This is a genomic window from Streptomyces sp. NPDC126499, assembly GCF_040302485.1.
GTDB lineage: Bacteria > Actinomycetota > Actinomycetes > Streptomycetales > Streptomycetaceae > Streptomyces.
This window is the reverse complement of the sequence record NZ_JBEOUO010000007.1, coordinates 227240-283042: the sequence shown is the minus strand read 5'-3', so window position 1 is coordinate 283042 and position 55803 is coordinate 227240. Positions and strand designations below refer to the sequence as shown.

Genomic DNA, 55803 nt, shown 5'->3' with positions numbered 1-55803 from the left:
ACAGCCGGTAGCTGTAGAACGTGAAGGGCTTGGCGCCGAGGGCCGGGCGGGGGCGGACCTCGCGGACCTGGACCCAGGCGGACTCGGGCGGGTGGAGGGGGTGGTGCTCGGGGGTGAAGGTGCCACGGCTCTGCCAGCGATTCGATACGTAGAGTCGCGAGGCCAGCCCTCTCTTCGACGGCGTGAAACGCGCTCCGATGATCCGAGCCACCTCGACGAGGAACGGCACGTTGGCGCTCGTGATGATGCGCCCGTATCCATGACTCGTTCCACAGCCGTCACCGTCGATGTAGCCGTCGAGAAATCCCTGGAAGGTGTCGATGTCGCGCAGCACCACCCTCGGAAAGCCCTGCCGCATGTGGTGGGCGTCCCCGCCGACGTAGTGCCGCACGGCATCCGAGAGCAATGAGGAGACCACTCGGACGCGAAAGCCAGGTAGGTCTCGCTTCAGGTAACCGGACGGCCGAGTAACCGCCTCCAGACGCGTCGACAGCCCCGTGCAGGCGGTCAAGGCGGCCGCGTAGCGGGCTGCGAAGTCCTCCTCGTTCACGATCAGTGACACGTAGTTCTTGCCCACCGTGCCGTCGGCACAAGTGGCACCCACGAAGTAGCCGAACTCGTACCCGGGCCGGATCGTGAACCGCTCCCGGCACAGCTTCCGCGCCGGCGTCCAGGCAACCGTCGCACCCTCCGCATCCTTCGCTCGCGTCCAGCCTTCGGGCGTGGCGAGCAGCAAATCCGGACTGGCGGTGAACGTCATGTGATCCGTGACCACGTCGACGGCCTCGCGGCCCTTCAACGCCGTCACACCGACGACCGTGGTCTGCACGGTCCGGTCGCCGTCCAGCGTCCACATTGCACTGCCCGGCATGACGTTCTTCGCCTGGACACAGCCGTCCACCAGATTCACCAGCATCTTGCTGGAAAGCCCGTACCCCATACCGCCCCCTTGATCAGCGATCAGCTCCACTGATCAAGGACGGTATGGAGCAAGGCGGACAGCCCGCTACTAACGGGCCAATATCAGGGACATAGCCTCGGCACGTGTAGTAGCGTCACGAAGTTGGCCACGCACCGCCGAGGTCGTCGTCTTCGCGCCCGGCTTCCGGATGCCGCGCAGCGACATGCACATGTGCTCCGCCTCGATCACGACGATCGCGCCACGCGCCTCGAGGACCTCCATCAGCGAATCGGCGATCTGCGTGGTCAGCCGCTCCTGCACCTGCGGACGGCGCGCGAAGACATCGACCAGGCGGGCCAGCTTCGACAGGCCGGTGATTTTGCCCGTTTCGGCCGGGATGTAACCAATGTGAGCTACGCCATGGAATACCAGCAAATGATGCTCACACATACTAGTCAGTTCGATGTCCTTCACGAGCACCATTTCGTCGTGCCCCAGGTCGAACGTCGTCGTCAGGACGTCCTCCGGCTTCTGCCAGAGCCCCGCGAACAGCTCCCTGTACGCCCGCGCCACCCGCGCCGGCGTCTCCTTCAGCCCCTCGCGGTCCGGGTCCTCCCCGACCGCGATGAGGAGCTCCCGTACGGCGTTCTCGGCGCGCTTCTCGTCGAACTCGCCGATCTTGCCCTCGCCGTCCAGCGTCACCGGGTCGGTCATCTGTGCCTCGTTCCGTCTGTCTGACATGGCGCGAAAAAGCCGCGCCCCCACAGGCTAGAACCTGTGCGGGCGCGGCTTCCATTCCGGGACCCGTGACGGGTCCTGTGGAGCCTTACGGCTCCGGGGTGTCCTCGGGGGCGACCTCGATGGCCTTGGTGGTGTCCACCGTGGGGGTCGTCGAGGAGGAGCCGTTGGCGCTGTTGGTCAGGGCCAGCTCCTTGGGGGAGAGGACGGGCGGGCGGGTGGAGGGGGTGCGGCGGGAGGAGCCGGTCCAGGCCGGGCGGGCCGGGCGCTTGACGATGGGGGCGAAGATCTCGGCGATCTCCTCCTTGCCCAGCGTCTCCTTCTCGAGCAGCGCGAGGACGAGGTTGTCGAGGACGTCGCGGTTCTCGACGAGGATCTCCCACGCTTCGTTGTGGGCGGCCTCGATGAGCTTCTTGACCTCTTCGTCGACCAGCGCGGCGACCTCTTCGGAGTAGTCGCGCTGGTGTGCCATCTCGCGGCCGAGGAAGGGCTCGGTGTTGTCGCCGCCGAACTTGATGGCGCCGAGTCGCTCGGTCATGCCGTACTGGGTGACCATCGCGCGGGCCGTGGCGGTGGCCTTCTCGATGTCGTTGGCGGCGCCGGTGGTCGGGTCGTGGAAGACCAGTTCCTCGGCGGCGCGTCCGCCCAGCATGTAGGCGAGCTGGTCGAGCATCTCGTTGCGGGTGGTGGAGTACTTGTCCTCTTCGGGGAGGACCATGGTGTAACCCAGGGCCCGGCCGCGGGACAGGATGGTGATCTTGTGGACCGGGTCGGAGTTGGGGGAGGCCGCCGCGACGAGGGCGTGGCCGCCCTCGTGGTACGCGGTGATCTTCTTTTCCTTGTCCGACATGATCCGGGTGCGCTTCTGGGGGCCGGCGACCACGCGGTCGATGGCCTCGTCGAGCGCCTTGTTGTCGATCAGCTTCTTGTCCGAGCGGGCGGTGAGCAGGGCCGCCTCGTTGAGGACGTTGGAGAGGTCGGCGCCGGTGAAGCCGGGGGTGCGGCGGGCGACCGCTCCGAGGTCGACGTCGGGGGCGACGGGCTTGCCCTTCTGGTGGACCTTGAGGATCTCCAGTCGGCCCTGCATGTCGGGGCGGTCGACGGCGATCTGCCGGTCGAAGCGGCCGGGGCGCAGGAGCGCGGGGTCGAGGATGTCGGGCCGGTTGGTGGCGGCGATGAGGATGACGCCGCCCTTGACGTCGAAGCCGTCCATCTCGACGAGGAGCTGGTTGAGGGTCTGCTCGCGTTCGTCGTGTCCGCCGCCGAGGCCGGCGCCGCGGTGGCGTCCGACGGCGTCGATCTCGTCGACGAAGACGATGGCGGGTGCGTTGGCCTTGGCCTGCTCGAAGAGGTCGCGGACGCGGCTGGCGCCGACGCCGACGAACATCTCGACGAAGTCGGAGCCGGAGATCGAGTAGAACGGGACTCCGGCCTCGCCTGCGACGGCGCGGGCGAGGAGGGTCTTGCCGGTTCCGGGCGGGCCGTAGAGCAGGACGCCCTTGGGGATCTTGGCTCCGACGGCCTGGAACTTGGCGGGTTCCTGGAGGAATTCCTTGATCTCCTGGAGTTCCTCGACGGCTTCGTCGGAGCCCGCGACGTCGGCGAAGGTCGTCTTGGGGGTGTCCTTGGTGATGAGCTTGGCCTTGGACTTCCCGAAGTTCATGACGCGGGAGCCGCCGCCCTGCATCTGGTTCATCAGGAAGAGGAAGACGACCACGATGAGGACGAAGGGCAGCAGGGAGAGCAGGACCGAGAGGAACGGTGACTGCTTCTCCGGGGAGACGGTGTAGCCGTCCTTGATCTGGCCGGCTTCGAACTTCTCCTGGAGCTTGTCGGCCAGGTCGGCGCCCTGGGTGCCGATGTAGCTGGCCTGGACCTTGCTGCTCTTGTCGATCTTCTGGCCGTCGACGAGCTCGATCTTGACGACCTGCTCGTCACCGGTGGTGAGCTTTGCGCTTTTGACCTGGTTCTTGTCGATCGCCTGGACGACCTTGCCGGTGTCCACCGTCTTGTAGCCCTCGGACGAGCCGACGACCTGCATCAGCACGACCACGGCGAGGACGGCCAGCACGATCCACATGACCGGCCCGCGGAAGTATCGCTTCACGTCCATCCATACGGGGCGTGCTCGACGCCCCGTCCCTCCTGCCCGTAGGTGAATGCTGCTGAGTAGCTGCTGTTGTTTGGAGCTGCGGTATGAAAAAGCTGTTCTTCGGACGGTACCCCAGCATTGTCACCCGCGGCCGTCTTCCCTTGCTTCAACGGAGGGAGGGCGGTGCGGGTTCCCGTGGGTCGTGGGTCCTCAGCCGCCGTAGACGTGGGGGGCGAGGGTGCCGACGAACGGGAGGTTGCGGTACTTCTCGGCGTAGTCGAGGCCGTATCCGACGACGAACTCGTTGGGGATGTCGAAGCCGATCCATTTGACGTCGATGGCGACCTTGGCGGCGTCCGGCTTGCGCAGGAGGGTGCAGACCTCCAGGGAGGCCGGTTCGCGGGAGCCGAGGTTGCTCAGGAGCCAGGACAGGGTCAGGCCGGAGTCGATGATGTCCTCGACGATCAGGACGTGCTTGCCCTTGATGTCGGTGTCGAGGTCTTTGAGGATGCGGACGACGCCGGAGGACTGGGTGCCGGCGCCGTAGGAGGAGACGGCCATCCAGTCCATGGTGACGGGGGTGGACAGCGCGCGCGCCAGGTCCGCCATCACCATCACGGCTCCCTTGAGGACGCCGACGATGAGCAGGTCCTTGCCCGCGTACTCCGCGTCGATCTTCGCGGCCAGTTCGGCCAGCTTCGCGTCGATCTCTTCCTTGGTGATGAGCACCGACTTGAGGTCGGTGCCCATGTCCTTCTCGTTCACCCGGGTCACTTTCGTTGCAGCCTTGCGTCAGCCTTGCCGAATGACCAGTCTGCCACCCTGGCGGCGTGCCTCGACGCGGCCGGGCAGGTTGATGGCTCCTTGGCCGCGCCAGCCGGTGATGAGCCGGTCGAGTTCTTCGATGTGGCGGGCGAAGAGGGATCCGGCGGGGGCGCCTTCGGCGATGACGGCGCGGCGCAGGACGCGGCGGCGTACGGCGGGGGGGAGGCCGTGGAGTTTGGCGCATTCGAGGCGGCCGGCTTCGTCGCGTACGGCGGCTTCGGCGTCGGCGGCCCAGGAGTCGAGGGCGTCGGCGTCGTCGCGGGAGAGCTGGGCCGTTCGGGCGAGGGCTTCGACGACGCCTTTGCCGAGTGCTTTTTCGAGGGCGGGGAGGCCTTCGTGGCGGAGGCGGGAGCGGGTGTAGGCGGGGTCGCTGTTGTGGGGGTCGTCCCATACGGCGAGTTCCTGGGCGATGCAGGCCTTGCGGACGGTCTGGCGGTCGAGCTCCAGGAAGGGGCGGCGGTAGCGGCGTGCGGTGCCGGAGACGGCGGCCATGCCGGAGAGGGAGCGGATGCCGGAGCCGCGGGCGAGGCCGAGCAGGACGGTTTCCGCTTGGTCGTCGCGGGTGTGGCCGAGGAGGACGGCGGTGGCGCCGTGGCGTTCGGCGGCGGCGTCGAGGGCGGCGTAGCGGGCGTCGCGTGCGGCTGCTTCGGGTCCTCCGTCGCGTCCGACGGTGACGGCGATGGCTTCGACGGGGTCGAGGCCGAGTGCGGTCATGCGGTCGGTGACTTCGGTGGCGCGCTGGTCGGAGCCGTGTTGGAGGCCGTGGTCGACGGTGATGCCGCCGGCGCGGAGGTCGAGTTTGCGGGCTTCGAAGGCGAGCGCGGAGGCGAGTGCCATGGAGTCGGCGCCGCCGGAGCAGGCGACGAGCACGAGGGGGTGTTCGTCGGGTGTCCGGTGGGGGGTGGTGGGGGTGCTGTTGCGGTGTTCGGTGAGGACGTCGTGGAGTACGCGGCGGACCGCCAGGCGTATCGCCGCGACCGCAGGATGGGGACCCATGTCCGGTGCCCTTCGTGGTGAGTGTGGGTGCCTCGGTCGGTGTGTTAACGGTCGGAAGTGGGGGTTCGGTCACTGAGAGTGCGTCGATGGTGACAGAACCTGGCCGTTACCCGAGCATTGCACGCCTTACCCGCCGTTCACGGTCCCTCGGATGGGTGATGGTGGGGGTGTTCTTCGGTCATGCGGCGCGTCTGTCTTCAGGAGTCTGCCTTACGGTGCACCCTCGCCACCCAGTCGGCGGGGTGGGCGATCTCGGTCTTGGTGGGGAGCGTGTTGGGGGAGGTCCACACGCGGTTGAAGCCGTCCATGCCGACCTGGTCGACGACGGCGCGGACGAAGCGTTCGCCGTCGCGGTACTGGCGGAGTTTGGCGTCGAGGCCGAGGAGTTTGCGCAGGGCGAGGTCGAGGCGGGAGGCGCCGCGGGCGCGGCGTTGCTGGAATTTCTCGCGGATCTCGGCGACGGAGGGGACGACGTCGGGGCCGACGCCGTCCATGACGTAGTCGGCGTGTCCTTCGAGGAGGGACATGACGGCGGTGAGGCGGCCGAGGATCTCGCGTTGTTCGGGGGTCTGGACGAGTTCGACGAGAGAGGGGGCGGGTTCGCCTTGTTCGCCTTCGGGGCGGCTGCCGGTGAGGGTCTGGACGGCTTCGCGGAGGCGTTCGATGACGGTGGTGGGGTCGACGTCGGTGGCGGCGAGGAATGACTGGATCTCGCCTTGGAGGTGGTCGCGGAGCCAGGGGACGGCGGTGAACTGGGTGCGGTGGGTTTCTTCGTGGAGGCAGACCCAGAGGCGGAAGTCGTGGGGGGAGACGTCGAGCTCGCGTTCGACGTGGACGATGTTGGGGGCGACGAGGAGGAGGCGTCCGCCGCCGTCGGTGCCGGCAGGGAGTTCGCGGGTGGCGGGGGCGAAGGTCTCGTACTGGCCGAGGATGCGGCTGGCGAGGAAGGACAGGAGCATGCCGAGTTCGACGCCGGTGACTTTGCCGCCGACGGCGCTGAGGACGGTGCCGCCGGGGGTGCCGGCGCGGCGTTCCTGCATCTTCTCGATGAGCGGGGAGAGCAGTTCGCGGAAGCCGGCGACGTTGGCGCGGATCCAGCCGGCGCGGTCGACGACGAGGACGGGTGTGTCGGTGATGTCGGCGGGGTCGTGGCCGTCGGGGATCATCCGGGTGTAGGCCCGGACGTGTTCCTCGGCGGCTTTGGCGTGTCTGCGGAGTTCGGCGACGACCGCGCGGGCCTCGTCCCTGCTCACTTCGGGGCCCGGGCGTACCAGGCGGGTCGCCGTCGCGACGGCGAGATTCCAGTCGACCATCCCCGATGTGCCTGCACCACCGATGCTCGTCATGCGTCAACCGTACGTTCTCGGCGTCCGTTGGGTGAGGGTTCGGGTGACTCTTTCGCCCGGGTCAGGCCCCGGTCAGGCGGGGGTCAGGCCCGCTCAGGGCGGGGTCGGGCCGGGTCGGTGGGGTGGGGCGAGGGCGGCGGAGAGGCGGTCGAGGGCGGGGCGGGCGGTGAAGGGGGAGGCGGTGTCGCCGGCGAGGAAGGCGAAGGCGAGGAGGCGGCCATCGGCGGTGACGACGGTGCCGGCGAGGGTGTCGACGCCTTTGAGGGTGCCGGTCTTGGCGCGGACGGTGCCGGCTCCGGGGGTGGTGGCGGGGTCGTCGTAGCGGTCGGCGAGGGTGCCGCTGAAGCCGCCGACGGGCAGTCCGGTGAGGACGGGGCGCAGGGTGGGGCGGGTGGGGTCGGCCGCGCGGGTGAGGATGCCGGTGAGGAGGCCGGCGGAGATCCGGTCGCGGCGGTCGAGGCCGCTGCCGTCGGCGAAGCGGGCGCCGGCGAGGGGGAGGCCGAGGCGGGCGAGCTCGTCGTGGACGGCTTTGGCGGCGCCGGTGAAGCTGGCGGGTTGCCGGTGGGCGAGGGCGGTCTGGCGGGCGAGGGCTTCGGCGAGGTCGTTGTCGCTGTGGGTGAGGGTGTGTTCGACGAGGTCGGCGAGGGGTGCGGAGTGGGTGCGGGCGAGAGGTGCGGCCTTGTCGCCCTGGGGGGATTTGCCGGGGGTGGGGGTGCCCTGGACGGTGATGCCGGCCCGGTGGAGGAGGTCGGCGAAGGCGGTGGCGGTGTCGCGGGCGGGGTCGGTGCTGCGGGGGGCGGTTCCGGTGTGGCTGTCTCCCCCAGAGCCTTCGGCCTGGGAGGTACCCCCGATTCGCCGGCCGGCGTTCGTCATGAGGGCGGTGACGGGGGCGAGGTTCTCGTTGGGGCCGATGGGGTGGAGGACGGGGCCCTGGTAGAGGCTGGTGTCGTAGGTGAGGCGTACGGACGGGGTGCCGCGGGTCTTGAGGGCGCGGGCGGTGGCGTCGGCGAGGTGGCGCAGGCGGGTGTGGTCGAGGGTGGGGTCGCCGCCGCCGACGAGGGTGACGGTGCGGCCGTCGGGCGTGGCGGTCGTGGTGGTGGCGATGCGGTGGTCGGGGCCGAGGGCGGAGAGCGCGGCGGCGGTGGTGGCGATCTTGATGGTGGAGGCGGGGGTCATGGGGGTGGCGGCGCCTTCGCCGTAGAGCTGTCGGCCGGTGGTGGTGTCGACGACGGAGGCGGTGCGCAGGGGGCCGAGGGCGGGGTCGGCGAGGAGGGGGACGAGGGTGGCGGCGAGGTCGTCGCCCGGTCGGGTGAGGGTGCCGGTGGCCGCGGCGGGGTCGAGGGCGCGGAGGACTCCGGCGGCGCTGGGGGCGGGGGCGGGGCGGCGGGGGGCGGGGTCGCCGGGGGCGCCGGCGTGATGTGCGCCACCTGTCGTCGCGAGGGTGACCGCGCGGGCCCGCTCGGCCTTACGCTGACCCGTGTCCCACGGGCCGGCCGCGGCCACCGCTGTGGTGGCCAGGGCCAGACCGAGCACGGCGGAGCCCGCCACGAGCTGCCAGGTTCTCGGCTCCGGCATGTGATGACCAGCCCCTTTCGCGATCAGGACCCTGCGTGAGGGACACTTAACCACCGCGCGTCGTCGCGAGCATTGACATGTGTTGATTCAGGAGGAGATCCACCCGTGGAGTTCGACGTTCTCATCGAGATCCCCAAGGGATCGCGGAACAAGTACGAGGTCGACCACGAGACCGGTCGGATCCGCCTGGACCGCCGGCTCTTCACCTCGACGGCCTACCCGACGGACTACGGCTACGTCGAGAACACCCTCGGCGAGGACGGCGACCCGCTGGACGCGCTCGTCATCCTGGACGAGCCCACGTTCCCGGGCTGCCTGATCAAGTGCCGCGCCATCGGCATGTTCCGCATGACGGACGAGGCCGGCGGCGACGACAAGCTGCTGTGCGTCCCGGCGACGGACCCGCGCATGGAGCACCTGCGCGACATCCACCACGTGGCCGAGTTCGACCGCCTGGAGATCCAGCACTTCTTCGAGGTCTACAAGGACCTGGAGCCCGGCAAGTCCGTCGAGGGCGCCGACTGGGTGGGCCGCGCCGAGGCCGAGGCCGAGATCGAGAAGTCGTACGCGCGCTTCAAGGAGCAGGGCGGCCACTGAGGCGTCTGTGTTCCCGGGTCGGTCGGGCCTTGAGGCCTGATCCGGTCGTGCGGAGGGGCGGTGCACCTGCTGAGGTGCGCCGCCCTTCGCGCGTTCATACTGGCCGGAGCCGGGTTCGTATGGGGCCCGGACGTGCGGGTACGAGGCCGGAATGAGGGCGAGCAGAGTGGTGGCGAGGCCGGAGGGGCCCAGGGAGGCTCCGGAGGACCGGAAGCCGCCGTCGGACGAGGCACGCAGCGCGTTCGTCCCGCCGGCCGGTGTGGAGCCGCCCGAGCCGGTGGAGGAAGAGCACCCGACGTCCGAGTTCGCGCTGCCGGAGGGGCTGGCGCCGGAGCCGCCGGTGGAGCAGGAAGGTTCCGCCTTCGCGCCGCCGTCGACGTACTCGGTGAAGGACTCGCCGCCGGCGTTCACTCCCGCGTACGGCGTTCCGCTGGTGAGGATGGCGCCGGACGCGCCGTGGCAGGACCGGATGCGGACGATGCTGCGGCTGCCGGTGGGCGAGCGGCCGGTGCCGGAGGCGCCGCGGAAGGCGGACGAGAGCGGGCCGCCGGTGCCTCGGGTGCTCGACCTGACCTTGCGTATCGGTGAGCTGCTGCTCGCGGGCGGTCAGGGCGCGGAGGACGTCGAGGCGGCGATGTTCGCGATCTGCCGTTCGTACGGGCTGGACCGCTGTGAGCCGACGGTGACGTTCACGCTGCTGTCGATCACGTACCAGCCGTCGCTGGTGGACGATCCGGTGACGGCGAACCGTACGGTACGGCGCCGGGGCACCGACTACACCCGGCTCGAGGCGGTCTACCAGCTGCTCGCGGACATCAACGACCCTGATCACGAGGTGTCGCCGGAGGAGGCGTACCGGCGCCTGGCGGAGATCCGGCGCAACCGGCACCCGTATCCGGGCTGGGTCCTGACGAGTGCGGCGGGGGCGCTCGCGGGGGCGGCGTCGGTGCTGGTGGGTGGCGGCGCGACGGTGTTCTTCGTGGCGGCGCTGGGGGCGATGCTGGGCGACCGGCTGGCGTGGCTGTGCGCGGGGCGGGGGCTGCCGGAGTTCTACCAGTTCCTGGTGGCGGCGATGCCGCCGGCGGCGATGGGGGTGGCGCTGACGGTGCTCCACGCGGATCTGCGGCCTTCGGCGGTGATCACGGGTGGGCTGTTCGCGCTGATTCCGGGGCGGGCGCTGGTGGCGGCCGTGCAGGACGGTCTGACCGGCTTCTACATCACGGCGTCGGCCCGGCTCCTGGAGGTCGGGTACTTCTTCGTGGCGATCGTGGTGGGTGTGCTGTCGGTGCTGTACATCGCGGTGCAGTTCGGCGCGGAGCTGAACCCGGAGGGGGTGCTCAAGCCGGTCGAGCGGCCGGTGGTGCAGATCGTGGCGTCGATGGTGCTGTGCGCGACCTTCGCGATCCTGTTGCAGCAGTCTCGGGCGACGGTGCTGTTCGCGACGCTGAACGGCGGGGTGGCGTGGGTGATCTACGCGTCGATCGCGGTGACGGCGGACGGTTCGACGGTGATGGCGACGGCGGTGGCGGCCGGTCTGGTGGGCCTGTTCGGGCAGCTGATCGCCCGCTACCACCACACGTCGTCGCTGCCGTACGTGACGGCGGCGATCGGGCCGCTGCTGCCCGGTTCGGCGACCTATTTCGGGGTGCTGGAGATCGCCCAGAACAACCTGGACCAGGGCTTCGCCTCCCTGGCGAAGGCGTCGGCCCTGGCCCTGGCGATCGCCATCGGCGTGAACCTGGGAGGCGAGCTGGCCCGCCTCTTCATGCAGGCCCCGGGCGCGGCGGCGGCCCGCCGCGCGGCCAAGCGGACCCGCGGCTTCTGAGCCTTTCTTGAGGCTCGGTTCTCCCCCTGGCTTCGCCGGGAGGGGCCCCCACGGGCGCCTTCAGCGTGCGTCGACGGTCGACCGTGCTCGGCCCTCGTTCCTCGGGCCTGTGCGCGCTCTCCCTTTCGACACCCGCGGCGCCCTTCGGCTCACTCGCCCAGGGGCGAACCGAGCCTCAAAAAGGAGGGTCTGCTCTAGCGCTTGGCGTGGCGGCCGCGCTCCGGGTTGGGGGTGCCGGGGGCGTCGTGGTCGTCGTTCTGCCGCTGCTTCTTCGACTGGGAGCGGGCGCGCAGGTATTCGATCACGATCGGGAGCACGGAGATCAGCACGATGAGGATGAGGATGGCCTCGATGTGCCGGTGGACGAACTCCACCTTGCCGAGGGACGCGCCGAGGAGCGTCACGCCCGCGCCCCACAGGACGCCGCCGATGATGTTGAAGGTGATGAACGAGCGGTAGTTCATCTGGCTGACGCCGGCGATGATCGGCGTGAAGGTGCGGACGATCGGCACGAAGCGGGCCAGGATGAGGGACTTCGGGCCGTGCTTCTCGAAGAAGTCGTGGGCCTTCTCCACGTTCTCCTGCTTGAAGAAGCGGGAGTCGGGGCGCTTGAAGAGGGCCGGGCCGACCTTGCGGCCGAAGAGGTAGCCGACCTGGTCGCCGATGATGGCCGCGGCGACGATCAGCGTGCACACCAGCCACAGCGGCTGGTCCAGCTTCTCGGTGGTGACGAGCAGGCCGGTGGTGAAGAGCAGGGAGTCACCGGGCAGGAAGAACCCGATGAGGAGTCCGGACTCGGCGAAGACGATGACGAGGACACCGATCAGCCCGAAGGTCTGGATCAGATAGTCCGGGTCCAGCCAGCTCGGTCCGAGGGCAAGCGTGTTCACGGGTTCCGGGCTCCTGCGGTCGGTGGGGGCGGGAAGGGCACGTGGGGGATTGTCGTACGGGACTGCCGCCCCAAGCTATCAACGCCGGGTGAACGCCCTTGGTTCCACCCGGCTCCCGGCCGGCCCAGTCCCGGGTGCGTGCGGGCCCCGGCGGGCCCAGGCTGAGGCGCAGGAGGTGGATGCGGATGGGCATCGACGAGTACGGCGGCGGCCAGGTGGCCCAGTCGGATGTGCTGGTGGTCACCACGAACGACGTGCCGGGACACGAGGTGCGGCAGGTGATCGGCGAGGTGTTCGGGCTGACCGTCCGCTCGCGGCATCTGGGCAGCCAGATCGGCGCGGGTCTGAAGTCGATGATCGGCGGGGAGCTGAAGGGGCTGACGAAGACGCTGGTGGAGACCCGCAACCAGGCGATGGAGCGTCTGGTGGAGCAGGCGCGGGCGCGGGGCGCGAACGCGGTGCTGATGTTCCGTTTCGATGTCACGGAGGCCGCTGACGTGGGCACGGAGGTGTGTGCCTACGGGACCGCCGTGGTGATCGCGCCGCGCGTCTAGGGCCTTCTTTCGGATCAGGCCGGAAGACAGGCCCCTGGCGCCGCGGAGACACCGCGCCCCGCCCTCCGCTTCCAGGAAGGAGCCCCACGTGGCGTTGCACAAGGGTCCCGGGGACCAGGAGAGCGTCCCTTTCCGGCGGCTGGCCTTCAACCCGTTCTACGGCGAGGCCAACCCGGTCGGCGGCATGACGGAGGCTCCGCCGCGCCACCGGCTGCCCGACGGGCCGCTGCCGCCGGCGACGGCGTACCAGCTCGTCCACGACGAGCTGATGCTCGACGGCAACTCCCGGCTCAATCTGGCCACCTTCGTCACGACCTGGATGGAGCCGCAGGCCGGCGTGCTCATGGGCGAATGCCGCGACAAGAACATGATCGACAAGGACGAGTACCCGCGCACGGCCGAGCTGGAGCGCCGCTGCGTCTCCATGCTGGCCCAGCTGTGGAACGCGCCCGACCCGTCGGCCGCCGTCGGCTGCTCGACCACCGGCTCCAGCGAGGCCTGCATGCTGGCCGGAATGGCCCTCAAGCGCCGCTGGTCGAAGCGGAACTCCGACCGCTACCCGGGTGCCCGGCCCAATCTGGTGATGGGTGTCAACGTGCAGGTCTGCTGGGAGAAGTTCTGCGCCTTCTGGGAGGTCGAGCCGCGTCTGGTGCCCATGGAGGGCGACCGCTTCCACCTCGACGCCGCCTCCGCCGCCGCGCTCTGCGACGAGAACACCATCGGTGTGGTCGCCGTCCTCGGCTCCACCTTCGACGGCTCCTACGAGCCCGTCGCCGACATCTGCGCCGCCCTCGACGATCTCCAGGCCCGCACCGGGCTCGACGTCCCCGTCCATGTGGACGGCGCCTCCGGCGGCATGATCGCCCCCTTCCTCGACGAGGACCTGGTGTGGGATTTCCGGCTGCCGCGGGTCTCCTCGATCAACACCTCCGGTCACAAGTACGGACTGGTCTATCCGGGTGTCGGCTGGGCGCTGTGGCGCTCGGCCGACGAACTGCCCGAGGAGCTCGTCTTCCGGGTGAACTACCTGGGCGGCGACATGCCGACCTTCGCCCTGAACTTCTCCCGCCCCGGCGCCCAGGTCGTCGCGCAGTACTACACGTTCCTCCGGCTGGGCCGGGAGGGCTACCGGGCGGTCCAGCAGACCACCCGGGACGTCGCCCGCGGCCTGGCCGAGCGGATCGAGGCCATGGGTGACTTCCGCCTGCTGACCCGGGGCGACCAACTGCCGGTCTTCGCCTTCACCACCGCCCCGGACGTCACCTCCTTCGATGTCTTCGACGTCTCGCGCCGGCTGCGCGAACGGGGCTGGCTCGTCCCCGCCTACACCTTCCCCGCCCACCGGGAGGACCTGTCGGTGCTGCGCGTCGTCTGCCGCAACGGCTTCTCCGCCGACCTGGCCGGGCTCCTCGTCGAGGACCTGCACCGGCTGCTGCCCGAGCTGCGGCGGCAGCCGCGCCCCTTCACCCAGGACCAGGGCGCCGCGACCGCCTTCCACCACTGAAGGACGCCAGGGCCTATGCCCCGCCGCCGACCGGGTCCTCGCAGGCCAGCCGGAACTCCGACCAGCGCACCCCGTCCCGTGTCGTGGCGTAGACGCAGCGGTCGCCGGCCTCCCGTAGCAGCCCGATGCCGGTGCGCCGCACCCAGGAGGAGCCCGACTCCGTGGCCCCGAAGGTGCGGCCGCCGTCCTCGCTCGCGTACGCCCGCGGCTCCGCGTCGACCCGCACCCGGCCGCCGGGGCCGGGCACCGGCAGGCCCAGGAGGCTGCGCGGCTCCGCGTCGGGGCCGGTGGTCCACATCCGGGTGAAGGTGCGGCCGCCGTCGACCGAGCGGTGCAGGGCCCGCAGCGGGTTCTTCACCGGCTCGCCGGCGTCCAGCTCGCCCAGCTCGGCCGCGTACACCGCGTCCGGGCCGACCGCGACGACCGCTCCGTGGCCGGGCCGGCCGGCCGTGCCCGTCAGCCGGGCCGGCGACCAGCTGCGGCCCGCGTCCCGGGAGACGGCCAGACCGGTCCGGCCGGTGAGCGGATCGGTGCCGGACACCCACCACGAGCCGTCCGGCTCCGGCACGGCCGCCGGGCGCGGGTGCGCCCCGAGCGCCGGCACCCGGGCCAGCGCCCGGCGCCGCCCGTCCTCGGGGGAGATCACGACCAGCCGCTCGCGGGCGCACTCCTCCGGCGTGGCGCGGGCGGGCGCCACGCACGCGGTGGTGAGGACCGCGCCCGCGGGTATCAGCGGGGTCGTGCCGACCGTGCGCCGGTCGACCGCGCGCCAGCTCCGGCCCCCGTCCCGGGTGAACCAGGTCCGCTCCGGCTCCTCCCCTCCGCCGTCCTCGATCAGCGCCCGCCCCGGCCCGAGCACCGTGAGCCCGGCCGAGACGCCCCGCGACGGTGGTATCTCCGGCAGGGGCGTCGACCGCAGCGCCCAGGACCGCGCGCCCCGGTCGAGGGCGGCGACCTGCTGACGGCAGAAGCCGTTCGTCGGCCGCGCCTCGTCCGTCACGCACTGGACGAGCAGCACGAAGCCGCTGCCGTCCGCCGCGAAGCCGAGGCTGTGCGCCCAGCCGGGCAGCCCCGGCGCGGACGGTATCCGCGCCGGAGCCCCGTACGGCCCGGTCCTCGTGCCCGGGGCCGTGCCCGAGGGCGGTGGGCCTCCCGCCGATGGCGGCGGCCCGCCGGAAGGCCCCCCGGTCGGTCCGGCCGGCCGGGGCGCCCCCGTGCACGCGGCGAGCAGAAGCAGAAGCAGGGCGGCCCACACCGCCGTCAAGGAACCGCGCGTCGCACGCATCGAACTCCCCCTGTCCCTCGGTCCTTCGTCTCGATGAAGACCCGCTGCCTCTGTTACACCGCTCACCGCCTCCGGGTTCCCACCTCCGTCCCGCTATTTCCCGAGCCGGCCGAACCTCCGCACCGCCAGCGGGAAGAACACCGCCGTCAGCACCACCGGCCACACCACCGCCGCGCCCACCCAGCCCGGTTCGCCGCCCGGGCCGCCGCACAGGTCCCGTACCGCCGTCGCCGTCGCCGACATCGGGTTCCACTCCACGGCCGCGCCCAGCCAGCCCGGCATGGCCTCGGGCGAGGCGAACGCGTTGGACAGGAAACCGACCGGCCAGACCAGGATCTGCACCGCCTGCACCAGCTCCGCCCGCCCCGCGACCAGGGCCAGGAAGATCCCGACCCACAGCATCGCGAACCGCAGCAGGAGCAGCAGCCCCATCGCCCCCAGGAACGCCCCGAAGCCGCCGTGCGCGCGCCAGCCGAGCGCGTACCCCACGCCCGTCATCAGGAGCAGGCCCACCGTCGACTGGAGCATGTCGGCGGCCGCCCGCCCCACGAGGACGGCGCCGTCGGTCATCGGCATCGACCGGAAGCGGTCGATCACGCCCTTGTTCAGGTCCCGCGTCACCGCCGTCATGGTGCCTTCGAGCCCGAACACCATGGTCAGGGTGAGCATGCCGGGCACGAGGAAGTCGACGTAGTCGCCCTCGATCGCGCGCCCGCCGCCGACCAGGTAGCCGAACATCAGCAGCATCATGACCGGGAACACCAGCCCGACCACGACCTGGACGGGCTGCCGTGCCCAGTGCGCCAGCTCCCGCCGGGTCATGGTCCAGCAGTCGCTCACCGCGTACGCCGCCCACGTGCGGCCACCCGCGTACGCCGTCCCCGTGCGGCCACCCGTGTCCACCGCGCTCATGCGGCCACCTCCTCGCGCTCACCGGTCAGATGCAGGAAGACCTCGTCGAGGGTCGGCCGCCGCAGGGCGATGTCCTCCGCCTCGATGCCGGCCGTCTCCAGGGCCCGTACGGTCTGCGCGAGGGAGGCCATCCGGTCCTCCACGGGCGCGCTGACGCGTCGCCGGTCGCGGTCGACCTCGGTCTCCGCGGGGCGGAACGGGAGCAGCTTCACCGCCTCGTCGAGCCGGGCCCCGTCCCGTACGACCACGTCGATGCGGTCGCGGCCGACGCGGGTCTTCAGTTCGCCGGGGGTGCCGTCGGCGACCACCCGGCCGCGGTCGACGACCGAGACGCGGTCGGCGAGCCGGTCGGCCTCCTCCAGGTACTGGGTGGTCAGCAGCACGGTCGTCCCTCCGCCGACCAGGGAGCGCACGGAGTCCCACACCTCGCCCCGGCCGCGCGGGTCGAGCCCGGTGGTCGGCTCGTCGAGGAAGAGCACCTCCGGGTCGGTGATCAGCGAGGCGGCCAGGTCGAGCCGCCGCCGCATGCCTCCGCTGTACTGCCGTACGGGCTTGCGGCCCGTGTCCGCGAGCCCGAAGCACTCCAGGAGCTCGTCCGCGCGCCGCCCCGCGCCCCGCGCGCCCAGGTGGTGCAGCCGCCCGAACATCTCCAGGTTCTGCCGGCCGGACAGGTCCTCGTCGAGGGCCGCGTGCTGGCCGAGCAGTCCGATCCGCCGCCGTACGTCGGCGGCCCGGCGGCGTACGTCGTACCCGGCCACCCTCACCTCGCCCTCGTCGTGCCGCAGGAGGGTGGACAGGACCCGTACGGTCGTGGTCTTCCCGGCGCCGTTGGGGCCGAGCAGGCCGTGCACGGTGCCGCGCCGGACGGCCAGGTCGAGGCCGTCGAGCGCCTTCTTCTCGCCGTAGCGCTTGTGCGCGCCCGCGACGAGGATCGCGTGTTCCGCTTCTCGTGAGCCGACTGGCATACCCGTTCCTCCCGAAAAATCCGTAGTCAAATTTGATCACTTGCCCGCGCCGGGAGAGTACGCCCGGAGGCACCCTTAGTCAAACTTGATTAGCTGTCGCGTTCGCGGTCCGTCGCGAACGGGTTCTCCTGGCCCTCCGCGAGGACGCCGACGAAGGGCTCGCCCTCCCCGGCGAAGGTGTACGCCCCCGCCTCGATCCGGTCGATCAGACCGAGCGTCCACTCCCGGCCCGCGTCGGCCGTGTGCACCCACAGGTGCATGATCTCCCCGATGTGGCCGAGCTGCCCCGGCCCGCCCTCCGGCGTGTAGTACTGGGTGACCGACGCCCGCCACGCGTCCAGGCCCCGCACCCGGGCCCGCAGCAGCTCCACGGCCTCCGCGCGCGGCAGGTCCACGATGAAGCCGATGGCGGACGACAGCACGTCCATCTCCTGGTCGTACGTGGCCAGCGCCTCGCGCAGCAGCCGGAAGTACTCCTCCCGGCCCGCCTCCGTGATCTCGTACTCGACCCGCGGCGGGCCACCGGCCGTGCTCGGCGCGATCTCGTCGGCGACAAGCAGTCCCTGCTTCGCCATCTGCTTGAGCGCGTGGTAGATCGAGCCGGGCTTGGCGTTGGACCACTCGTGCGCGCCCCAGAACTCCAGGTCGTTGCGCACCTGATAGCCGTGGGCGCGGCCGTGCTGCTTGACCGCGCCGAGGACGAGAAGACGGATCGCTGACATGCTCCGAGTCTAATGAGGCACTGATCAACCTTGACTAGGCCGGACAGCCGTGGCCCGAAAGGGCTACGAAGCGGCCTGCCGGCCTCCGGCCGCGGCCTTCTCCAGCTCGATCAGCTCGAACGACCCCTTGCCGTCCAGGGACTCCCGGATGATGTCCGCGTGCCCGGCGTGCCGGCCCATCTCCTGCACCAGGTGGAGCAGCATCCAGCGGACCGTCACCCGCCCGTCCTTCGGGAACCAGGGCGCCGGCGGCAGCGGGAAGGTCTCGTCCAGGCTCGGCACGGAACGCACGAACTCCTCGGTCTCCTTGGCCACGCCCTCCCAGAAGGCCAGGGTCTCGGGGACCGTCTCGCCGTCCAGGAGCCGGAAGGCCTCGTCCCACGTCTCCTGGGTGCGCTGCCGCTCGTTGGGCCGCTGCTGGGCGAGCCGCAGCCAGTTGAGCTCGACCTCCGCGACGTGCTTGATCAGCCCGGAGAGCGACAGCTCGCTGGCGCTGGGGCGGCTCGCCGCCTGCTCCTCGGTGAGCCCGAAGGAGGCCCGGACGATGGCGGCCCGCTGCGCCTCGATGAAGTTGAGGAGCGCGCCGCGCTCATCGCCGGGGGCCTCCGCGGGAACGAGAGCAACCATGGTGTCCGCCTTCCGTACGTGCCTGTGTGCGCCTACGTGAACCTTTTCGACACCGACCACGCTACGGACCCTTGCGGACAGCTGCGGTCCTCAAGCGCCGTCCGGGGAGCTAGAAGGGGAACCGGCTGCGGCCGTGCTGGATGGAGATCCACTTCTGCGTGGTGAACGCCTCGATCGTCGCCTCGCCGTTCAGCCGGCCGATGCCCGACCGCTTCTCGCCGCCGAACGGCACGATCGGCTCGTCGTGCACGCTGCCGTCGTTGATGTGGATCATGCCGGTGTGGATGCGCTTGGCGAGCCGCACGCCCCTCTCGATGTCACCGGTGTGCACGGCACCGCTCAGCCCGTACGGGGTGTCGTTGGCGATCCGTACGGCCTCGTCCTCGCCGTCGAACGGCACGATCAGGGCGACGGGACCGAAGATCTCCTGGCCGAGGACCGGCGCGTCGGGGGCGATGCCGGTGAGGACGGTCGGGGAGACCAGGCTGCCCTCGACCGAGCCGCGCAGCAGGGCGGTGGCGCCGGCGGCGACGGTCTGGTCGACGACCGAGGAGACGGCCTCGGCCTGCTGGGAGTTGATGAGCGGGCCGATGTGGGTGGCCGGGTCGGCCGGGTCGCCGACCCGCAGCGTCTTCACCTTGGCGACGAACTTCTCGGTGAACTCCGCCTCCAGGGTGCGGTCCACCAGGATCCGGTTGGCGGCCATGCAGACCTGCCCCTGGTGCACGAAACGGCTGAAGACCGCCGCGTCCACGGCGTAGTCGACGTCGGCGTCGTCGAGGACGATCAGGGCGCTGTTGCCGCCGAGTTCGAGCACGGCGTGCTTGAAGTGCCGGGCGCAGACGGTGGCGACGTGGCGGCCGGTGCGGTCGGAGCCGGTGAAGGAGATGACCTTCGGGACGGGATGGGTGAGGAGGGCGTCGCCGATCTCGGCGATGTCGGTGACGACGACGTTGAGCAGTCCGGCCGGCAGCCCGGCGTCCTCCAGGATCTTGGCGATGAGGGTGCCGCCGCAGATCGGGGTGTTCTGGTGGGGCTTGAGGACGACGGCGTTGCCGAGGGCGAGGGCCGGGGCGACCGACTTGATCGACAGGAAGAAGGGGAAGTTGAAGGGCGAGATCACTCCGACGACACCGACCGGGAGGCGGTAGACCCGGTTCTCCTTGCCGTCCACCGGGGAGGGCAGGATGCGGCCTTCGGGGCGCAGCGCCAGCTGGGCCGCCTCGCGCAGGAACTCCTTGGCGAGGTGCAGCTCGAAGGCGGCCTTCAGGCGCGTCCCGCCGAGCTCGGCGACGATCGTCTCGGCGATCTGCTCCTCGCGCTCCTCGACGATCCGCAGCGCCCGCTCGAAGACGAGCCGGCGGGTGTACGGGTTGGTCTCGGCCCACTCGGCCTGGGCGCGCTCGGCGGCCCGGTAGGCGCGGTCCACCTCGGCGGTGGTGGCGATGGTGATGGCCGCCAGCTTCTCGCCGGTGTACGGGTTGAAGTCGATGATGTCCCAGGAACCGCTGCCCGGCTTCCACTCGCCGTCGATGTACTGGTGGGCCAGTTCGGTGAAGTAGTCGCTGGACGAGGAGGACGGTGCCATGGAACGAGACCCCTTACCCGCGGTGGCGGACGTCGGCACGGAGCACGGACGACTGCCGCGTCACAGCCGCCTCACTGATGTCACGTCATCGTACTGACGTATCAGTGGAGTTGCAGTGCCTCACGGGGATCAGGGCCTCGGGATCTCGCGGGACTCTCGGGACCCGGCAGGGCTCGCGAGGGCCTCGGGATCTCGCGGGACTCTCGGGACCCGGCAGGGCTCGCGGGGCCAGGGGGACTCGGGAGCCCCACAGGACCTGGAGGGCTCGCGGGACCCGGCCGCTTCCGGATGGTCAGGAGAGCTGGAGCAGTCCCCGGAGCAGGTCGCGGCTCTCCGCGGGATCGGGGCTGTCCTTCTGCAGCCGCTCCATCGCGCGCGCGTACTGCGCGACTTCCTCGCGCTTGTCGAGGTAGAGGGCGCCGGTCAGCTGCTCCAGGTAGACGACGTCGGAGAGGTCGGACTCGGGGAAGCTCAGCATCGTGAAGGCGCCGCTCTCGCCCGCGTGGCCGCCGAAGCTGAAGGGCATGACCTGCAGGGTGACGTTGTGGTGCTCGGAGACCTCGATCAGGTGCCTCAACTGGCCCCGCATCACCGACCGGTCGCCGTACGGGCGGCGCAGCGCGGCCTCGTCGAGGACGGCGTGCAGGTGCGGCGCGTTCTCGGAGACGAGGACCTTCTGGCGTTCCAGGCGCAGGGCGACCCGGCGGTCGACCTCGGCACGCGGGGCGTCGGGCATGCCGCGGGTGACGACGGCATGGGCGTATGCCTCGGTCTGCAACAGGCCGTGCACGAACTGCACTTCGTAGATGCGGATGAGGGAGGCGGCGCCCTCCAGGCCGATGTACGTCTGGAACCAGCCCGGCAGCACGTCGCCGTAGCTGTGCCACCAGCCGGCGAGGTTGGCCTCGCGGGCCAGGCCGAGGAGCGCGCCGCGCTCGGCCTCGTCGCTCACCCCGTAGAGCGTGAGCAGGTCCTCGACGTCCCTGGCCTTGAAGCTCACCCTTCCCAACTCCATACGGCTGATCTTGGATTCGGACGCCCGGATCGAATAACCGGCCGCCTCCCGGGTGATGCCACGGGACTCGCGCAGTCGCCTCAACTGGGAGCCCAGCAGGATGCGGCGCACCACGCTCCCGCTCGCCCCGCTCGATTCGCCTGCCGTCACGGCTCCAGCCTCCCCTTCACGGTGCTGCTCTCGCTGTCGAGCCCCCGTCGAGCCCCGGATTCTGCCACTAAACGCTTCAGCGCGTACACATTCGATTACGGATAGGGGACGGGTTCCGGGCAGCTTCGGCGCACGGGATGGTCCAGAGGTGGACGACTTATGCACAGATTCGGCACGGGGACGGACAGGTCCGGCGCGTGCACGTGCATCTGCCCTTGCATCCCTTGGGCGCATTCGGAACCATGGTGCTCGCGCAGCCGCGTACTCGCGCGGTGCCGCACTGCTGTCGCACCGCCTTCGCACCGCCTTGTCGCACCACCGCCGCGATTCCCGGGAGTGCCTCGCATGGGACCGAATGGATCGACCATGCTCGAGCCGTTACGGCAGGGACTTCCGCCGATCGATCCCTCGACCGTCTCCAACTCGGCCTCCTGCGCCCTGCCACCCCGTTACGACGCGGTGCGCGGCGCCCGGAAGTTCACCAGTCAGACGCTCAGCAACTGGGATCTCGCGGACCGTTTCGACGATGTCGCCCTCGTGGTCTCCGAGCTCGTCACCAACGCGCTGCGCCATGCGCTGCCCGCGGAGGCGGCGGACGGCCGTGATCACGGTGCCGAGGAAGGCCTGAATCCGCCCGTCCGGCTGCACCTGATGCGCTGGGCCTCGCGCCTGGTGTGCGCCGTGCGCGACCCCAGCCGGGAGAGCCCTGAGACACGGCAGGGCGGGGAGGACTTCGCCGCCGAGTCGGGGCGCGGGCTGTTCCTGGTGGAGTCGTTCAGCGACAGCTGGGGCTGGCACCCGCTCGCCGGCACCCTCCAGGGCAAGGTGGTGTGGGCGCTGTTCCGGCTGGGACCGGAGTAGCCCGCCGCGCTCACGGGCGCTCGGCACCCATGACGTACGAAAGGGCCCCCACGGCAGTCATCGTCGGGGCCCTTGTCGTACGCGGATACGTTTCCTCACACCAGGTGGTCGAACTCCCCGTCCTTCACACCCAGGATCAGCGCCTCGATCTCGGCGGGGGTGTAGACGAGCGCGGGTCCGTCGGGGTGCCGGGAGTTGCGGACGGCGACGTCCCCTCCGGGCAGCTTGGCGAACTCCACGCAGGAGCCCTGGGAGTTGCTGTGCCTGCTCTTCTGCCACACGACACCACGAAGCTCCGTGGCCGCCATGCCGTTGTACGCGTGGTGCGCGTGATGCACTGGTAGCTCCCCGAGAAGTTTGGTGCAGGTGTCAACTTCCTCGGATCATAGCTGTGTTCATATGCCGATGCAGGGGCATCTGCATGCGCAGATGCACGTGCACGAGGCGTCGCGTAGTGACTACGCGACTCAGCGTGCTACCGACGAGTACGGCAGCAGTGCCATCTCCCTGGCGTTCTTGACGGCCCGCGCGATCTGCCGCTGCTGCTGCGCCGTCACCCGGGTCACCCGACGGCTCCTGATCTTGCCCCGGTCGGAGATGAACCTCCGCAGCAGGTCGGTGTCCTTGTAGTCGACGTACGTGATGCCGGCGGCGTCCAGCGGGTTGGGACGCGCGGCGGTGGACCGGCGCCCGGCCCGGCCGGACTTCGCGGGCTTCGGGGACGTGGGCGGCTTGGGGGACACGGGTCAGACCTCCAGGAGGGTGTCGAAGTCGGACGGCAGCCGCTTCCAGGCATCGCGCCCGGCGGCGTACTCGGCGTCGGTGAGCAGGCAGGAGTCGAGGAGCCCGGCCAGACCCTCGCGGTCCAGGCCGGGCGACGTGAAGACGAGGTGCTGGCAGCGGTCGCCGTGCTCGGGGTGCCAGTCGAGCGCGGCGGCGGCCCGGCGCATCGGCGGGACCATCTCCCAGGCGGCGTCCGGCAGCGAGGCCAGCCACGGCCCGGCGCTCTCCACGCACAGCGCGCCGCCCGCCGCGTCCCAGCCGAGCAGGGTGTCGGGCCGGTCGGCGAGATAGAAACGGCCGCGGCTGCGGGCGGCGGCACAGGTCAGGTCCTCGAGCGCGGCGTACAGCCGGCCGGGGTGGAAGGGCCGGTGGTGGCGCCAGACGAAGGTGGTGACCCCGTGCTCGTCCGCCTCCTGCGGCAGCCGCGCGCACGCCGGGTGCTGGGCCGCGGCGGCGGCCTCCACGTCGAACCCGGCGAGCACGGCGGCGGCGAGCGCGCCCGGCTCGTCCACCCGCACCCGGTGGGCGGTGGGGTGGAGCTGGGCGAGCAGGGCGCGGTCCTCGTCGTCGGCCTCGGGGCTGTCGACGACGGCGAGCACGGGCGCGTACTCCAGCTGGCGCGCCCAGGTGTCGGCGACGGTCCGCTCGTCGGTGGCGGCCGCGGCGAGGCCGGCGTCGGCGAGATCGTCGCCGTTGCCGAGGTACGGCAGGAGCAGCGCCGGGTCCACGGCGGTGACGACGCCGCCGATGCGCAGCCCGGCGGCGGCGACCACCTCGGCCATCGCCTTGGGCTCGACGGAGTCCCAGAGCTCGACGACCGCCAGCCGGGTCCGGCCGGCGGGGGCCTCGTCGGCGAGCCGCTCCAGCTCGGGGACGAGGTCCTCGCGCAGGGCGCAGCAGGCGCAGTCGTTGACGAGCGGCGCGTCACCGACGGAGAGCGGGCCGCCGGCGTCGCGGACGGTACGGGCCACGGTCCCGGTGAGCGGCGCCGTGGACAGGTCGTGGTGGAGCGCCACGCTGCCGGGTACGGCGGCGAGCAGCCGGTCCACGGTGGTGCGGCGGGCCTCGGAGTGGAGACCGCCGACGAGGACGACGGAGAAGGCGGGCGGCGAGGCCCCGGCGCTCGCGGACATCAGCGGGCCTCGCGCCGTCCGTAGCGCTTCTCGAAGCGCTCCACGCGGCCGGCGGTGTCGAGCACGCGCGCGGTGCCGGTGTAGAAGGGGTGGCTCGCCGAGGAGATCTCCACGTCGACCACGGGATAGGTGCGGCCGTCCTCCCACTCGACGGTCTTGTCGCTGGTCATGGTCGAGCGGGTGAGGAAGGCGCAGCCGCCGGCCCGGTCGCGGAAGACGACGGGGCGGTAGTCGGGGTGGATGCCGGGCTTCATGCTCAGCGCTCCTCTCGGAAGTCGACGTGCCGGCCGACGACCGGGTCGTACTTGCGCAGGGTGAGGCGGTCGGGGTCGTTCCTGCGGTTCTTGCGGGTGACGTAGGTGTAGCCGGTGCCGGCGGTGGACCGGAGCTTGATGATCGGGCGGAGTTCGTTGCGGGCCATGGCGTGGAGAATAAATGAAAACGATTGCCATTACCAATTCCCGTGGTGCGCCGGCCCGCGCAGACCGTTCCGGGGCCGGGGCCCGTGGTGGATGCGCGGGCGCTACGGGGTGCCGGGCAGGCCGGTGAGCCAGGCCAGGCGCTTGCCGTCGCGGTCGTAGAGGGACACGTCCGGGGTGCTGCCCGGGTCCTTCTTCGAGGGCGGGGTGTACGCGTACCAGACCCCCCACCCGGGGCGGCCCGGCAGCTCCAGGAGCGCCGCGGAGGTCGTGCGGCCGTCCGCGTCCCTCAGCTCCACCCGGCCCACCGCGCGCGTGCCGTAGTAGAGGCCCGAGTGGAAGGCCCCGGACGCGTCGCCCTCCGACTGGTGCGAGATGCCCGGCCGGGAGGTCTCGACGTTGCCGTCGGTGACGCTGCGGAAGTTCTCGATGCCGTCCGGCCCCGACCAGTGCTTGCCCTGGGCCGTCAGCCACAGCCGCCGGCCATGGCCCGCGTCCACCCGCTGCCCGGACCTCACCACACGGACCTGCGTCACCGGGTTCGTCACCGGAGCGGTCGCCGGGTCCGTCGCCGAAGCGGTCGCCGAAGCGGTCGCCGAAGCGGTCACTGGTGCGGTGGCGGCGCCGGTGGGCAGCGGCGGGACGGGCGGGACCATCCGGTCTGTGGGGCCGGCCGAGGCCGGCGGCACCGGCCGGTGGCCGGTCAGGGACAGTGCCGCCACCGTCGCCGCGCCGGACACCGAGAGCACCGTCAGGGCGGCGAGCGCCACCGCGCGGCGGCGCCGGTGGGCCCGGCCACGGCGGCGGACGGCGGCGAGGGGCACCGGGCCGGGGGTGATGTCGCGCGCGGTCCGGGCGAAGGCGGCGCGCAGGTGGTCCTCGGCGTCCGTGTCGGAGTCGGGCCGGGGCTGAGCCGAGGCCGGGGCCTGGGGCTGCGAGTCCGGGCCCGGGTCCGGGTCGGCGTCCGGGTCGGCGTCCGGGTCGGGGGTCATCGTCGGGCTCCGGTGGGGGTGGCGGGGGCAGGATCGGGATCGGGAGAGGGAGAGGGAGAGGCGGCCGGATCGGGAGCAGCGGCAGGAGCAGGTGCGGGAGCGGGCGGCCGGGGCGGGCCGGGGAGGGTCAGGCCGGGGTGGGCCCGCAGCGCCGCGAGGCCGCGCCGTGCATGCGTCTTGACCGTACCGATCGAGCAGTTGAGCACCGTCGCGATCTCCTGCTCGCCCAGGTCCTCCCAGTACCGCAGGACCATCACGGCACGCTGCCGCGCCGGCAGGTCGGCGAGCGCCGCGAGGAGCGCGGTGCGCTGCTCGACCGTCTCCGCGTGGCCCGCGTGGGCGTGCCGCACCGACTCCGGGAGCACCGGGGTCAGCAGGTGCACCACCCGCTTCCGGCGGAGGCGGCTGAGGTTGTTGTTGATCAGCGCCCGGCGCACATAGAGGTCGATCTCGTCGCGCGGGACCCGGCGCCAGCGGCCGTACACCTTGGCGAGGGTCGTCTGCACCAGGTCCTCGGCCTCGTGGAAGTCCCCCGTCAGCAGCTGGGCCGTGCGCACCAGCCGGGGCCAGGCGGCCACGGCGAACGCGGCGAAGCCGTCGTCCTCGTCGGTGGACGCCTGCGCCGCGGGCTCGTACGACACGGTGACGGACCTCGTGCTCGCTGAGGGAAGGAGGCAGGGCCCGCCCCGTGCCGGGCCCTGCCCTGGAACACGCACGACGCGCCGTCAGGCGTTCCAGCCCGGCAGTTCGGCGAGGAGTCGTCCGTTGCGGTCGTACAGCGCGACGGACGCGCCCCCGTCGTTCTCCGGCCCGGTGTGCGCGTACCAGACGCCCCAGCCGGGACGGCCGGGGAGTTCGAGCAGGGTCGCCGTGGTCCTCGTCCCGTCCGTGCCCGTCAGGACGACTTCTCCGGGCTTCTTGGTGCCGTAGGAGAGGCCGGAGTGGAAGACGCCGGCCGCGTCGCCCTCGGACTGGTGGCTGACGCCGGGCCGGGACAGGTCGACGTTGCCGTCGACGACGCTGCGGAAGTTCTCGATACCGTCCGGGCCCGTCCAGTGCTTGCCCTCCGCGGTCAGCCACACCGTCCAGCCGCGGCCGGCGTCGACGCGCTCGCCCGACTCGACGACGCGGACGGGGGACGGGGCCTTCGCCTCGGCGGTCTGTACGACGGCGGGGGCGGGGGCGGCGAGAACGGGTGCGGCAAGGGCGGGTGCGGCGGCGGTCGTGAGCGCGGCGGCGGCGACGGCCGCGGTCAGCGGGTACTTCTTCATGCGCGGGCTCCTGGGTTCCGATGAGCGGTCCTCATCTCCTCAAACTCCCGCGCGTGTCAGCTCGGATGACAGGACGTCGGAGGTTTTCGGTGTCGGAGCCTCTCAGCGCGCGAGGGCGGCCGACAGCTCGTCCAACGCCTCCAGGAGCAGTACCGCCGTCTTGCGCAGCAGGAAGTGGTCCGGCGGCCCCTCGCCTCCGTCCTCTCCCCCGCCCTCGCCTCCCCCTCCCCCTTCACCTCCGTCTCCGTTTCCGCCTCCGCCCTCTCCCCCGCCGCGTTCCCACGTCTCGACGACCGCCCGCAGTTCGTCCCAGCCCGGCACCTTGCGTTCCCGCAGCTCCTTCGCGCCCCGCTCCGTCGCCCGGCGCAGCGCCTCCGCCAGGGCCGCTGCCTGCGGTACGGGCGGGGCGCCGCGCTCGGGGAGATGGGCCTCCAGGAGCATCGCGACCCGCCCGAACTGGGCCAGCGCGTGCTCCGCGTCGCCGGCCGCCGTGTGCGACAGACCCCGGTGCCGCACCGGCTCGTGGGTGGCCCGGGTCACGGCCTCCTGCCAGCCGATCCTGGCCTCCCGGGTGCCGAGCAGGGCCTCGCGGACGTCCGGGCAGGCCTGGCCGGCCGGGTCGGCGTAGTGGGCGACGACGGCGGCCGCGTACCGCCCGTCCGCCGTCAGCCAGTCGGCGAGCCGGCCGCGCAGCCGCGGGGTCTCCCAGGCCGGGTACACGGCGTACGACAGCATCGCGAGGGCCCCGCCGAGCAGGGTGAGCAGGACGCGTTCGCGGACGGTCTGGGTGAGGCCCGCGCCGTCCATGCCGAGCAGGAAGACCACGTACGCGGCGACGAAGACCTGGCTCGCCGCGTACCCGGTCCGCATGAGGAGGTACATCCCGAAGGCGCACAGCACGGCGAGGGCGCCGGAGAGGTACGTGCCCGGGTGGGCGGCCTGGACCACACCCGTCGCGAGGGCGACGCCGAGCAGCGTGCCGCCGAACCGGGCCACGGAACGCGCGTACGTCTGCGAGAAGTCCGGACGCATCACCATCACCGAGGCCATCGGCGCCCAGTAGCCGTGACCGAGGGGCAGGGCGGTGCCGAGCGCGTAGCCGGCGGTCGTCACCACCGTGACCCGGATCGCGTGCCGCAGGACCGGCGACTCGTGCCGGAGCTCCGCCCGCATCCTGGCCAGCGCGACCGGGACCAGCCGGACGAGGGTGGGGCGGGTGCGGGCCCCGGCGGCCGTCTCCGTACGCGGCTCGGCCGTCTCCACGACGTCGCCGAGCAGCGCGGCGAGCCGGGTCGCGGCCCGGCGGGGCGCGCCGGACAGGATCGCGCCGGTGTCCGGGGTGCGCAGGGCGGCGAGGGCGGGCGGCGGGATGTCGACCGGTGCGCCGTGCCGGATCGCGTGCGCGCACGCGTCGAGGACCTCGCCCGCCGCGCCGAGCAGCTCCCGCACCCGGTCGCGCTCCGGCCCCTCGGCGGGCGCGCCGACCGCCGGGTCCGCGAGCGAGGCCAGCACGGGCCTGATCCGCTCGGCGAGCCCACGGGCGCCGTGCAGTTCGGCGGGGCGGCGGCGGGCCTGGCGCGGGGTGACGGCGGCGGCGCTGCGGGCCGTCATCAGCGGTACGGGGTCGAAGGAGGCGGTCGGGTCGTGGCGCAGCCGGCGGGCGTAGTCCGCCTCGGCGGCGAGCGCGTCGGCGAGGGCGTCGCGCTGGGCGCCCCAGCGGCGGACCGGCAGCAGGACGATCAGCGCGGCCTGTACGAGGCCGCCGACGGCGATCATCGCGGCGTGGCCGGCGGCGGTGGCGACGGAGGTGGGGAGGGTGACGGTGACCAGCATGATCGCCACGTTGGAGGAGGCGATGATGCCGACGGTCGGGCCCGCGGCCCAGGCGAGCCCGGCGAGGAAGGTCCACAGGGCGAGCAGCGCCAGGAAGAGGCCGGGGTGGGCGCCGGCGCCGGTCACGTACCCGAGGAACGTCGATACGGCGAGGCTCACGCCGGACGCGAGCGCGAGCGTGGGGCGGGGGCGGTACGAGCGCTGGAAGGTCGCGATCGCCGCCTGGAACGCCCCGAACGCGGACGCCGCCGCCACCGCGGGCCCGAACAGCGCGAGCGACGCCCCGACCACGACCGCCAGCCCCAGCGCCCCGCGCCCCGCGACCACCGGCTCCAGCCGCCGCGGCTCGACCTTGAGCCCGGAACGCGCGGTCTCTTTCAGGGCGCGGAGCCAGCTCATGGGGGGAGCGTAGCGGGGGTGGGGGGCGAAACGGGGCGTTTGGGGCGGTTGCCACGACGGGGTGAACGAAGGGGGCCGCGCCGGTGGCGGTTACGGGGTATCGGGACGGTGGCGGTTACGGGGTGGCGGTTACGGAGTGTCGGGCCGGTGGCGGTTACGGGGTGTCGGGCCGGTGGCGGTTACGGGGTGTCGGGCCGGCCCGGGAGGTGAGGGCGCGGGTGGAGGCCCGCGTGGTCGGCGGCGGTGGTGCCGTGGGTCCAGCCCGCCTCGTCCCACGCCGCCCGCACCCGGCTCGTGCGGGTCTCCGGGAAGAGCTCGTCCGTGCGGGCCGTGACCGCCACCTCGCGGGAGGCAAGGGCCGGCAGCAGCGTCGGCGTCTCGGCGGCCACCCGCCGACTGGTCGCCGCGAGCCGGGCGCCGAGCCGGTTCGCGTAGGCCAGCAGGAAGGACTGCCGGAAGGACTTGGTCCGCTTCCGGCCGCCCGCCCGCTGCTCCGCCTCCGCACGCGTCATCGCCGCCGTGCCCTGCACGAGCAACGAGGTGTAGAGGAGCTCCACCGGTTCCAGGTCGGCCTCGAAGCCGACGACCGTCGAGAAGCCGAAGCCCTCGTTCCACACGGCCCGGCAGTGGTTCGCCGTCGCCACCGCGTCCAGGAGGATCGCCTTGGCCTGCTCGTACGGCGGGTCCACCCCGATCCGGATCGCCCCCGGCGTCTCCGGCGAGGGCGCGCCCGCCGCCAGGGTCGCCTCGTCGAGACTGTGCCGGGCCATCAGCTCCTGGGCCTTGGCGGTCAGGGCCTCGGCCTCCTCCGCGTACGTCGTCGCCTCCGCCTTGGCGAGCAGCGCCCGGATCCTGGAGAGCGTCTTCGGCTCGCCCGCGACGGCCGGCGGCAGGGCCTCGCCCGGCACGGGTCCGACGGCGTCGAGGCGCGGCAGCCGGACGAGGAGCCGGTAGAGCTCCAGGACGGCGGTCGCGTACGAGAAACGGTCGGGCGCCGTCCAGGCGGTCAGCTCGTCGAGCGCGTCCAGCTGCGCCTGCCAGCGGTGCGGCAGCCGCTCGTACCGCGCGGTCTCCGACCGGACGATCCCGGCGAGCAACCGCACGTGTTCGTCGGCCAGTTCGCGGCGGGCCATGCGCACGAGGTCGGCCGGCTGCCAGCCACGGGTCCACAGCGTGCGGACGAACTCCTCGCCGCGCCGTTTCAGTTCCGCGTCCGCCGAGGGGTCGGCCGCGAGGAGGGATGCCGCGCCGTCGAGGGCGTGGTCATGATCGTCGCCCCGGCCTCCCTTACGGCCCGCGCGCCCCGCGCCACCGCTCCTGCCACCGCTCCCGCTCCGGCTCCCGTTTCCGCCCCTGCCCCCGCTCCCGTTCCCGTTCCCGTTGCCACCTCCTCCGTACAGCGCCTTCAGCGCCTCGTCGACGGTGTCCGCGCCGCTCATGCCGGGTGCCTCGCGTCCCACTCCTCGCGCGAGCGCGCGATCGCCGACCGGTGGTCGAGGGACCAGTCGATCAGCTGCTTGATCAGGTGCGTCATGCTGTGCCCGGTCTCGGTGAGGGAGTACTCGACCTGCGGCGGAGTCGTCGGGAACACCTGCCGGGACACCAGCCCGTCCCGCTCCAGGCGGCGCAGCGTGAAGGTCAGCATGCGCTGCGAGACACCGTCGACCAGACGCTGGAGCTCCTTGAACCGCCGTGGTCCTGCGGCGAGTTCGACGACCACGTGGACGGTCCACTTGTCGCCGAGCCGGTCCTGGACGTCCCGTACGCCGCACTCCTCGGCGCAGCTCACGACCGGCTCGCCGGGTGCGTTACCGGGTGCCTCGCCGGGTGCGGGGGTGGTGACATCCGTGTGCCCCTCCGACATCAATGTGCCTCCTTCCACGATCGCGCCCACCGCGCAACGATTGCCCCAGGCACCTCGCCTGCACCACCATTCTCGGCTCTCGGGGGAAACATGTTGCTCGTCACCGGCGTCTCCGGCGCCCTCGGCTCACTCGTCGCGGAGCGGCTCGCCGGCCGCGACGACGTCGTCCTCGGCACCCGCGCCGGGCTGCCCGGCACCCGGCTCGTCGACTTCGACGACCCGTCGACCCTCCCGGACGCCTTCGCCGGGATCGACACGCTGCTGCTCATATCGGCCGGTTACGGGGAGGACGACATCGTCGTCGCCCGCCACGAGGCCGCCCTCTCCGCCGCCGAGCGCGCCGGGGTCGGCCACGTCGTGTACACCAGCCTCTCCGGCGACGGCGACCACCTCACGTACGCGCTCGCCCACCGCTGGACCGAACGGCGGCTCCAGCGGTCCACGCTGAACTGGACCATCCTGCGCAACGGCCTCTACGCGGAGTTCCTGGCCTGGATCGCCGCCCCCGACGCCGACAACCGCGTCACCGGACCGCTCGGCGAGGGCGGGCTCGCCGCCGTGGCCCGCGCCGACCTGGCCGACATCGCGGTCTCCGTGGCCACCGACCCGGCCCCGCACGCGGGTCGGATCTACGAGCTCGTCGGCGACCGCCCCCTGGGCGGCGCCGAACTGGCGGAGGCGCTGGGTGCCACGTACGCGCCGGTGACGCTGGCCGAGGCCCGCACCGCCGTCGCCGCCTCCGGCGCGCGGGCCTTCCAGGTGCCGATGCTGGCGAGCACGTACTCGGCGATCGCCCACGGCTTCCTGGACGGCTCCGGCGTCAAGAGCGACCTGCGCGAACTGCTCGGCGGACGCGAACCGCTGGACGCCCTGGAGGTGTTCGTGGCGGCCGTACGGAACGGCGCAGGAGCACAGGGGTAGTCCTGGCCCTACCTCGGGGACGCCCGCTGGTGGTCGTGATCGGGGCGGGCGGAAACGGTTCGCTTGAGGCATGACCTCGACGAACACCCCAACGGGTACGGGCACCTCGGCCGGAACGGGCACCTCCGCCGGAACGGGCACCTTCGCCGGAACGGGCACCTCCGCCGGAACGGGCCCGGGCCACCCGATCGGCACCGGCACCGGCATCTGGACCGGCACCTCGGCCGACGGCACCGGCACCGTCGCCGGAACCGCTCCTGCCGTACGGCTCCGCGGGCTGCGCCGCCACCACCGGGACGTCCGGGCCCTCGACGGCGTCGACCTGGACTTCCCGGCCGGGACGTTCACCGCTGTCATGGGCCCGTCCGGCTCGGGCAAGTCCACGCTGCTCCAGTGCGCGGCCGGTCTCGACCGGCCGACGGCGGGCAGCGTGGAGATCGCCGGCGTCCCGCTGGCGGGGCTGAGCGAGCGGCGGCTGACGCTGCTGCGGAGGGACCGGATCGGTTTCGTCTTCCAGTCCTTCAATCTGCTGCCCTCCCTGACGGCCGCCCAGAACGTGGCCCTCCCGCTCCGCCTCGCCGGCCGCCGCCCGTCCCGTACCGAGGTGCGGTACGCACTCGCCCGGGTCGGCCTCGCGGGCCGCGAGCGCCACCGCCCCGGCGAGCTCTCCGGCGGCCAGCAGCAGCGCGTCGCCCTCGCCCGCGCGCTGATCACCCGCCCCGCGGTCCTCTTCGGCGACGAGCCGACCGGCGCCCTCGACTCCACGACGGGCCGCGAGGTCCTGGCCATGCTCCGCGAACTCGTCGACCGGGACGGCCAGACCGTCGTCATGGTCACCCACGACCCGGCGGCGGCCGCCCGCGCCGACCGGGTGGTGTTCCTCGTCGACGGGCGGATCGCGGGTGAGCTGTACGCGCCGACGACGGAGGCGGTGGCGGCACGGATGGCGGGACTGGAGGAGCCGAAGGGACGAGAAGGGCGGGAGGGACGGGAGGGACGGGAAGGGTCAGAGAGGCCACAGGGACCAGAGGGGGCAAAGAGGCCACAGGGGTCGGAGGGGTCAACAGGGCCGCAGCGGCCGCAGGGGCCGAACGCGACCGCGTCGGCCCTGCCCGCCATGACGGCGCAGGCGGGTGGCCCGTGCTGACCGTCGTACTTGCCGGGATGAAGGCACGCTGGGCGTCCTTCATCGGCGGATTCACCGCCCTCGCACTCGGCGTCGGGCTGGTCACCGTGATGGGGCTGGGCCTGTCCGCGACCCTGAACGCGCCCGAGCGCGCGCCGGTGCGATTCGCGTCCTCGCCCGTCGTCGTGCAGGGTCAGGACCGGCTCGCCGTCGAGGTACGGCGGGGGCCGGGCACGGCGGTCGCCACCGCACCGCTGGACCGTCCACAGCCTGTGGACGACGAACTCCTGCGCGAACTGCGCGCCCGCTGGACCGTGACCACCGCCGGCACCGACACCGGGTCCGGCTCGAGCTCCGGGCCCGAAACCGACACCGGCTCCGAAACCGGTCCCGGCACCCACTCGTACAACGCCGTCGGCGGACCCGACGCCGTCGGGATCGACGCCCCGGCGGCGGAGGTCCGCGCCCTCGTCGGCGACCGCGCCCGGGTCCTCACCGGCGCCGAGCGGCGGGCGGTCGACCCCGAGGCCGCCGAGGACGCCCGCGCCCTCGTCACGCTCAACGCCCTGCTCGGCACCGCCGGCGGCGTCACCGCCTTCGTCTCCGTCTTCGTCGTCGCCTCCACCTTCGCCTTCGCCGTGGCGCTGCGCCGCCGCGAGTACGGTCTGCTGCGCACCGCCGGCGCCACGCCCGGTCAGATCCGGCGGATGCTGCTCGCCGAGGCGGCGGGCCTCGGGGTCCTCGCCTCGGCCGCCGGCTGCCTGCTCGGCGCGTGGGGTGCGCCCCTGCTCGCCCGAGTGCTGGTGGACGGCGGGGTGGCCCCGTCCTGGTTCACGATCGGGACCGGTGGCGCCCCTGGTCAGCCCCTCCACCCCGCCTACTGGATCGCCTTCGGCACCGGAGTGGCCGTCGCCCTCGCGGGCGCCGTCGCCGCCTCCCGCCGGGCCGGACGCGTCGGGCCCACGGCGGCGCTGCGCGAGGCGGACGTCGACACCGACGTGCTGCCACGCGGCCGGGCGCTGTGCGGCGCGGCCCTGCTGCTGGCGGGGCTCGGTCTGCTGGCCTGGACGTGGGCGACGGATCCGTCCGCGCTCCTGAAGCGCAAGACGTACACGACCCAGCCGATGCTGCTGATCAGCGGTGTCGCCCTGCTCGCCCCGCTCCTCGTCCGGCCCGCCGCCCGCGCCCTGCGGCTGCCGGGGGCCGTCGGCACTCTCGTACGGGAGAACAGCGCGGCCGCCGTACGCCGTACCGCCGCCGTCGCCGCCCCGGTCCTGGTGACCGTCGCCCTCGCCGGCACCCTCCTCGGCTCGGCGGCGACCGTGACCGCCGCCAAGGCGGCGGAGGCACGCGGGCAGACGACGGCGGCGTACGTGACCACCGGCCGCGACCTGCCCCGTACGGGCACGGCCACGGGGGCCACCTCCGTCTTCGTACGGGACGGGGCGGAGGCCCTGGTCAAGTACGGGGCACGGGCCGTGGCCAACCCGGCGGCCTGGGTCTCCTCCGCGCGCCTGCCGGTCGTGGCGGGCGATCCCCGCAACCTGGACGACCGTTCGATCATCGTGAACGAGGAGTTCGAGCGCCGGACGGTCGGAGAGAGCGTCGAGGTGTGGCTCGCGGACGGCAGCGGCCCGGTGCGCCTGCGCGTCGCGGCGGTGCTCGCCCGGGGAACGGGCGACAACGGCCCGTACGTGACCTGGGCGAACGCCCCGGGCGCGACGGCGGACCGGATCGACGGCGCGGCCCGGGTCGAGGGGGCGGCCCGGATCGAGGGGGCCGCCCGGATCGAGGGGGCCGCCCGGATCGAGGGGGCGGCCCCCGCCGCGACGGCGACCGCACTCCCGACCCAGGCCGCGTTCCCGACCTCGACCACGGCCCCAACCCCGATGGCGCCCCCGGCCCAGGCCGCACCCCCGGCCCCGACCACAGCCCATGCCGCGCCCACGACCTCGACCACGCACACGCACACGCACGCGCCCGCGCCCGCGCCCGGCAGCGTCACCCGTACCGTCGACGCCTGGGCCGCCGCCACCCACCCGGCCACCACCCCGCAGACCCGCCTCGGACTGCTCCTTGTCCTCGGCATCGCCCTGGTCTACACGGTGATCGCCCTCGCCAACACCCTGCTCATGGCCACCTCGGTACGCGGCCCCGAACTGGCGGCGCTGCGCCTGACCGGCGCCACGCGGGCGCAGATCCTGCGCGTGGTCGCGGGCGAGTCGCTGCTGGCGGTGGGCATCGGCACGGTCCTGGGTCTCGGCGTCACGGCCGTCTGCCTCGGCGGCCTGGGAGCCGGTCTCGCGGCACTCACCGCGCCGGTCGCGCTCACCCTCCCGTGGGGGACGGTCGGCGCGGTGGCGGGGGTCTGCGCGGCGGTCGCGGCGGCGGCCTCGGTGCTCCCCGCGTGGCGGCTGACCCGCTGAGGGGTGACCCTGGTAAGTCGGGACGGGACAGGGACTGGGGTCGGAGCCGGGTCCTCGTCCCGTCCCGCCTGCCACGCCCGCTCTCCGGGCCCCGGCCGTATTGCGCCGACCACCCGCCCGCTTCCCCGGCCCTGGGCCCCGGACCGTATCCGACGACCGCCCCGCCCGCTTCCCAGCGCCGCCCTGCCCCGTTTCCCCGGCCCTCATCCGGCCGGACTGGCGACTCCGCCGCCACACAAGGGCGGGAGGGTGTGTCACCCACACGGGAGTCGTCACCCACACGAGTAGTCATATGCCATAGGCATCTCCCGAGCCCCGCTCGCCGCCCTACCGTGCGGCCATGCTCACGCTCCCCCGCTTCACCCCGACCCCCGTCTTCCACCTCCTGGGCCTTCCATGCCCGCCCGAGGCGGTGGTCCAGGTCCTGCCGTCCGTGCCCGGTGTCGACAGCGTGCTGCGGGTCCTGCCGCCCTCGCCGGGCCGGGCGTTCGTCCTGGCCCTGGACGTGCGGGGGCGCCGGGATCCGCAGCGGGCCAGGGCCTGGACCGCCTGCCTTCCCGGCCTTCGCGAGCGGTACGGCGCCCCCGCCGTCCTCCTCGCCGTCTGCTCCGACCGCTCCACGGCCACCTGGGCGGCGGGCCCCTTCACCACCGGTCTCGGCTGCTGGCCCACGCTCAGCCTGCGTCCCCTGGTCCTGGGCCCCACGGACACCCGGCCCGTCACCACCGCGCCGGCCGCGAGCGCCGACCTCGCCACCGCGACGTTCTCCGCGCTCGCGCACGCGCGCGGTTCCCGCGCCGGCGCCGCCCTGGCCGCGCTCTCCGAGGCCCTGCGCACGGCGGCCCCGGAGACCCGCGCCTACTGCTCCACGCTCGTGGAGGCGGGCCTGGGCGACAGCCTCGCGGGGGCGGCCTGGCGACGGCTCACCGGGCTACGGCGGGCGGTCGGCGGCGCTCGATGAAGACCTCCCGCACACCCGCCCGAGGGACCCGAGGGCCTGACGGGCCCGAGGGGCCTGACGGGCCCGATGCCCCGAACGACCCAACGGCCCGGAACGACCCGACGCCCCCGACCGCCGCCACGTCCCCCGACCGAACGCCCCGCCCTACGGCAGCAGCACCAGCTTGCCCCGCACGTGCCCCGACTCGCTCAGCTCCTGCGCGCGGGCGGCCTCCTTCAGGGGGAAGGTCTCCGCCACATCCACCCGGAGCCCGCCCCCGGCGGTCAGCCCGGCCAGCTCGGTGAGCCAGACGCGGGCGGTCTCCGCTTCGACGGTGACGCCGGAGAAGACGATGCCGTGGTCGGCGGCGTCCGGTGCGGCGATGGTGACGATCCGGGAGGTCTCGCCGCCGAGCAGCTCGATCGAGACGGGCAGCGTGTCATGGCCGGCCGCGTCGAAGACCGCGTCGACGCCCTGCGGGGCGGCCGCGCGGACCCGGTCGGCCAGGCCCTCGCCGTACACCACGGGGATCACGCCCAGCTCGCGCAGGAAGCCGTGGTTGCGCTCGGATGCCGTGCCGACCACCGTCACGCCCGCGGCGACGGCGAGTTGGGCGGCGATCGCACCGACCGCGCCCGCCGCACCGTGCAGGAGCAGCGTCTCGCCGCGCGTGACACCCAACAGTTCCAGGACGCGCCGGGCGGTCTCGCCGGCGACCGGGATGCTCGCGGCGAGCTCCCAGGAGAGGTCGGCGGGCTTGCGGGCGACGGTGCCGGCGATGGCGTACGCGGCATAGGCGCCGGTCTTTGTCCAGCCGAACACCTCATCGCCTTCGGCGAATTCGGTCACGCCCGCGCCGAGCGCGTCGACCGTTCCGGCGAACTCCAGACCGGGCACGGCCGGGAACGTCGTCGGGTAGAACTCCTCCACCCAGCCGTAACGCCGCTTCCAGTCCACGGGGTTGACGCCGACGGCCGCCACCTTCACCCGCACCTCGCCCGGTCCCGGCTCGGGGACGGTCACGCCCGACGCGTGGCGCAGCACCTCGGGACCGCCGAACTCCTCGTACACGATCGCTTCCATGGTTCCCCCTCGTGATCCGTGGGCATCGGCCCTTCGCTGTCGAGGGCCGCTCCGTTCCGCTGACGGCTCAAGCTTCCGCCGGGAGCCGCCCCGGCCCGGCCATCCGAACGGACAGTCCCACCTGGCCGAAAGGACAGCCGTAGCCTGTCCCCATGGAAGCCACCGCCGAACTCGCCGCCGGTCCCTCCTCCGACCTCTCGGCCGGGTCCTCCCTCGAACTCACCGGCGGGCCTTCCCGCGACCTCACCGCCGAACTCAGCGCCGGTCCCTCCCCCGAGCTCACCGCTGAAGGCGCCACCGTCCAGGCCCTGTTGACCGCCCACGACATCATCCGGCAGCCGCTGGGCGAGATCCTGCCCCGGCTCTCCCGGGCCCTGGCCCCGCTGATCCCGCACCTGGCCGCGGCGGAGCTCTCCACGCACTGCGCCCACTCGCCGTTCAAGCGGACCGGCGACCCGGGCCTGCCGTTCACCGCCGCCGAGCTGACCCCGCTGCTCTCCGCCGGCGTCTCCGGGCGGCCCTGGCAGGGGCGGGCCACCGTCGGCGGGGCCGAGCGCGCGGTGATCGCGGTACGGAGCGACGCCACGCCCCGCGGCTCGGTCCTGGTCCTCGTACGCGAGGACGGCGCCGCGCCGGCCGGAGCGGCCGAACTCGCCGTGGCGCAGGCCCTGTGGGACCTGGTGACCAGCCACTTCGACCGGTTCGCGAGCGAGGCGGTGCCCGGTGCGCTGGCCCGCTCGCGGACGGCGGCCGACACCCGGGCGAGGGTCACCGCCGAGCTGACCACCGCGCACGCCGCCGCCCTCTCCGGCCTGCTCGGGGTGCTCCGCAGCCGCACCCTGGACGACTCCGCGGCCCGTGCGACCGCCACCGACCTGGCCGTGTCGGCGCTGATCGAGCTGCGGGCCGAGTCCGCGCGGGACCGCTCGGTCGCCGAGGAACCCGCCTTCGAGGCCTTCGCCCGGCTCGCGGACGCGCTGCGCCCGATGCTGCGGCACAGCCCCGTACGGCTGGAACTCGGCCCGCCGGACGGCCCGGACGCCACCCGCACCCTCCCGGCCGACGTGGCCCACGGCGCCCGCGCGATCGTCCGCGCGCTGCTCCTGGTGATCCTGGAACAGGAGGGGGTGTCCCGGGTGCACGTGGGCTGGACGCTGACCGAGAACGAGCTGCGCGCGACGGTACGGGACGACGGCCCCGGTCTCCTCGACGCCTGCCCGCTGGGCGCGGGCAGCGTCACCGACCGTCTGGAGGTGCTCGGCGGGCATCTCGACCTGGACGCCGTCCCCGGCTGGGGCACCACCATCGCCGCGACCGTCCCCCTGTCCACGCCGGAACCGCCGGCCTCCGCGATGGACCCGCTGAGCGAGCTCGGCGAGCGCGAGCTGGAGGTCCTCACCCACCTGGCCCTCGGCCACCGCAACCGGCAGATCGCGCAGGAGCTCCACATCAGCGAGTCCACGGTGAAGTTCCACGTCGCGAACATCCTCGACAAGCTCGGCGTCGGCTCGCGCGGCGAGGCGGCGGCCCTGTTCCACCGGGCGGCGTAGGCCCACGGCCTTCCGCCGCCCCCCGTCTGCCGACCCCTTCTGCCGACCCCTTCTGCCACCCGCTTCTACCGCCCCCTTCCGCCGCCCCGCCCACGGCTTCCAGCCCACGGCTCCTCGCCGCCGCCCGCCGGGCCCCGAACCCCCCGGGCCGCGTCTCTCCGGCACTGTCAGTGGCGGGTGCCAGACTCGCACCCGTGAACGAAAGGTGGGCTCTCGCGCCCGAGCCGGAGGGTGACGGGGCGCTGCTCGTCGCCCTCGGCGGCGACGGGCGGCCCGTCGGGGAGGTGCGGCGGGAGCCCGACCTGGTGGCGGCCGTGCGGGCGCGGCCGGACGTCGCCCGGTGGGTGTGGCGCGCCAGCCCCGAGGTGTATCCGCGGCTGCTCGCCGCGGGGGTGCGGGTCGAGCGGTGTTACGACGTGGAGGTGGCCGAGCAGCTGCTCCTCGGCCACGAGGGGCGCCTCGGCGAGCCCCGTTCCGCCGCCGCGGCCTGGGCCCGGCTGCGGAACGAGCCGGTGCCGCCCGACCCACCGCCGAGGGCCGCCGGGCCGAAGGCGCAGGACTCCCTCTTCGAGCCGGCGTCCACCGCCGCGCCGCTGTCCTTCGACGCCCTGCTCCAGGTGTACGCGGAGCAGCAGCGGCGGCACGACCGGGCCGAGCACCCGGGCCGGATGCGGCTCCTGACCGCCGCCGAGTCGGCCGGCATGCTGGTCGCCGCCGAGATGCACCGGTCCGGGCTGCCCTGGCGGGCCGACGTGCACCGGGAGGTGCTGCACGGCCTGCTGGGCGAGCGGTACGCGGGCGGGGGCGAGCCGCGCCGCCTCGCGGAGCTGGCCGACGAGGTGTCCGCCGCGTTCGGCCGCCGGGTGCGGCCCGACCTGCCCGCCGACGTGGTGCGGGCCTTCGCGCAGGCCGGGATCCGGGTGCGGTCCACCCGGCGCTGGGAGCTGGAGGAGATCGACCATCCGGCGGTCGCGCCCCTCGTCGCGTACAAGCAGCTGTACCGGATCTGGACCGCGCACGGCTGGTCCTGGCTCCAGGACTGGGTGCGCGACGGCCGCTTCCGCCCCGAGTACCTGCCCGGCGGCACGGTCAGCGGCCGCTGGACCACCAACGGCGGCGGGGCGCTGCAGATCCCCAAGATCATCCGGCAGGCCGTGGTCGCCGACCCCGGCTGGCGGCTCGTCGTCGCCGACGCCGACCAGATGGAGCCGCGGGTGCTGGCCGCGATCTCCCGCGACCCGGGTCTGATGGAGGTCGCCGGGCATCCCGACGACCTGTACACCCGCCTGTCCGACCGGGCCTTCTCCGGCGACCGCGCGCACGCCAAGCTCGCGCTGCTCGGCGCGATCTACGGGCAGACCAGCGGCGACGGCCTGAAGAACCTGGCCGCGCTGCGCCGCCGCTTCCCGCGCGCGGTGGCGTACGTGGACGACGCGGCCAGGGCCGGCGAGGAGGGCCGGCTCGTCCGGACCTGGCTCGGGCGGACCAGCCCGCGGGCGGCGGGCGCGGACGAGGACGGGGAGGCGGGCATCCCGCAGGGCGGCGGCGGCGCCGGGCCGGAGGACAGCGCGGAGGGCTCGGACGGTTACGTGCCGGGGTACGCGTCGACCGACGCCCGTGCCCGGGGCCGCTTCACCCGTAACTTCGTCGTCCAGGGCAGCGCCGCCGACTGGGCGCTGCTGATGCTGGCGGCCCTGCGCCGGGCCACCGCCGGCCTGCGGGCCGAGCTGGTCTTCTTCCAGCACGACGAGGTGATCGTGCACTGCCCGGCGGAGGAGGCCGAGGCGGTCGCGGAGGCGATCCGCGCGGCGGGGGACGAGGCGGGGCGGATCGCGTTCGGGGACACGCCGGTGCGGTTCCCGTTCACGACGGCGACGGTGGAGCGCTACTCGGACGCGAAGTGAGTCCCGGCCCCTCCGCCGGGGTCCGGGGCCGGGCCCCGCCGGAATCCGGGCCGCCGCCCGGAAGACACCGGGGGCCGGCCCGCCGTCCAGGAGGCGCCACCGCCCGGAAGGCACCGAAGGCGTCGGGATCCGGGCCGTCGTCCAAGGGGCGCCGCCGCCTGGGAGGCGCCCGGCGCCTACTTCGTCATCAGCTCACGCCACTTCGGGCTGAGCGCGATCGCCTTCAGCTGGTCGGTGGTGAGGGCCGGTTCGGAGCGGGTGGCCGCCTCGTGCTGGGCGCCGGCGTTGAAGGCGGAGACGACGACACGCAGACCGTCCGTGGCCAAGGTGTCGGCGGTCCACGAGACGACGCCCTTGCCGCCCTTCTCGCCGGCCTCCTTCGTCACCTTCACCCGTGTCTCGTCGGCGGTGAACTCGATGTCGCCGTCGCTGAAGAGTTCGGCGCGGATGTCGTCCATGCCGGGCTGGACGTTGATCTGGACGAAACTCCGGCCCTTGCCGTCGTCGACGACGAGAAAGGCGTAGCCCTCCTGGCCCCCCTTGTCGACGACGTGGAGCCCCTTCCCCTTGGGCAGCAGCGAGCGGAGGGCCGACTGCATGGCGGCGGCGCTCGGCGCCGGCGGCGGGGCGACCCGGGAGGCGCCGGGCCCGCCCTTCTGCGGCACGAGCGCGGGAAGCTGCTTCAGGAGCGGACGCCAGCCCTCCGCCAGGACCAGGGCCTTCAGCTGCGCCGGGTCGAAGGGCGGGTTCGGGCGGCTGATCGGGGAGTCCTTCTGGGTGGCCGCGTTCCACTCGCTCACGTCGACGAGGAAACCGTCCTCGGTGAGCAGCACGGCCCGCCAGTTCTTGGTCTCCACGCGCTTGTCGGGGTACTCGTACCCCTGGAAGATCATGAGCCGCCCGATGCCGGCCATGCGTTCGCTGGTGCAGTCGTCGTGCGGGACCAGCGCCTCGTCCGGGCAGGTCACCTGGCCCCGGCCCGACTCCTCGGTGTCGCCCGCGCGATAGAGGCCGACGGAGACGCCCGCCTTGCCCTCGCCGTCGTCGTAGACCCCGGTGACCGACTGCCCGAAGCCGTCGGCGTTGTCGATCTGCCAGGTGCCGGGCGGGGTGTTCGCCTTGAGGACGGCGGCGATGTCGGCGACGGGGATCTGGGCCTGCGCCGACGCGTCCTTCGGACCGGCGGTCGGCTTCGGGCCGCCGACGGTCGGCTTCGGAGCGGCGACGGAGACCTGGTCGACGCCGTCACCGGCCCCCAGGAGGGCACCTCCGTACACCCCGCCGACGCCGATGACCGCGAGGGCGAGGGCACCGCCGACCACGGCGAAGCGGCGGCGCCGGACCCGGCGGCGGCCGCGGGCGAGGCCGCCGGTGACGAGCTCGCCGCGGTCGTCGGTCTCGAAGCCCGCTCCGGTGCGGCGCAGGGCGGCGCCCAGTTCCTCCTCGAATCGTCCGTTCGTCACGTCGTGCTCTTCGTGCTGAGGCATGGCGGGATCACGTCTCCGGTCGTCAGGTGGGGATCGGGTGGGGAAGAGGTAGACCAAGCGTGGTGGTGCGGGACCGCCGGTCCCGCGGCCCGCCCGGTCAGCGGGTGGCGAAGGCGGTCATGCTGCCGCCGAGCCGCTCCCGCAGCTTCGCCAGGGCGCGCACCGAGCGGGTGCGGACGGCCGCGGAGCTGACCTGCAGCACGTCCGCGGTCTCCTCGATGCTGCGGTCCTCCCAGTACCGCAGCACCACGACCGCCCGGTCCTTGGGCGCGAGCCCGGCGAGGGCGTCGAGCAGGGCGATGCGCAGGGCCGGGTCGTCACTGGTCTCGGGCAGCCGGTCCGGCAGCTCGCCGAGGGGGCGCTCGGTGGCCGAGCGGCGCCTCTGGTGGCTGAGGAAGGTCCGTACGAGCACGGTCTGCGCGTAGCCCGCCGGGTTTCCGATACGGGCCACCCGGCCCCACAGGGCGTACATCCGACCCAGGGTCTCCTGCACCAGGTCCTCGGCGAGATGGGTGTCGCCGCTGGTCAAAAGGCATGCCGAGCGGAACAGATGTCCCGATCGGGCGGAGGCGAACTCCAGGAACTCGTCCGCGCGGGACGTTCTCATGCCCCTCCCCTCCGTCGCTGTCACGCATTCGCTCGCGTCGCCCGTACGGCCGGTTCGCCTGGTGGCGTTGCCGGTCGGCCTGCCCGGCTGCCCGGCGACGCGCTGACACCTCACTGACGCGACGGCCGCCGCGAAATGTTTCACATCGTTTCGCCCGCGATCCCGCTGGTCCCGGGGCCGCCGTCCCGAATCCGCGACGGCCCGCAGGAACAAATGGTCGGAAACGGGGTAATCCTGGTGTATGAAGACTTTCCTTGTGGATTCCGCTCAGGTCAGCACGGCGGCCGGTGTGTGGCAGTCCGGGCTCGCGCAGGTCGTCGGCGGTCTGATCGTCGTAGCCGTCCTCATCGGGGCCTTCGTGCTCGGGTTCAGGGTCATGAAGAAGGAGCTCCCCCCGCCCGACCCCGAGTCCCAGCCGCGCCGGCCCGACACCGGCCAGCCGCCCGGGGAGGTCTCGGAATACCGCCGCCCGGCGGAGATGCCGCAGACCGACGGCGAGCACCGGCTCATGCCGTACCAGCTGAAGGACGGGGGCACCGAGACCTCGCCCGAGCCGCCGAGCGAGGAGAAGCGCAAGTGGGGTGGCATCTCCAGCGGCGGCTTCGGCAGCGGCGGCCCGGGCCACGGTGACTGAACGAGCGAGCGCGCCGTGCTCACCAGGAGCGCCGAGGAGCAGCGGACGCGGCTGAGGTCGGTCGCGTACCGCCTGCTCGGCACGTACGAGGAGGCCGACGAGGCCCTGCGGGCGGCCGCGGAGCGGGCCCGGTCGACCGGAGCGGAAGCGGCGGAGGCGGACCGGGACACTCTCGCCCGTGTCTGTCTGGAGCGGCTGCACCTGCGCGAGACCCGGCGCGGCCTCCCGCCGAGCGAGGAGGCCGACCGGCCCGACATGTCTCCTGCCCTGGAGCCCCACCGCACGGACGCCCCGGAGCCCCCTCGCACGGACCGGGCCGAGGCGACGGAGGAGATCGAGGAGGCCGCCCTCGACGCCTTGCCCCCCTCGGAACGGCTCGCCTTCGTCCTGCACGACGTCTTCGCGGTGTCGTACGAGGAGATCGCCCCGATCGTCGGGCGCACCCCCGCCGCCGCCCGGCACCTGGTCGCGCGGGCACGGCGCCGGGTGGAGGACACGGAGGAGATGCCGGAGCCGGACGTGCTCGACGGGCGGCGGGACCGGCGACCACGGCAAGGCTAGGACCGACGGTGTCCGGAGTGCGTCCGAGCCCACGGTCTCCGGAGTGCCTCCGAGCCCACGGAGTCCGGAGTGCCTCCGAGCCCACGGTGTCCGGACTCGTCCGAGGCCACGTGTCCGAACTCGTCCGAGCCCCCTCGTGCCCGGCCCACTTTGCGGAAGCTACGCCCGGCCTACTCGGCGGAGCCCATGCCCGGTCTACGCCCGGTCTACTCCGCGGAGGCCCGCAGACCGATCATGTTGCCGTCGGCGTCCTTGACCGTGGCGATCTGCAGACCGCCGCCGACGTCCTGCACGTCCTGCACCGTCTCCGCCCCGGTGGCGAGCAGCGCCTGGAGCGTGCCGCGCAGGTCGTCGACGTCCCAGAAGGCGACGGCCCCGGTCAGCCCCTTGCCGTGACCGTTGGGGTCGAGGCCGAAGTGCTGCCCGTCGATGTCGAAGCCGACGTAGTACGGCTCGTCCACGCTGGGCCCGGTCCCGAGCAGGGCCGTGAACAGGGCCTTGGCCCGCTCCAGGTCCTTCACGGGGTAGATCACGGTGTTCATGGTCATGACGTGCTCCTCGGGGGTGCGGGTGACGGGGGTCTTCCCAGTCATGCCCCGCCGCCCGCCCCGAGTGCGGCGATCCGCCTCCTCCATGCTCCGTCCGGGCGAACCGCGCCCTCGCGGTCGGTCGGTCGGTGCTCGGGGAGGCACCGGGAGCCCGCGGCCAGCCGGGTCGGCCCGCATCCGTAGAGAAGGCCGTCAGCCGCGGTCCACGTGCTCGGCCCGGTCCACGTGATCGGCCGGCCCGCCCACGACCTGCCCGGCCCGCTCCGCGATATGTGGCGGCGGCTCGATGCCGGCCGGCAGGAGCGGGTCCGCGACCGGCGCGCCGAACCGGGTGACGAGCGGCAGGACCCCGGCCCAGACCCCCAGCTCCGCGTCGGGCCCCTCGCCGTCGTCCGGCGGCCCGCTCGCGATCTTCACCGACGCCTCGGTCAGGTCGAGCGCCACGAGCGCGGTCGCCGCCAGCTCCTTGCGGCTGGGCTGCCGCACGTACTCCCACTGTCCCGGCGAGGACTGCTCGGTGAGCGCCCGCAGTCCGCGCAGCTTCTCCTCGGGGTCGGTGACCAGCCGCGGGACGCCGTAGATCATCGCGCTGCGGTAGTTCACGCCGTGCTCGAACACCGACCGCGCCAGCACCAGCCCGTCGACGTGCGTCACGCTGACGCACACCACCCCGTCCGGTGCCTGCACGAGGCTGCGGCTCGCCACCGAACCGTGCAGGTAGATGCGGTCGCCCTCGACCCCGTACACGGTCGGCACCACCATCGGCGCCCCGTCCACGACGACCCCGAGGTGACACAGGAACCCCGCCGCGAGCACGGCGTCCAGGTCCGCCCGCCGGTGGCTGCCCTTGTGCCGCATCCGCCTCAATCGCGTCCGCTCGGTGACCACGAGCTCCTCGCCCATGCCGCCCCTCCCCGTTCTCCGCGTGTGTCGCGCGCGTGCGCATCCTAGGAAGTCCGCCGGCGCCCCGCCGCCGGGGACCACAGAGCGGGACGAGGCCGGGCCGGGGTCACTCGTACGTGGTGCGGAGCCGTCAAGGGGCGCCGGGCGGGCGCCGTGGGGCCGTAGGGTCGTTGCTCACGGCATGGGATCGACGGAGCCAGGGGTAGAGGACGGACATGGGCAACTCGGTGATCGACGCGCGATCCGACGGGCAGGGACCGGACGACGCTCCCTCCGACGAGGCGGGCAACGCCTCCGGGAAGCGGCCGAAGCCGAAGCGGCCGTTCTGGGTGGAGCTTCCGATCCTCGCGGGTGTGGCGCTCGGCCTGGCGTTCCTGATCAAGACCTTCCTGCTCCAGGCGTTCCTGATCCCCTCGGGCTCCATGCAGAACGCCCTGCAGGAGAACGACCGCGTCCTGGTCGACAAGCTCACCCCCTGGTTCGGCTCGGAACCGGCCCGGGGCGAGGTCGTGGTCTTCCGCGACCCCGCCGGCTGGCTCGCCGGGAACCCGGTGCAGGAGCCCAACGCGGCCCAGAAGTTCCTGAGCTTCGTGGGACTGATGCCGGCCGCCGGGGAGCAGCACCTGATCAAGCGCGTGATCGGTGTGGCCGGTGACACCGTGGAGTGCGCGGGCGCGGGCCCGCTGAAGGTGAACGGCAAGCCGCTCACCGAGCCGTACGTCTACCCGGGCAACACGGCCTGCAGCACGGACCCCAGCGGCCAGTTCAAGGTCACGGTGCCGAGCGGCAGCCTCTGGGTGATGGGCGACCACCGGCAGAGCTCGCTGGACTCCCGCTACCACCAGAACGACAGCCACGGCGGCATGGTCCCCGCCTCGGACGTCGTGGGCCGCGCCGTCGTGGTCGCCTGGCCGATCGGCCACTGGGCGACCCTGCCCGTCCCGGACACCTTCGACCAGCCGGGCCTCGCGCCCAGCCGGTGACCTACGGGGCTGCCCCGCCCCGGTCCGGCGCGGGGCAGCCCCGGCTGCCCCTGCCCGACCTTCCGAGGGTCGGCCCTAGCCGAACACGAGCTCGGCGAGCTCCTCCAGCCAGTACCGCACCCGGTGCCACCGGGTGCAGAACCGCTTCGGCCGCCCCCACCGCCGCCCGTCGAGCGGCCGGTGGCACTGCTTGCACCGCCTCGTACGCGTCTGCCGTTCCCCCATGACCGCGACTCTAGCGGCCCGGTCCGACAAGGGAGAACGGTCGCCGGGGTCCGGTCCTGCTCCGGGACGGCGCCCAAAGGAGCCCGCCTACGCGTCCGGGTTCTTGCCGGCGGCGACGGTGGTGATGCGCTGCACCTGCATCGTGGCGAACGACCGCAGATCCTGGTCCTTGGGCAGGTGATCCCCGTACACCAGGGCCACGACCGTGCCGACGCGGAGCGCCGCGACCGTGGTTTCCTCCTTCGCGTAGGCGTCGGTCTCGTCGGCGCCCACGTCGATCGTCAAGGGCTTGATCGCGGCAGGGTTCTTCTCATGGTGGTGCGCGACGACTGTCTTCAGGCCGACCTTGGCGCTGTCGACGGAGTCGTAGGCCAGCAGCTGGAAGTCCACGTCGACCTCACCGTTACTGTCCAGTTTGGAGTGCTGGGTGGTCGCTACGGCGGTGAGCCCGGCGCAGTTCCAAGAGCCCTTCAACTGGCAGAACTCCTGCATCTCGCTGCCCTCTTGCACCTGCGGGGTCCGCCCCGTCCACCCCTTGGGCGCGGCGAGCTTGCCCGGAATGGCCTGCGCCACCTGAGACGAGGTGAACGGCCCGGCGGCCGCTTTCTCGCCACCGCCGCCGGTTCCTCCGCCGCTCGCTTCGCCCTTGCCCTCGCCCGAGCAGCCGGCCAGCGCCAGTACCAGCGCGATCCCGACAGCCCCACCGCGTACCTTCCGAAGCACCATGACGCCCCCGTCCCCTCATGATCGATCTTCAATTCGCTCGATCATAAAAGGCGTTGGACCGGGCTTCCGTCCGGGTGGCCGTGGCCCCGCCAGAAAGGGTCGACGGAGCCCAAGCCCCTGTCCGGTTGATCTTGAAACTGCAAAAGAGCGGCCCCGGACCCCCGCCGAACCCTCCGGGCCCCGACCGAGACCGAAACGGAGACCACGGCCACACGCGCGGCACGCTCCCGGCCCCGCCGACGCGCCCCCTGAACCACAAAACCCCAGGTCAGACGAGTCTGACCTGGGGTTTCCAGTGAGCCGCCTTCGGGATTCGAACCCGAGACCTACGCATTACGAGTGCGTTGCTCTGGCCAACTGAGCTAAGGCGGCAAGCCGTGCGGTCCCATGGTGGGTGCAGCAGCGTCGCCAAGTCTACACAGTTTCCAGGGGTGCTCCGACCACCCCCGGAAGAGGGCCGTCCGGGGGCTATGAGCAGCGCTTTCCGTCCTGCGGGGGGATGCCCTCCAGGAGGTAGGCGTTGATCGCCGTGTCGACGCAGTCGCTGCCCCGGCCGTACGCGGTGTGGCCGTCGCCGTCGTAGGTGAGGAGGATCCCGGAGGAGAGCTGCTCGGCGAGGGAGCGGGCCCACTTGTAGGGGGTGGCGGGGTCGCGGGTGGTGCCGACGACGACGATCGGCGGGGCGCCCTCGGCGGTGATGCGATGGGGACGGCCGGTGGCCGGGGTGGGCCAGTAGGTGCAGTTCAGGGCGGCCCACGCGAGGTTGCGGCCGAAGACCGGTGAGGCCTTCTCGAAGGACGGCACCGCCCGTTCGACGGCCGAGGGCCCGGCGAAGGCGGGCGGCAGGTCCAGGCAGTTCACGGCCGCGTTCGCGAACATCAGGTTGGCGTAGGAGCCGTCCGCCTCCCGCTCGTAATACGTGTCGGCCAGGGCGAGCAGCGCCGAGCCCTCTCCGCCCATCGCCCGGGTCAGCGCTTCCCGCAGCTGCGGCCAGGCCGCCTCGTCGTACATGGCGGTGATCACCCCGGTGGTGGCGAGGGACTCGCCCAGCTTCCGGCTCCCGTCCGTCGGCACCGGCTCGGCGTCGGTCGCGCGGAAGAAGCGCTGCAGGGCGGCGAGGGCCGCCGGGACGGACTCCGTGCCCAGCGGGCAGTCGGCCTTGGTCACGCAGTCCGCCGCGAAGGCGTTGATCGCGGTCTCGAAGCCGGCGGTCTGCTCCCGGTTGAGCTGCTCGGCGGTCAGGGACGGGTCCATCGCCCCGTCGAGGACGAGCCGCCCGGCCCGCTCCGGGAACAGCTCGGCGTACGTGGCGCCGAGGAAGGTGCCGTAGGAGGCACCCACATACGTCAGCTTCTCGTCGCCGAGCACCGCCCGCACGATGTCCATGTCACGCGCCGCCGCCACGGTGGAGACATGCGGCAGCACCTTGCCGGAGCGCTTCTCGCACGCCGCCGCGAACTGCTTGAAGGAGCCTTCCAGGGCGGCCTTCTCGGCCGCGCTGTCCGGCGTCACGTCGACCTGCGTGTACGCGTCCATCTCCGGGCCCGTGAGGCACTCGACGGGCTCGCTGCGCGCCACACCGCGCGGGTCGACGCCCACGATGTCGTAGCGCGCCCGCACCGGGGCCGGGTAGCCGATGCCGGCGAAGCCCTGGACATAGCCGACCGCCGAGCCGCCGGGGCCGCCCGGGTTCACCAGGAGCGAGCCGAGCCGCTTGCCGGGGCCGGTGGCCCTGGAGCGGGAGACGGCGAGCTCCACCTCGTCGCCGCCCGGCTTCGCGTAGTCGAGCGGCACCCGCACCGTGGCGCACTGGAAGTCCGCCACACCGCAGTCCCGCCAGCTCACCTTCTGCGCGTAGTACCGCGCCAGGGCGGCGGGCGCGGCCGGCTCGCCCGAGACGGCGGCCCGGCTCGGCGAGGGCGCGGCGGCGCCGCTCCCGCTCGTACAGCCGGAGAGGACGAGGCCACCGACCGCGAGGGCGGTGGCCGAGATGCGGAGCAGGCGCCTGGAGTCCATCCCCGGAGCGTATCCGGACGGGTACGGAACGTGTCCAATCGGCCCTGTGGACAACCGGCCGTTCGGACAGCCCGTCCCATCGGCCCTGTGGACAACCGGCCCCGGATCAGTCCGGAACGGGCCCGGTCCCGGCCCCGGAACAGTCCCGGCGCCGGGATCAGCTCGGACCCGGCTCGGACCCGGCTCGGTCCCGGCCCCGGATCACCCCCGGCGCCGGGATCAGCTCGGACCCGGCTCGGTCCCGGTCCTGGATCAGTCCCGGCCCAACTCGGTCCCGCCCCCCGGATCAGTCCCGCAGGGCCATCGTCATCGCCTCCACCGCCAGCAGCGGCGCCACGTTCCGGTCGAGGGCCTCGCGGCAGGCGAGCACGGCCTCGATCCGGCGCAGGGTGCGCTCGGGGGTGGTGTCGCGGGCGATCTGCTCCAGGGCGTCGCGCACGTCCTCGTTGGCCAGCGGGGTCCTCGCCCGCAGCTGAAGGGCGAGCACGTCGCGGTAGAAGCCGGTCAGGTCGGTGAGCGCGAGGTCGAGGCTGTCGCGCTGGGTCCGGGTGCGGCGGCGCTTCTGCCGCTCCTCCAGCTCCTTCATCGCCCCGGCCGTGCCCCGCGGCATCCGGCCGCCCTGGGACGCGCCGAGCGCCGCCTTCAGGTCCTCGGTCTCCTTGACGTCGACGTCCTCAGCGGCCTGCTTGGCGTCCTCGGCCGCCGCGTCGATCAGCTCCTGGGCCGCCCGCAGCCCGGCACCGACGTCCCCGACCCGCAGCGGGAGCTTGAGCACCACGGCACGGCGGGCGCGGGCCCGCTCGTCGGTGGCGAGCCGCCGGGCCCGGTCGATGTGCCCCTGGGTGGCCCGCGCCGCCGTGTGCGCCGCCTCCGGCTCGACGCCGTCGCGGCGGATCAGCAGGTCGGCGACGGCCTCCACCGAGGGAGTGGTCAGGGTCAGGTGCCGGCAGCGGGAGCGGATGGTGGGCAGCACGTCCTCCAGGGACGGCGCGCACAGCAGCCACACCGTGCGCGGCGCGGGCTCCTCCACCGCCTTCAGGAGCACGTTCGCCGCGCCCTCGGTCAGCCGGTCGGCGTCCTCCAGGACGATGACCTGCCAGCGGCCGACGGCGGGCGACAGCTGGGCCCGCCGGACCAGGTCACGGGTCTCCTTCACGCCGATGGAGAGCAGGTCCGTGCGGACCACCTCGACATCGGCGTGGGTCCCGATGAGAGCCGTGTGGCAGCCGTCGCAGAAGCCGCAGCCGGGTGCCCCGCCGAGCGCCCGGTCGGGGCTCACACACTGCAGCGCCGCCGCGAACGCCCGCGCCGCCGTGTCCCGCCCGGCCCCCGGGGGCCCGGTGAACAGCCAGGCGTGCGTCATCTTCGACGCGTCGGGAGCGGACTCGCCGGCGGCCTGCGCGGTCACGAGCGCGTCGGCGTCGCGCGCGGCGGCGGCCAGCTGCTCCTGGACCCGCGGCTGCCCCACGAGGTCGTCCCATACGGCCATGTCTGATGCCCCTCCTCAGGTACGCCTCCCATTGTGGGGCACCGCACCGACAGCCCCGTCGGCCGCGGGCACGGGCGGACGTGCCAGACCGCGGGGCGCCCGGCGAACGTCAGCGCCGGCGCCGGCGGTCCTCCTCGTCGTCGTCCCCGAACGAGCCGAGCAGTTCGTCCGCGAGGGTCGGCAGGTCGTCGAGCGGGGTCTCCTCGGCCCAGTCCGGGCGACTCCGCGGCCTGCCGTGCTCGTCGAGCTGGGGCAGCTCGCGGGTGCGGTCATTGGCGCCGGCGGTCTCCTCGCCCCGGTCGCGCTCGTCGCGGAAGAAGTCCTGCGGCACCCGGTCGGCGGGGTCGGTGTTCCGTACGGGCGGGAGCACGGCGGTATCGTCGGCGTCCCGGACCTGCGGCAGCACGGCCGTCTCGTCGACGTCCCGGATCCGCGGGATGACCGTGGTGTCCTCGTCGAGCCTGACGATCGGGGTGGGGACGGTGACCTCGTTCGGGGACACGGTGGGCGTGTCGTCCGCCGCCGGGCCGGACTTCGTGCCGCCGGACTTCGAGCCGCCCGGATTCCTCGAGCCCGACTTCCTCGGGTCGGACTTCCTCGCGTCGGTCTGCCTCGCGTCGGTCTCTGCGGCCCCCGACGCCCCCGGCTGCACGTCGCCCGACTTCGCGGCGTCCGGCTGCACGATCGGCGTCGCCACCGTGACCTCGTTCGCCGACTGCTCCAGAGCCCTCGCCTCGGCGGCCCTGCGCTCGGCCTCCGCCTTCTCGGCGGCTGCCTTCTCCGCAGCTGCCTTCTCTGCGGCGGCACGGTCCGCCGCCGCCTTCTCCGCCGCGGCCTTACGGGCGGCTTCCTCCGCCGCCTTGCGGGCAGCCTCCTCGGCCGCCTTCGCCGCCGCGGCCTCCGCGAGCCGGCGGGCCTCCTCGGCGCGCAGCAGCGCCTCCTCGGCCTTGCGCTGCTTCTCGCGGCGGCGCTCCTCGGCCTCGGCCCGCAGCCGGGCCTCCTCCTCGGCCTGCTTGCGGCGTCGGGCCTCCTCCTCGCGGCGCGCCTTCTCCTCGGCCTCGCGGCGCCGGCGCTCCTCCTCGGCGGCGATCCGGGCCTCCTCGGCGCGCTGCCGGGCCTCCTCGGCCTGGCGCTCGGCCTCCAGGCGGCGGGCCTCTTCCTCCTCGCGCCGCTTGCGCTCCTCCTCCTCGGCACGGAGCCTGGCGAGCTGTTCCTGGCGCTCGCGCTCCAGGCGCTCCTCCTCGGCCTTGCGGGCGGCCTCTTCCTCGGCCTTCCGCCGGGCCTCTTCCTCGGCCTTGCGGCGGGCCTCCTCCTGGGCCTTCACCTCGGCCTCGGAGAGCGGCAGCATCCGGTCGAGTCGGTGGCGTACGACGGTGGTGACGGCCTCCGGCTCCTGGCCGGCGTCGACGACGAGGTAGCGGCCGGGGTCGCCGGCGGCGAGGGCGAGGAAACCGGCCCGTACGCGCGCGTGGAACTCGGGCGGCTCGGACTCGAGCCGGTCCGGGGCCTCGGTGAAGCGCTCGCGGGCGGTCTCCGGGGAGACGTCGAGCAGCACGGTCAGGTGCGGTACGAGGCCGCCGGTCGCCCAGCGGTTGATGCGGGCGATCTCGGTCGGGGACAGGTCGCGGCCGGCGCCCTGGTAGGCGACGGACGAGTCGATGTACCGGTCGGAGATCACGACCGCCCCGCGCTCCAGGGCGGGCCGGACCAGCGAGTCGACGTGCTCGGCGCGGTCGGCCGCGTACAGCAGCGCCTCGGCGCGGTTGGACAGTCCGGCGCTGGAGACGTCGAGCAGGATCGAGCGGAGCCGCTTGCCGACCGGGGTGGCGCCGGGCTCGCGGGTGACGACCACCTCGTGGCCCTTGGCGCGGATCCACTCGGCGAGCGCCTGGACCTGGGTGGACTTGCCGGCGCCGTCGCCGCCCTCCAGGGCGATGAAGAAGCCGGTCGCCGACGGTGCCTGGGCCGGGTCGCCGCCGCGCAGCGCGTCGCGCAGGTCGCGGCGGAGCGGGACGCCGGCCCGGTCGTCGGTCTTGGCGAGGACGAGCGCGGCGACGGGCAGGAGCAGCGCGCCGACCAGCATCAGGGTGAAGGCGGCGCCGCCGTGGGCGAAGACGAAGCTTCCGGAGGCGAGCCGGTGCGGGCCGATGGCGGCGGCGAGCAAGGGGGCGCCGAGCGCGCCGACGCCGATGGCGACGCGGACCACGGCCTGGAGGTGGTCGGTGACGCGGGCCCTGCGGGCCTCCTCGGTCTCCTGGTCGATCAGGCCGTGCCCGGTGCGGGCGGCGACACCGGCGGCGTAACCGGCGAGCGCGGCGAGCGCGAGCACGGTCGCCGTGTCCGGGACGAGGCCCATGGCGAGCAGCGCGACGCCGGTGACGGCGAGCGCGAGGGCGAGCAGCCGGCGCCGGGAGAGGACGGTGAGGACCGATCCGGCGGTGCGGATGCCGACGGCGGTGGCGCCGCTGAGCGCGAGGATCAGCAGGGCGTACGTGACGGGCCCGCCGTCCAGGTCGACGGCGTGGAGCACGGCGACGGCCGCGGCGGCGGCGATGGCGGCGGCGACGGTGGCGCAGGCCAGGACGAGCAGCCCGAGCGCGCCGGTGCGGCCCTTGTCCGCGGGCAGTCGCAGGCCCTCCAGGGGCGAGCGGGGGCGCGGGGTGCGGTCGCCGGGCAGTTCGAGCATCCACAGCACGGAGACGGAGGCGGCGAACAGCCCGGCGGCGACGTAGGAGCCGAGGGCGGCCTGGTGCCGTCCGAACCAGTCGACGCCGCTGCCGAGCAGGTTGCTCAGGAGCGTCGCGAGCAGCAGCACGGCGGCCGCGGCGGGCACCGACAGGAAGCCGGTGCGCAGGCTGAGCGTGCGCAGTGCGCCCAGGTGGTCGGGCAGCGGCCGGACGGCGGCGCCTTCGAGCGGCGGGGCGGGCAGCAGCGCGGGGGCGGCGCTCTCCTTCGCGATCGTCCACAGGCGTTCGGCGGCGCCGGTGAGGAAGGCGGTGCCGAGGAGGAAGGCGAGGGCGCCGTCGGGGGTCCAGTCGATCCACAGGGGGGCGACGACGAGCAGTGCGAGCCGCAGTCCGTCGGCGCCGATCATGGTCCAGCGGCGGTCGAGGGGGCCGCCGGGGGCGGTCAGGGTGGTGAGCGGGCCGAGGAGCACGGCGCCGAAGAGGACGGCGGCGAACATCCGGGCGGCGATCACGGCGGCCACGGCGAAGGCGGCGCCCCGGTACCCGCCGCCGAGGGCTCCGGCGGCGGCGGCCGCCTGGAGTCCGAGCAGGATGAGGACGAGGAGGGCGAGGGCGTCGCCCGTACCGCCGACGAGCTGGGCGCTCCACAGCCTTCGCAGGGGCTGGTGGCGCAACAGGGCCCGTACGGCACGCTCCCGGGAATCGGCGACGAGTGCGGCGTCGGTGTCTGGCTGCTCTGCTCGCGTCATCCGTCCACCCTATCCGGACGTTCTTGCTCCCTGCGGCGTCCACCCGAACAAACAGACGGGGGGTGCGGACCCGGTGGTCCGCACCCCCCGTGCTGCCGGGAAGGTCACTCCGGTTCGGCGACGGCCGCCGTCACTCCGACGGCGCGGTGGCCGTCTTCTTCGCGGCGGTGGTCTTCTTGGCCGCCGCCTTCGTCGCCGTCTTCGCCGTGGTGGTCTTGGCGGCCGTGGTCTTCTTCGCGGCCGTCTTCTTGGCGGTGGAGGTGGTCTTCTTCGCCGCGGTCTTCTTGGCGGCGGTCTTCTTCGCCGGTGCCTTCTTGGCCGTCTTCTTCGCGGGGCCCTTGGCCCGCTTCTCGGCGAGCAGCTCGTAACCGCGCTCGGGCGTGATCGTCTCCACGCTGTCGCCGGTGCGCAGGGTGGCGTTGGTCTCGCCGTCGGTGACGTACGGGCCGAAGCGGCCGTCCTTGACGACCACGGGCTTCTCGCTGACGGGGTCGGTGCCGAGCTCCTTCAGCGGGGGCTTGGCGGCGGCGCGGCCACGCTGCTTGGGCTGGGCGTAGATCGCCAGCGCCTCCTCCAGCGTGATCGTGAACAGCTGGTCCTCACTGGTGAGCGAGCGCGAGTCCGTGCCCTTCTTCAGGTACGGCCCGTAGCGGCCGTTCTGCGCGGTGATCTCGACGCCCTCGGGGTCGGTGCCGACGACCCGGGGCAGCGACATCAGCTTGAGCGCCTCCTCCAGGGTCACCGTGTCGATCGACATCGACTTGAAGAGGGAGGCGGTGCGCGGCTTGACGGCGTTCTTGCCGGTCTTCGGGGTGTCCTCGGGGAGGATCTCCGTCACGTACGGGCCGTAGCGCCCGTCCTTGGCGACGATCATGTTGCCGCTGACGGGGTCCTTGCCCAGCTCGAAGTCGCCGCTCGGCTTGGCGAGCAGTTCCTCGGCGTACTCGACGGTCAGCTCGTCGGGCGCCAGGTCCGACGAGATGTCGGCCTTCTGGTAGCCCTCCTGGTCCTTCTCGCCGCGCTCGATGTACGGGCCGTACTTGCCCACGCGGAGCGTGATGCCGTTGCCGACGGGGAAGGAGGAGATCTCCCGGGCGTCGATGGCGCCGAGGTCGGTGACCAGCTCCTTCAGTCCGCCGAGGTGGTCGCCGTCGCCGTTGCCGGCGTCCGCCGCGCCGCCCTGCGTCCCCGCGGAGCCGCCCTCACCGAAGTAGAACCGCTTCAGCCACGGCACGGCCTGGGCCTCACCGCGCGCGATACGGTCGAGGTCGTCCTCCATCTTGGCGGTGAAGTCGTAGTCGACGAGCCGCCCGAAGTGCTTCTCCAGGAGGTTGACGACGGCGAAGGAGAGGAACGACGGCACGAGCGCCGTCCCCTTCTTGAAGACGTAGCCGCGGTCGAGGATGGTGCCGATGATCGAGGCGTACGTCGACGGGCGGCCGATCTCCCGCTCTTCCAGCTCCTTGACCAGGCTGGCCTCGGTGTAGCGGGCCGGCGGCTTGGTCGCGTGGCCGTCGGCGGTGATCTCCTCGGCGGCGAGCGCGTCGCCCTCGGCGACCTGCGGCAGGCGCCGCTC

51 protein-coding genes and 1 tRNA gene (2 of these 52 only partly in view) are annotated in these 55803 nt (G+C 73.1%); 14 read left to right on the top strand and 38 right to left on the bottom strand.

Features of this window, described 5'->3' with window-relative positions:
- The 7 genes from ABTZ91_RS13185 to dacB all read right to left on the bottom strand — a co-directional run.
- A protein-coding gene (locus tag ABTZ91_RS13185) for a hypothetical protein (RefSeq protein WP_352077221.1) crosses the window boundary here: on the bottom strand, nt 1–970 show its 5' portion. It extends 53 nt beyond the left edge of the window; the window shows 970 of its 1023 coding nt (coding positions 1–970); the start codon lies at nt 968–970; its stop codon lies off the left edge, out of view.
- A 39-nt stretch (nt 971–1009) separates the two neighbouring features.
- Nucleotides 1010–1615: a GTP cyclohydrolase I FolE gene (gene folE, locus ABTZ91_RS13180; RefSeq protein WP_352077220.1), complete on the bottom strand. Its 606-nt coding sequence runs from the start codon at nt 1613–1615 to the stop codon at nt 1010–1012.
- A gap of 112 nt (nt 1616–1727) precedes the next feature.
- Nucleotides 1728–3752 (bottom strand): ATP-dependent zinc metalloprotease FtsH, encoded by a 2025-nt coding sequence (gene ftsH / locus ABTZ91_RS13175; RefSeq protein WP_352077219.1) that lies wholly within the window; start codon nt 3750–3752, stop codon nt 1728–1730.
- A 189-nt stretch (nt 3753–3941) separates the two neighbouring features.
- Nucleotides 3942–4481 carry a hypoxanthine phosphoribosyltransferase gene (hpt, locus tag ABTZ91_RS13170; RefSeq protein WP_132917781.1) on the bottom strand — a complete coding sequence of 180 codons (540 nt, stop codon included), beginning with the start codon at nt 4479–4481 and terminating at the stop codon, nt 3942–3944.
- A 42-nt stretch (nt 4482–4523) separates the two neighbouring features.
- On the bottom strand, nt 4524–5552 hold the full coding sequence (gene tilS, locus ABTZ91_RS13165; RefSeq protein ID WP_352077218.1) for a tRNA lysidine(34) synthetase TilS: 1029 nt from the start codon (nt 5550–5552) through the stop codon (nt 4524–4526).
- Between the two features lie 197 nt (nt 5553–5749).
- A complete protein-coding gene (locus ABTZ91_RS13160) occupies nt 5750–6898 on the bottom strand; it encodes a zinc-dependent metalloprotease (RefSeq protein ID WP_352077217.1) in 1149 nt (382 codons plus the stop codon).
- Between the two features lie 93 nt (nt 6899–6991).
- Nucleotides 6992–8473 carry a D-alanyl-D-alanine carboxypeptidase/D-alanyl-D-alanine-endopeptidase gene (gene dacB / locus ABTZ91_RS13155; protein WP_352077216.1) on the bottom strand — a complete coding sequence of 494 codons (1482 nt, stop codon included), beginning with the start codon at nt 8471–8473 and terminating at the stop codon, nt 6992–6994.
- Nucleotides 8474–8578: 105 nt separating this feature from the next.
- Between dacB and ABTZ91_RS13150 the strand changes: the two genes are divergently transcribed.
- Complete coding sequence (locus ABTZ91_RS13150; protein ID WP_352077215.1) at nt 8579–9070, top strand: inorganic diphosphatase; 492 nt, start codon at nt 8579–8581, stop codon at nt 9068–9070.
- Between the two features lie 166 nt (nt 9071–9236).
- The gene (locus ABTZ91_RS13145; protein ID WP_407077954.1) at nt 9237–10895 is read left to right on the top strand and encodes a threonine/serine exporter ThrE family protein; all 1659 of its coding nucleotides are present in this window, start codon (nt 9237–9239) and stop codon (nt 10893–10895) included.
- A gap of 194 nt (nt 10896–11089) precedes the next feature.
- Here ABTZ91_RS13145 and ABTZ91_RS13140 read toward each other — a convergent pair whose 3' ends face one another.
- On the bottom strand, nt 11090–11785 hold the full coding sequence (locus tag ABTZ91_RS13140; RefSeq protein WP_352077213.1) for a VTT domain-containing protein: 696 nt from the start codon (nt 11783–11785) through the stop codon (nt 11090–11092).
- Nucleotides 11786–11970: 185 nt separating this feature from the next.
- On the opposite strand from ABTZ91_RS13140, the gene ABTZ91_RS13135 reads away from it, so the two are divergent.
- Both ABTZ91_RS13135 and ABTZ91_RS13130 read left to right on the top strand, forming a co-directional pair.
- Nucleotides 11971–12339 carry a YbjQ family protein gene (locus tag ABTZ91_RS13135; protein ID WP_345487190.1) on the top strand — a complete coding sequence of 123 codons (369 nt, stop codon included), beginning with the start codon at nt 11971–11973 and terminating at the stop codon, nt 12337–12339.
- A gap of 88 nt (nt 12340–12427) precedes the next feature.
- On the top strand, nt 12428–13843 hold the full coding sequence (locus ABTZ91_RS13130; protein WP_352077212.1) for a glutamate decarboxylase: 1416 nt from the start codon (nt 12428–12430) through the stop codon (nt 13841–13843).
- Between the two features lie 13 nt (nt 13844–13856).
- Here the strand turns inward: ABTZ91_RS13130 and ABTZ91_RS13125 are convergent, their stop codons facing one another.
- The 7 genes from ABTZ91_RS13125 to ABTZ91_RS13095 all read right to left on the bottom strand — a co-directional run bounded on the left by ABTZ91_RS13125 (nt 13857) and on the right by ABTZ91_RS13095 (nt 21107).
- Nucleotides 13857–15128, bottom strand: a complete 1272-nt coding sequence (locus ABTZ91_RS13125) for an exo-alpha-sialidase (protein ID WP_352077211.1) — start codon at nt 15126–15128, stop codon at nt 13857–13859.
- A gap of 93 nt (nt 15129–15221) precedes the next feature.
- Complete coding sequence (locus tag ABTZ91_RS13120) at nt 15222–16040, bottom strand: ABC transporter permease (RefSeq protein ID WP_407077947.1); 819 nt, start codon at nt 16038–16040, stop codon at nt 15222–15224.
- Complete coding sequence (locus ABTZ91_RS13115; protein WP_352077210.1) at nt 16037–17005, bottom strand: ATP-binding cassette domain-containing protein; 969 nt, start codon at nt 17003–17005, stop codon at nt 16037–16039. The genes ABTZ91_RS13120 and ABTZ91_RS13115 overlap by 4 nt, the downstream gene beginning before the upstream one ends.
- Nucleotides 17006–17094: 89 nt before the next feature.
- Nucleotides 17095–17727 carry a PadR family transcriptional regulator gene (locus ABTZ91_RS13110; RefSeq protein ID WP_352077209.1) on the bottom strand — a complete coding sequence of 211 codons (633 nt, stop codon included), beginning with the start codon at nt 17725–17727 and terminating at the stop codon, nt 17095–17097.
- A gap of 63 nt (nt 17728–17790) precedes the next feature.
- The gene (locus tag ABTZ91_RS13105) at nt 17791–18354 is read right to left on the bottom strand and encodes a DinB family protein (protein WP_352077208.1); all 564 of its coding nucleotides are present in this window, start codon (nt 18352–18354) and stop codon (nt 17791–17793) included.
- A 109-nt stretch (nt 18355–18463) separates the two neighbouring features.
- On the bottom strand, nt 18464–19942 hold the full coding sequence (locus ABTZ91_RS13100; RefSeq protein WP_352077207.1) for an aldehyde dehydrogenase family protein: 1479 nt from the start codon (nt 19940–19942) through the stop codon (nt 18464–18466).
- A gap of 292 nt (nt 19943–20234) precedes the next feature.
- Nucleotides 20235–21107, bottom strand: a complete 873-nt coding sequence (locus ABTZ91_RS13095; RefSeq protein WP_352077206.1) for a helix-turn-helix transcriptional regulator — start codon at nt 21105–21107, stop codon at nt 20235–20237.
- Nucleotides 21108–21452: 345 nt separating this feature from the next.
- Between ABTZ91_RS13095 and ABTZ91_RS13090 the strand changes: the two genes are divergently transcribed.
- Nucleotides 21453–21968: an ATP-binding protein gene (locus tag ABTZ91_RS13090; protein ID WP_352077205.1), complete on the top strand. Its 516-nt coding sequence runs from the start codon at nt 21453–21455 to the stop codon at nt 21966–21968.
- A 95-nt stretch (nt 21969–22063) separates the two neighbouring features.
- Here the strand turns inward: ABTZ91_RS13090 and ABTZ91_RS13085 are convergent, their stop codons facing one another.
- The 11 genes from ABTZ91_RS13085 to ABTZ91_RS13035 all read right to left on the bottom strand — a co-directional run bounded on the left by ABTZ91_RS13085 (nt 22064) and on the right by ABTZ91_RS13035 (nt 30662).
- On the bottom strand, nt 22064–22276 hold the full coding sequence (locus ABTZ91_RS13085; RefSeq protein ID WP_345492284.1) for a DUF397 domain-containing protein: 213 nt from the start codon (nt 22274–22276) through the stop codon (nt 22064–22066).
- Between the two features lie 159 nt (nt 22277–22435).
- The gene (rpsR, locus tag ABTZ91_RS13080; RefSeq protein ID WP_407077946.1) at nt 22436–22711 is read right to left on the bottom strand and encodes a 30S ribosomal protein S18; all 276 of its coding nucleotides are present in this window, start codon (nt 22709–22711) and stop codon (nt 22436–22438) included.
- Nucleotides 22712–22714: 3 nt separating this feature from the next.
- Nucleotides 22715–23884, bottom strand: coding sequence for a GTP-binding protein (locus ABTZ91_RS13075; RefSeq protein ID WP_352077204.1), 1170 nt, complete (start codon nt 23882–23884; stop codon nt 22715–22717).
- On the bottom strand, nt 23884–24138 hold the full coding sequence (locus ABTZ91_RS13070) for a type B 50S ribosomal protein L31 (protein ID WP_352077203.1): 255 nt from the start codon (nt 24136–24138) through the stop codon (nt 23884–23886). Before ABTZ91_RS13070 ends, ABTZ91_RS13075 begins: the two co-directional genes overlap by 1 nt.
- A 2-nt stretch (nt 24139–24140) precedes the next feature.
- Nucleotides 24141–24305, bottom strand: a complete 165-nt coding sequence (gene rpmG, locus ABTZ91_RS13065; protein ID WP_026252351.1) for a 50S ribosomal protein L33 — start codon at nt 24303–24305, stop codon at nt 24141–24143.
- 102 nt (nt 24306–24407) lie between these two features.
- On the bottom strand, nt 24408–25295 hold the full coding sequence (locus ABTZ91_RS13060; RefSeq protein WP_352077202.1) for a hypothetical protein: 888 nt from the start codon (nt 25293–25295) through the stop codon (nt 24408–24410).
- Nucleotides 25292–25936: a SigE family RNA polymerase sigma factor gene (locus tag ABTZ91_RS13055; RefSeq protein WP_352077201.1), complete on the bottom strand. Its 645-nt coding sequence runs from the start codon at nt 25934–25936 to the stop codon at nt 25292–25294. The genes ABTZ91_RS13060 and ABTZ91_RS13055 overlap by 4 nt, the downstream gene beginning before the upstream one ends.
- Nucleotides 25937–26020: 84 nt before the next feature.
- Nucleotides 26021–26566, bottom strand: coding sequence for a hypothetical protein (locus ABTZ91_RS13050; RefSeq protein ID WP_352077200.1), 546 nt, complete (start codon nt 26564–26566; stop codon nt 26021–26023).
- Between the two features lie 102 nt (nt 26567–26668).
- Complete coding sequence (locus tag ABTZ91_RS13045) at nt 26669–28798, bottom strand: FUSC family protein (protein WP_352077199.1); 2130 nt, start codon at nt 28796–28798, stop codon at nt 26669–26671.
- Nucleotides 28799–28977: 179 nt separating this feature from the next.
- The gene (locus ABTZ91_RS13040; protein WP_352077198.1) at nt 28978–30237 is read right to left on the bottom strand and encodes a DUF2786 domain-containing protein; all 1260 of its coding nucleotides are present in this window, start codon (nt 30235–30237) and stop codon (nt 28978–28980) included.
- The gene (locus ABTZ91_RS13035; RefSeq protein ID WP_352077197.1) at nt 30234–30662 is read right to left on the bottom strand and encodes a helix-turn-helix domain-containing protein; all 429 of its coding nucleotides are present in this window, start codon (nt 30660–30662) and stop codon (nt 30234–30236) included. The genes ABTZ91_RS13040 and ABTZ91_RS13035 overlap by 4 nt, the downstream gene beginning before the upstream one ends.
- Before the next feature lie 90 nt (nt 30663–30752).
- On the opposite strand from ABTZ91_RS13035, the gene ABTZ91_RS13030 reads away from it, so the two are divergent.
- The 4 genes from ABTZ91_RS13030 (at nt 30753) to ABTZ91_RS13015 (ending at nt 36096) form a co-directional block, all read left to right on the top strand.
- Nucleotides 30753–31583 (top strand): NAD(P)H-binding protein, encoded by an 831-nt coding sequence (locus ABTZ91_RS13030; RefSeq protein WP_352077196.1) that lies wholly within the window; start codon nt 30753–30755, stop codon nt 31581–31583.
- Between the two features lie 355 nt (nt 31584–31938).
- Complete coding sequence (locus tag ABTZ91_RS13025) at nt 31939–32730, top strand: ABC transporter ATP-binding protein (RefSeq protein WP_407077953.1); 792 nt, start codon at nt 31939–31941, stop codon at nt 32728–32730.
- Nucleotides 32724–35135, top strand: coding sequence for an ABC transporter permease (locus ABTZ91_RS13020; RefSeq protein ID WP_352077194.1), 2412 nt, complete (start codon nt 32724–32726; stop codon nt 35133–35135). Before ABTZ91_RS13025 ends, ABTZ91_RS13020 begins: the two co-directional genes overlap by 7 nt.
- Before the next feature lie 340 nt (nt 35136–35475).
- Nucleotides 35476–36096, top strand: coding sequence for a hypothetical protein (locus tag ABTZ91_RS13015; RefSeq protein ID WP_352077193.1), 621 nt, complete (start codon nt 35476–35478; stop codon nt 36094–36096).
- A gap of 144 nt (nt 36097–36240) precedes the next feature.
- Here ABTZ91_RS13015 and ABTZ91_RS13010 read toward each other — a convergent pair whose 3' ends face one another.
- Nucleotides 36241–37158, bottom strand: a complete 918-nt coding sequence (locus tag ABTZ91_RS13010) for an NADP-dependent oxidoreductase (protein WP_352077192.1) — start codon at nt 37156–37158, stop codon at nt 36241–36243.
- 152 nt (nt 37159–37310) lie between these two features.
- On the opposite strand from ABTZ91_RS13010, the gene ABTZ91_RS13005 reads away from it, so the two are divergent.
- Nucleotides 37311–38708: a LuxR C-terminal-related transcriptional regulator gene (locus tag ABTZ91_RS13005; RefSeq protein WP_352077191.1), complete on the top strand. Its 1398-nt coding sequence runs from the start codon at nt 37311–37313 to the stop codon at nt 38706–38708.
- Nucleotides 38709–38902: 194 nt separating this feature from the next.
- Nucleotides 38903–40612 (top strand): bifunctional 3'-5' exonuclease/DNA polymerase, encoded by a 1710-nt coding sequence (locus tag ABTZ91_RS13000; RefSeq protein WP_352077190.1) that lies wholly within the window; start codon nt 38903–38905, stop codon nt 40610–40612.
- 176 nt (nt 40613–40788) lie between these two features.
- Here ABTZ91_RS13000 and ABTZ91_RS12995 read toward each other — a convergent pair whose 3' ends face one another.
- Nucleotides 40789–42075, bottom strand: a complete 1287-nt coding sequence (locus tag ABTZ91_RS12995; RefSeq protein WP_352077189.1) for a hypothetical protein — start codon at nt 42073–42075, stop codon at nt 40789–40791.
- A 121-nt stretch (nt 42076–42196) separates the two neighbouring features.
- On the bottom strand, nt 42197–42706 hold the full coding sequence (locus ABTZ91_RS12990; RefSeq protein ID WP_352077188.1) for a SigE family RNA polymerase sigma factor: 510 nt from the start codon (nt 42704–42706) through the stop codon (nt 42197–42199).
- Between the two features lie 241 nt (nt 42707–42947).
- Here ABTZ91_RS12990 and ABTZ91_RS12985 point away from each other — a divergent pair, with 241 nt between their 5' ends.
- Together ABTZ91_RS12985 and ABTZ91_RS12980 are read left to right on the top strand one after the other, a co-directional pair.
- Complete coding sequence (locus ABTZ91_RS12985; RefSeq protein ID WP_352077187.1) at nt 42948–43340, top strand: DUF6479 family protein; 393 nt, start codon at nt 42948–42950, stop codon at nt 43338–43340.
- A 15-nt stretch (nt 43341–43355) separates the two neighbouring features.
- Nucleotides 43356–43901, top strand: a complete 546-nt coding sequence (locus ABTZ91_RS12980; RefSeq protein WP_352077186.1) for a sigma factor-like helix-turn-helix DNA-binding protein — start codon at nt 43356–43358, stop codon at nt 43899–43901.
- Nucleotides 43902–44107: 206 nt separating this feature from the next.
- On the opposite strand, the gene ABTZ91_RS12975 is transcribed toward ABTZ91_RS12980, so the two are convergent.
- Nucleotides 44108–44494, bottom strand: a complete 387-nt coding sequence (locus ABTZ91_RS12975; RefSeq protein WP_407077945.1) for a VOC family protein — start codon at nt 44492–44494, stop codon at nt 44108–44110.
- Between the two features lie 147 nt (nt 44495–44641).
- Nucleotides 44642–45352, bottom strand: a complete 711-nt coding sequence (locus ABTZ91_RS12970; protein ID WP_352077185.1) for a pyridoxamine 5'-phosphate oxidase family protein — start codon at nt 45350–45352, stop codon at nt 44642–44644.
- A gap of 215 nt (nt 45353–45567) precedes the next feature.
- On the opposite strand from ABTZ91_RS12970, the gene lepB reads away from it, so the two are divergent.
- The gene (gene lepB, locus ABTZ91_RS12965) at nt 45568–46335 is read left to right on the top strand and encodes a signal peptidase I (protein ID WP_352077184.1); all 768 of its coding nucleotides are present in this window, start codon (nt 45568–45570) and stop codon (nt 46333–46335) included.
- Nucleotides 46336–46410: 75 nt separating this feature from the next.
- Here the strand turns inward: lepB and ABTZ91_RS12960 are convergent, their stop codons facing one another.
- From ABTZ91_RS12960 to topA, 7 genes are all read right to left on the bottom strand, one after another.
- On the bottom strand, nt 46411–46560 hold the full coding sequence (locus ABTZ91_RS12960; RefSeq protein WP_352077183.1) for a hypothetical protein: 150 nt from the start codon (nt 46558–46560) through the stop codon (nt 46411–46413).
- Nucleotides 46561–46647: 87 nt separating this feature from the next.
- The gene (locus ABTZ91_RS12955; protein WP_352077182.1) at nt 46648–47286 is read right to left on the bottom strand and encodes a hypothetical protein; all 639 of its coding nucleotides are present in this window, start codon (nt 47284–47286) and stop codon (nt 46648–46650) included.
- Between the two features lie 298 nt (nt 47287–47584).
- A tRNA-Thr gene (locus ABTZ91_RS12950) sits at nt 47585–47658 on the bottom strand.
- Nucleotides 47659–47754: 96 nt separating this feature from the next.
- The gene (locus ABTZ91_RS12945) at nt 47755–49302 is read right to left on the bottom strand and encodes an alpha/beta hydrolase (RefSeq protein WP_352077181.1); all 1548 of its coding nucleotides are present in this window, start codon (nt 49300–49302) and stop codon (nt 47755–47757) included.
- Between the two features lie 286 nt (nt 49303–49588).
- The gene (locus tag ABTZ91_RS12940; RefSeq protein WP_352077180.1) at nt 49589–50791 is read right to left on the bottom strand and encodes a DNA polymerase III subunit delta'; all 1203 of its coding nucleotides are present in this window, start codon (nt 50789–50791) and stop codon (nt 49589–49591) included.
- A gap of 109 nt (nt 50792–50900) precedes the next feature.
- On the bottom strand, nt 50901–54227 hold the full coding sequence (gene tmk / locus ABTZ91_RS12935; RefSeq protein ID WP_352077179.1) for a dTMP kinase: 3327 nt from the start codon (nt 54225–54227) through the stop codon (nt 50901–50903).
- A gap of 130 nt (nt 54228–54357) precedes the next feature.
- Nucleotides 54358–55803, bottom strand: partial view of a type I DNA topoisomerase gene (gene topA / locus ABTZ91_RS12930; protein ID WP_352077178.1) — the 3' portion only. 1419 nt of this gene lie beyond the right edge of the window; 1446 of the gene's 2865 nt are visible here — the last part of the coding sequence; its start codon lies beyond the right edge, outside the window; it ends in the stop codon at nt 54358–54360.

Excerpts from the sequence above, each read along its gene's own strand:
- ABTZ91_RS13110 (WP_352077209.1), bottom strand. The coding sequence starts at position 17,727 with ATGTCAGCGATCCGTCTTCTCGTCCTCGGCGCGGTCAAGCAGCACGGC.
- ABTZ91_RS13090 (WP_352077205.1), top strand. The coding sequence starts at position 21,453 with ATGGGACCGAATGGATCGACCATGCTCGAGCCGTTACGGCAGGGACTT.
- ABTZ91_RS13015 (WP_352077193.1), top strand. The coding sequence starts at position 35,476 with ATGCTCACGCTCCCCCGCTTCACCCCGACCCCCGTCTTCCACCTCCTG.
- ABTZ91_RS13050 (WP_352077200.1), bottom strand. The coding sequence starts at position 26,566 with ATGAAGAAGTACCCGCTGACCGCGGCCGTCGCCGCCGCCGCGCTCACG.
- ABTZ91_RS13035 (WP_352077197.1), bottom strand. The coding sequence starts at position 30,662 with ATGTCGGAGGGGCACACGGATGTCACCACCCCCGCACCCGGCGAGGCA.
- ABTZ91_RS12985 (WP_352077187.1), top strand. The coding sequence starts at position 42,948 with ATGAAGACTTTCCTTGTGGATTCCGCTCAGGTCAGCACGGCGGCCGGT.
- hpt (WP_132917781.1), bottom strand. The coding sequence starts at position 4,481 with ATGGGCACCGACCTCAAGTCGGTGCTCATCACCAAGGAAGAGATCGAC.
- ABTZ91_RS13085 (WP_345492284.1), bottom strand. The coding sequence starts at position 22,276 with ATGGCGGCCACGGAGCTTCGTGGTGTCGTGTGGCAGAAGAGCAGGCAC.
- ABTZ91_RS13115 (WP_352077210.1), bottom strand. The coding sequence starts at position 17,005 with ATGCCAGTCGGCTCACGAGAAGCGGAACACGCGATCCTCGTCGCGGGC.
- ABTZ91_RS13005 (WP_352077191.1), top strand. The coding sequence starts at position 37,311 with ATGGAAGCCACCGCCGAACTCGCCGCCGGTCCCTCCTCCGACCTCTCG.
- ABTZ91_RS12945 (WP_352077181.1), bottom strand. The coding sequence starts at position 49,302 with ATGGACTCCAGGCGCCTGCTCCGCATCTCGGCCACCGCCCTCGCGGTC.
- ABTZ91_RS13025 (WP_407077953.1), top strand. The coding sequence starts at position 31,939 with ATGGGCCCGTCCGGCTCGGGCAAGTCCACGCTGCTCCAGTGCGCGGCC.
- ABTZ91_RS13120 (WP_407077947.1), bottom strand. The coding sequence starts at position 16,040 with ATGAGCGCGGTGGACACGGGTGGCCGCACGGGGACGGCGTACGCGGGT.
- ABTZ91_RS13160 (WP_352077217.1), bottom strand. The coding sequence starts at position 6,898 with ATGACGAGCATCGGTGGTGCAGGCACATCGGGGATGGTCGACTGGAAT.
- ABTZ91_RS13045 (WP_352077199.1), bottom strand. The coding sequence starts at position 28,798 with ATGAGCTGGCTCCGCGCCCTGAAAGAGACCGCGCGTTCCGGGCTCAAG.
- ABTZ91_RS13030 (WP_352077196.1), top strand. The coding sequence starts at position 30,753 with ATGTTGCTCGTCACCGGCGTCTCCGGCGCCCTCGGCTCACTCGTCGCG.
- ABTZ91_RS12970 (WP_352077185.1), bottom strand. The coding sequence starts at position 45,352 with ATGGGCGAGGAGCTCGTGGTCACCGAGCGGACGCGATTGAGGCGGATG.
- ABTZ91_RS13075 (WP_352077204.1), bottom strand. The coding sequence starts at position 23,884 with ATGTCCGCGAGCGCCGGGGCCTCGCCGCCCGCCTTCTCCGTCGTCCTC.
- ABTZ91_RS12975 (WP_407077945.1), bottom strand. The coding sequence starts at position 44,494 with ATGACTGGGAAGACCCCCGTCACCCGCACCCCCGAGGAGCACGTCATG.
- rpmG (WP_026252351.1), bottom strand. The coding sequence starts at position 24,305 with ATGGCCCGCAACGAACTCCGCCCGATCATCAAGCTCCGGTCCACCGCC.
- ABTZ91_RS13070 (WP_352077203.1), bottom strand. The coding sequence starts at position 24,138 with ATGAAGCCCGGCATCCACCCCGACTACCGCCCCGTCGTCTTCCGCGAC.
- ABTZ91_RS13100 (WP_352077207.1), bottom strand. The coding sequence starts at position 19,942 with ATGGCACCGTCCTCCTCGTCCAGCGACTACTTCACCGAACTGGCCCAC.
- dacB (WP_352077216.1), bottom strand. The coding sequence starts at position 8,473 with ATGCCGGAGCCGAGAACCTGGCAGCTCGTGGCGGGCTCCGCCGTGCTC.
- ftsH (WP_352077219.1), bottom strand. The coding sequence starts at position 3,752 with ATGGACGTGAAGCGATACTTCCGCGGGCCGGTCATGTGGATCGTGCTG.
- ABTZ91_RS13135 (WP_345487190.1), top strand. The coding sequence starts at position 11,971 with ATGGGCATCGACGAGTACGGCGGCGGCCAGGTGGCCCAGTCGGATGTG.
- ABTZ91_RS12940 (WP_352077180.1), bottom strand. The coding sequence starts at position 50,791 with ATGGCCGTATGGGACGACCTCGTGGGGCAGCCGCGGGTCCAGGAGCAG.
- tmk (WP_352077179.1), bottom strand. The coding sequence starts at position 54,227 with ATGACGCGAGCAGAGCAGCCAGACACCGACGCCGCACTCGTCGCCGAT.
- ABTZ91_RS13040 (WP_352077198.1), bottom strand. The coding sequence starts at position 30,237 with ATGAGCGGCGCGGACACCGTCGACGAGGCGCTGAAGGCGCTGTACGGA.
- ABTZ91_RS12990 (WP_352077188.1), bottom strand. The coding sequence starts at position 42,706 with ATGAGAACGTCCCGCGCGGACGAGTTCCTGGAGTTCGCCTCCGCCCGA.
- ABTZ91_RS12955 (WP_352077182.1), bottom strand. The coding sequence starts at position 47,286 with ATGGTGCTTCGGAAGGTACGCGGTGGGGCTGTCGGGATCGCGCTGGTA.
- folE (WP_352077220.1), bottom strand. The coding sequence starts at position 1,615 with ATGACCGACCCGGTGACGCTGGACGGCGAGGGCAAGATCGGCGAGTTC.
- lepB (WP_352077184.1), top strand. The coding sequence starts at position 45,568 with ATGGGCAACTCGGTGATCGACGCGCGATCCGACGGGCAGGGACCGGAC.
- ABTZ91_RS12960 (WP_352077183.1), bottom strand. The coding sequence starts at position 46,560 with ATGGGGGAACGGCAGACGCGTACGAGGCGGTGCAAGCAGTGCCACCGG.
- ABTZ91_RS13060 (WP_352077202.1), bottom strand. The coding sequence starts at position 25,295 with ATGACCCCCGACCCGGACGCCGACCCGGACGCCGACCCGGACCCGGGC.
- ABTZ91_RS13010 (WP_352077192.1), bottom strand. The coding sequence starts at position 37,158 with ATGGAAGCGATCGTGTACGAGGAGTTCGGCGGTCCCGAGGTGCTGCGC.
- ABTZ91_RS13105 (WP_352077208.1), bottom strand. The coding sequence starts at position 18,354 with ATGGTTGCTCTCGTTCCCGCGGAGGCCCCCGGCGATGAGCGCGGCGCG.
- tilS (WP_352077218.1), bottom strand. The coding sequence starts at position 5,552 with ATGGGTCCCCATCCTGCGGTCGCGGCGATACGCCTGGCGGTCCGCCGC.
- ABTZ91_RS13125 (WP_352077211.1), bottom strand. The coding sequence starts at position 15,128 with ATGCGTGCGACGCGCGGTTCCTTGACGGCGGTGTGGGCCGCCCTGCTT.